The following is a 57,112-nucleotide window of genomic DNA, read 5'->3' on the forward strand; positions in this document are numbered from 1 at the left end:
TGTTGGCTTGCCCATGTTTCGGTCGGCCTTCCTTCGGTTCTTCTGGTGCGGCGCATGGCGAAGACGCTCGCCGTGAACAGGCGAAATGCCGCGTGGCATGGCGAGAGGCCGGGCCGCGCTCGGAGCGATGCACGGAAGGGCGGCGCGACATCCGTTCGGATTTTAGACGCGCATGACCGGTTCGGTGAACTCGACCAGGTGAATTACTGAACATTCGGGGGTGAGATGCAGAACATTTATGTTCTCATCCGGTCCGCGTGACGAGGCGTGGGCTCCCGCGACCCCGGTGGAGCCCTTGTCGCGCCTGCTGTCCGGCGTCCTGCTCCCCTTTGCCCGGGGTGTGCGGAAGGCCCCGCGAAAGAGACTTCGCGGGGCCTTCTCTATGCGCCGAATATGTACGAATTTACCTATTCGCCCTCAGGGGGAGGATTCAGGCGGGAACGCTCGCCACGCCCTGCTCCAGGAACGGCTTCCCGTTCACCCGCTGGGAGACGCCCTCACGGTCCAGATACGGCGTGATGCCGCCCAGGTGGAAGGGCCAGCCCGCACCGGTGATCAGGCACAGGTCGATGTCCTGGGCCTCGGCGACGACGCCCTCCTCCAGCATCAGGCCGATCTCCTGCGCCACCGCGTCGAGCACACGGTCGCGGGTCTGCTCCTCGGTGAGGACGGTGTCGCCCTGCTTGAGGAGGGCGGCGACCTCGGGGTCGAGGACCGGCGCGCCGGAATCGTAGACGTAGAAGCCGCGCTTGCCGGCCTTCACGACCGCCGCGAGGTTCTGCGAGACGGTGAAGCGCTCCGGGAAGGCGCGGTTCAGGGTCTCGGAGACGTGCAGGCCGATGGCCGGGCCGACCAGCTCCAGGAGCACCAGCGGGGACATCGGCAGGCCGAGCGGCTCGACGGCCTTCTCCGCGACCTCGACCGGGGTGCCCTCGTCGATGACGTTCTGGATCTCGCCCATGAAGCGGGTGAGGATGCGGTTGACGACGAACGCCGGGGCGTCCTTCACCAGCACCGCGGTCTTCTTCAGCTTGCGGGCCACACCGAACGCGGTGGCCAGCGAGGCGTCGTCGGTCTGCTCGCCGCGCACGATCTCCAGCAGCGGGAGGATCGCGACCGGGTTGAAGAAGTGGAAGCCGACGACCCGCTCGGGGTTCTTCAGCTTCGACGCCATCTCCGTCACCGAGAGCGAGGAGGTGTTGGTGGCGAGGATCGCGTGCGCCGGGGCGACCGCCTCGACCTCCGCGAACACCTGCTGCTTGACGCCGATCTCCTCGAAGACGGCCTCGATGATGAAGTCCGCGTCCGCGAAGCCCTCGGCCTTGTCGAGGACACCGGAGACCAGGCCCTTGAGGCGGTTGGCCTTGTCCTGGTTGATGCGGCCCTTGCCGAGGAGCTTCTCGATCTCGGCGTGGACGTAGCCCACACCCTTGTCGACGCGCTCCTGGTCGATGTCCGTGAGGACGACCGGGACCTCCAGGCGGCGCAGGAACAGCAGCGCCAGCTGCGAGGCCATCAGACCCGCGCCCACGACGCCGACCTTGGTGACCGGGCGGGCCAGGCTCTTGTCCGGGGCGCCGGCCGGGCGCTTGGCGCGCTTCTGGACCAGGTTGAAGGCGTAGATGCCGCTGCGCAGCTCGCCGCCCATGATCAGGTCCGCGAGGGCCTGGTCCTCGGCGTCGAAGCCGGCGGACAGGTCGCCGTCCTTCGCCGCCGCGATGATGTCCAGCGCGCGGTACGCCGCCGGGGCCGCGCCGTGCACCTTGGAGTCCGCGATGGCCCGGCCGCGGGCGACAGCCGCGTCCCAGGCGTCGCCGCGGTCGATCGCGGGGCGCTCGACGGCGAGTTCGCCCTTGAGGACGGCCGCGGTCCAGATCAGCGACTGCTCCAGGAAGTCCGCGCCCTCGAAGATCGCGTCGGCGATCCCGAGCTCGAAGACCTGCTTGCCCTTGAGCTGGCGGTTCTGGTTGAGCGAGTTCTCGATGATCACCGAGACCGCGCGGTCCGCTCCGATCAGGTTCGGCAGCAGCGCGCAGCCGCCCCAGCCGGGGACCAGGCCGAGGAAGACCTCGGGCAGCGAGAACGCCGGGATGGCGGTGGAGACGGTGCGGTAGGCGCAGTGCAGACCGACCTCGACACCGCCGCCCATCGCCGCGCCGTTGTAGTACGCGAACGTCGGGACCGCGAGGCCGGACAGCCGGCGGAAGACGTCGTGACCGCCCTTGCCGATGGCGAGCGCGTCCTCATGGCGGCCGAGCAGCTCGACGCCCTTGAGGTCGGCCCCGACGGCGAAGATGAACGGCTTGCCGGTGATGCCGACGCCGGTGATCGCGCCCTCCGACGCCTCCTTCTCGACCTGGTCGATCGCGGCGTCCAGGTTCGCCAGCGACTGCGGTCCGAAGGTGGTCGGCTTGGTGTGGTCCAGGCCGTTGTCCAGCGTGATGAGCGCGAACCGCCCGGCGCCGGACGGCAGGTCCAGGTGGCGTACGTGCGCCTGCGTGACGACCTCGCCGGGGAACAGCTCGGCCGCGCCCTTCAGAAGCTCAGTGGTGGAGCTCACTTGTTGCCTCCGTCGAAATTCGGGTTCTCCCAGATGACCGTCGCGCCCATGCCGAAGCCGACGCACATCGTCGTCAGGCCGTAGCGGACCTCGGGCTGCTCCTCGAACTGCCGGGCCAGCTGCGTCATGAGCCGGACACCGGAGGAGGCGAGCGGGTGGCCGTACGCGATCGCGCCGCCGTACTGGTTGACGCGGGCGTCGTCGTCGGCGATGCCGTAGTGCTCCAGGAAGGCGAGCACCTGCACGGCGAACGCCTCGTTGATCTCGAAGAGACCGATGTCGGAGATCGACAGCCCGGCCTGGGCCAGCGCCTTCTCCGTCGCCGGGATCGGGCCGTAGCCCATGACCTCCGGCTCGACGCCCGCGAAGGCGTACGACACCAGGCGCATCTTGACCGGGAGGCCCAGCTCGCGGGCGACGTCCTCGGCGGCGAGCAGCGAGGCGGTCGCGCCGTCGTTGAGACCCGCGGCGTTACCGGCCGTCACGCGGCCGTGGGCGCGGAAGGGGGTCTTCAGACCGGCCAGCGACTCCAGGGTGGTGCCCGGGCGCATCGGCTCGTCGGCGGTGACCAGGCCCCAGCCCGTCTCGCCGGCCTCGGCGTTGGTGCGGCGCACCGACACCGGTACCAGGTCCTGCTGGATCTTGCCGTTGGCGTACGCCTTGGCGGCCTTCTCCTGCGAACGCACGGCGTACTCGTCGGCGCGCCGCTTGGTGATCGTGGGGTAGCGGTCGTGCAGGTTCTCCGCGGTCATGCCCATGAAGAGGGCGGACTCGTCGACCAGCTTCTCCGACACGAACCGCGGGTTGGGGTCGACGCCCTCGCCCATCGGGTGGCGGCCCATGTGCTCGACGCCACCGGCCACGACGACGTCGTACGCGCCGAAGGCGATGGAACCGGCCGTCGAGGTGACGGCGGTCAGCGCGCCCGCGCACATGCGGTCGATCGAGTAGCCGGGGACGGACTGCGGCAGACCGGCCAGGATTCCGGCGGTACGGCCGAGGGTGAGGCCCTGGTCGCCGATCTGCGTGGTCGCGGCGATGGCGACCTCGTCGATCTTCTTGGGGTCCAGGTCCGGGTTGCGGCGCAGCAGCTCCCGGATGGCCTTCACGACGAGATCGTCGGCGCGGGTCTCGTGGTAGATGCCCTTGGGGCCCGCTTTGCCGAACGGGGTGCGGACGCCGTCGACGAAGACGACGTCCCGGATGGTACGAGGCACGGTGGCTCTCCTCCAGGGTGCGGGATGGCACTGCTGCGGGGCACGCCACGGGGGCGCGCCGCCTGCTCTCATGCTACTTGCGGGTAACCAGACTGCCCACCCCTCGTGGCCGGAGCGTCGAAGGTCACACCGTTCACGTACCCGCGAAAGGGCCGGTCGGACGCCCAGGGGTCACGTTCCCCGCGCCCCCTCACCGCATGGCCGCCGCGATCGGCCCGGAGGAACGGACCACCTCCGCGACGAACCGGCCCCGGCCCACCCTCAGCCGCCGCAGCGCCGGACCGTGGTCCGCGGCCACCACCAGCGAGGCGGCGGCCAGGCCGGTGCGCCATCCGGCGGTGACCGCGACCCGCACCGGCGGCGGCAGCGGGCGCAGCGCCCGGCGCAGACGGTGGCAGTGGAAGGGCACGTGCCGCTCCTCGTCGGCCAGGACGCGCCCCGCCACCTCTCGCGTCAGCGCGTCCTCCGCGCCGTCCCGCAGGGCCCGGTAGTACCGCAGCGCGACCACCTCCGCGATCATGAGGACCAGCAGTTCGAGGCGGAGCCCCAGCGCGCGGCGCAGCGACACGAAGATCCGGTCGCTCCAGTGCGAGGCGATCACCGGAGCGCCTCCCGCGGCCAGCAGGAGCGCCAGCAACCTGGCGTGATTTCGCTCCTCCGCGACGAACATCCGCACCGCCTCCGCGTACTCTGCGTCGCCGCTCGCCTCCGCCTTGGTGATCAGCCCGGCCCCGTCGCCGTCCTCGCCCACCTGGAAACGCTGCACGCTGCGCCGGATCGCGGGATGCGGCGGCACGCCGGTCCGCCAGTCCGGATCGCCCCGCTCCGCGCGGTCCCGCCGCGCGGCCTCGAAAACCCGTATCCACTCGCCGTACGCCGTGGTGTCCATGATCGCCCCCGTGACCCCTGTGGTTCCTGGGGAAAGTCAAGCACCCCCGGTCGACGGCCGGGGGTGCTCAGGGGTGCGTACGGGATCAGGCGCTGGTGTCGAGCGCCCGGACCAGGAGCGGGCCGACCTGCTCGATCTGCCAGTGCCGCGCCCCGTACGCCGCGAGCGTGTCCTCGACCGCGCTCGGCGTCAGGATCTTCGGCGGCTCCCAGCAGACCCGGCGCACGGTGTCCGGGGTGATCAGGTTCTCCTGCGGCATGTGCAGCCGCTCGGCCAGCTCCGAGACGGCCGTGCGGGCGGCCGAGAGCCGGGCCGCGGCGGCCGGGTCCTTGTCCGCCCACGAGCGCGGCGGCGGCGGTCCGGCCGGCTGCTGACCGGGCTGCGGCAGCTCCGTCTCCGGCAGCGCCTTGGCCCGCTCCACGGCCGCCTGCCACTGCTCCAGCTGACGGCGGCCCATCCGGTGGCCGAATCCGGGCAGGGCGGTCAGCGCCGTGACGTTGGCGGGCAGCGCGAGGGCGGCCTCGACGATCGCGGCGTCGCCCAGCACCTTGCCGGGCGAGACGTCACGGCGCTGCGCGACCTGGTCCCGGGCGTTCCACAGCTCGCGGACGACCGCCATCTGACGGCGGCGGCGGACCTTGTGCATGCCCGAGGTGCGGCGCCAGGGGTCCTTGCGGGGCGGGGCGGGCGGCGCGGAGGCGATCGCGTCGAACTCCTCCCGGGCCCACTCCAGCTTGCCCTGCCGCTCCAGCTCGTCCTCCAGCGCGTCGCGCAGGTCGATCAGGAGCTCCACGTCGAGCGCGGCGTAACGGAGCCAGGGCTCGGGCAGCGGGCGGGTGGACCAGTCGACCGCGGAGTGGCCCTTCTCCAGGGCGTAACCGAGCACGTTCTCGACCATCGCGCCGAGGCCGACGCGCGGGAAGCCGGCGAGGCGGCCGGCCAGCTCGGTGTCGAAGAGCGAGGTGGTCGTCATGCCTATGTCCCGCAGGCAGGGCAGGTCCTGGGTGGCGGCGTGCAGGATCCATTCGGTGCCGGACAGGGCGGTGGACAGGCCCGACAGGTCGGGGCAGCCGACCGGGTCGATCAGCGCGCTGCCCGCCCCGTCGCGGCGCAGCTGCACGAGGTAGGCGCGCTGGCCGTAGCGGTAGCCCGAGGCGCGCTCGGCGTCGACGGCGACGGGGCCGGTGCCCGCGGCGAAGGCCGCGACCACCCGGGCGAGGGCGTCGTCGGAGGCCGCCACCGGGGGAATGCCCTCGCGAGGTTCGAGCAAGGGGATCGGCGCCGGGGCGACGTCGTCCGGGGGAGCGCCCCCGGTGGTTCGCAGTGAAGTGTCTGCTGCGGTCTCTTGGGCGTCGGTCACGCGTCAAGGGTATCTGTGTATACGCGCCACCCGTCGACGGAACGTTCCGTCGACGGGTGGCCATGCGCGTATTCCAGCCGGAGACGCATCGGTGCACGTCCCGGCGGGGTGCGGTCAGTGGATGATGCCCGTCCGCAGGGCGACGGCGACCATTCCGGCGCGGTCTCCGGTGCCGAGCTTGCGGGCGATGCGGGCGAGGTGGGACTTGACGGTCAGGGCGGAGAGGCCCATCGAGACGCCGATGGCCTTGTTGGACTGGCCTTCGGCGACCAGGCGGAGCACCTCCACCTCACGTCCGGACAGTTCGCGGTAGCCGCCCGGGTGGCTCGGGGACCCGGGAGGCCGGCGGTGCATACGGGCGGCGTTGGCGCCGATGGGGGCGACGCCGGGGCGGGTGGGGTGGCCGATGTTCGTGCGGGTGCCGGTGACGACGTAGCCCTTCACGCCGCCCGCGAGGGCGTTGCGAACGGCGCCGATGTCGTCGGCGGCGGAGAGGGCGAGACCGTTCGGCCAGCCTGCGGCGCGGGTCTCGGACAGCAGGGTCAGCCCGGAGCCGTCGGGCAGGTGGACGTCGGCAATGCAGATGTCGCGCGGGTTGCCGACGCGGGGACGTGCCTCCGCGATGGACGACGCCTCGATGACGTCACGTACTCCGAGGGCCCACAGATGGCGGGTGACGGTGGAACGGACGCGCGGGTCGGCCACGACGACCATGGCCGTCGGCTTGTTCGGGCGGTAGGCGACCAGGCTTGCGGGCTGCTCAAGGAGAACGGACACCAGGCCTCCTGGGGGGAGTGGCGGGACGGGACCGGCTCGGGGGATGAAGCCGGGGCGAACCGTGCTTGAAGGGTCATTGACCTCTTCGGCAGCAGACCCGTCCTCCTTTAGAGGAAGATCACGATTTGGTGAGTAACAATTCGGGCAAATAGGACGCGCGATCGATTGTACGAAAAGAGAGCCGGTGAATGTGCGAAATGGGTGACGGGGTGTTACGAAACCTGTGGCCCGCGCCGCTGCGGCAGCGTCACCACCGCCGCGTCCGCCGGGTCCGATGGCGGCAGACCCGCGATCTGACAGAGCAGATCGCCCCAGGCCATCAGGTGTGACGCCGCGTCGGGCACCCCGCCCCGCCCCTCGCGCGGCGTCCAGGAGGCCCGGATCTCGATCTGCGTCGCCGGACGGCGCGCGGCCAGCGCACCGAAGTAGTGCGATCCGGCGCGTGTCACCGTCCCTCCGGCTTCCCCGTACGACAATCCGCGCGCGTCCAGCGCACCCGTCAGCCAGGACCAGCACACCTCCGGCAACAGCGGATCGGCGGCCATCTCCGGCTCCAGCTCCGCCCGCACCAGCGTCACCAGCCGGAAGGCCCCCTGCCAGGCGTCGTGCCCCGAAGGGTCGTGCAGCAGGACGAGCCGGCCGTCCGCGAGGTCGTCCTCGCCGTCGACCACCGCCGCCTCCAGGGCGTACGCGTGGGGCGCCAGGCGCTGCGGCGGCCGCGTGGTCTCCACCTCCAGCTCCGGGCGGAGCCGCGCGGAGCGCAACGCGTCGACCGCCGACCGGAACGCGGGCGGGACGGGAGGACCCTCCGCACTGTCCTTGCTGTCAGCGCCATCGGAATGATCGGAAAACTGTCCCTGAGCCGGAGCCATGCCGGGAAGAGTAGGCGGAACGCGGGCCGCGCGCAGGGAGAGACACCCGTGCGGGGCCGGGCTCCTTCGCCATGCGTGCGAAGATTTGGTGCGTGAGTGCCAACACCAGCCCCACGGGCCAGCAGACGACGACCGCCGCCAGCCACGACGCCACCCGCGACTCGGCGTTCATCAGGGCGTGCCGGCGGGAACCGGCGCCGCACACGCCGGTCTGGTTCATGCGGCAGGCGGGGCGCTCGCTGCCCGAGTACCTGAAGGTCCGCGAGGGCATCGCGATGCTCGACTCCTGCATGATGCCGGAGCTGGTCACCGAGATCACGCTCCAGCCCGTACGCCGCCACAAGGTCGACGCCGCGATCTACTTCAGCGACATCGTCGTGCCGCTCAAGGCCATCGGCATCGACCTCGACATCAAGCCCGGCGTCGGCCCCGTCATCGCCGAGCCCATCCGCACCCGCGCCGACCTGGCCCGGCTGCGCGACCTCACCCCCGAGGACGTCCCGTACGTCACCGAGGCCATCGGGATGCTCACCGCCGAGCTCGGCGCCACCCCGCTCATCGGATTCGCCGGGGCCCCCTTCACCCTCGCCAGCTACCTCGTCGAGGGTGGCCCCTCGCGCAACCACGAGCGCACCAAGGCCATGATGTACGGCGACCCGCAGCTCTGGGCCGACCTCGTGGACCGGCTCGCCGAGATCACCGGCGCGTTCCTCAAGGTCCAGATCGAGGCCGGGGCGTCCGCCGTCCAGCTCTTCGACTCCTGGGTCGGCGCGCTCGCCCCCGCCGACTACCGCCGCGCGGTGCTCCCCGCCTCCGCGAAGGTCTTCGACGCGATCGCCCCGTACGGCGTCCCCCGCATCCACTTCGGCGTCGGCACCGGCGAGCTGCTCGGGCTGATGGGCGAGGCCGGGGCGGACGTCGTCGGCGTCGACTGGCGGGTCCCGCTGGACGAGGCCGCCCGCCGCGTCGGCCCCGGCAAGGCGCTCCAGGGCAACCTGGACCCGGCCGTGCTGTTCGCCCCGACCCCGGCGGTCGAGGAGAAGACCCGCGAGGTGCTGGACCAGGCCGCCGGTCTGGAGGGCCACATCTTCAACCTGGGCCACGGCGTGATGCCGTCGATGGACCCGGACGCGCTGACCCGGCTCGTCCAGTACGTGCACGAGCAGACCGCGCGCTGACGCGCCGCACGGGGGCCGGCCGAAGACCGGCCCCCACGGCTGTCAGCTCCCCGCGCCCCGCACCGCCGCCACCGTCTTGCGGGCCGCCACCAGGACCGGGTCCCACACCGGCGAGAACGGCGGGGCGTAGCCCAGGTCCAGCGCCGTCATCTGCTCCACCGTCATCCCGGCCGTCAGCGCCACCGCCGCCACGTCCACGCGCTTGGCCGCCCCCTCGCGGCCCACGATCTGCACCCCGAGCAGCCGCCCCGTACGGTGCTCCGCGATCATCTTCACCGTCATCGGCTTCGCCCCCGGGTAGTAGCCCGCCCGCTGCGTCGACTCGATGGTCGCCGTGACGTACCGCAGCCCGACCGCACGGGCGTCCTTCTCCCGCAGCCCGGTCCGGGCGATCTCCAGGTCGCAGACCTTGCTCACCGCCGTACCGACGACGCCGGGGAACGTCCCGTAGCCGCCGCCCACGTTGGACCCGATGACGTGGCCGTGCTTGTTGGCGTGGGTGCCGAGCGCGATGTGGCGGGTGCGGCCCGCCACCAGGTCCAGGACCTCCACGCAGTCGCCGCCCGCCCAGATGTTCTCGTGGCCCACGGCCCGCATCGCCAGGTCGGTGAGCAGCCCGCCGTGCGGGCCCACCGTGAGACCCGCCTCGCGGGCCAGCTCCGTCTCCGGCTCGACGCCGATGCCGAGGACGACCACGTCCGCCGGGTAGGTCCGCTCCTCGGTGGCCACCTCGCCGACCCGGCCGTCCGGGCCCGTCGAAATCCTGGTGACCGCCGCGCCGTTGACCGTGGTGATGCCCAGGCCGTCCATCGCTTCGTGGACCAGCCGCCCCATGTCCGGGTCGAGCGTCGCCATCGGCTGCTTCCCCCGGTTGAGGACCGTCACCTCGAAACCGCGCTTGAGCATCGCCTCGGCCATCTCGACGCCGATGTACCCCGCGCCGACCACGACCGCCCGCCGCCTCCCGCCGGGGTCCAGGGCGTCCAGCGAGTCCAGCAGCGCCTGCCCGTCGCCCAGGGTCTGCACCCCGTGCACCCCCGGCGCGTCGATGCCGGGCAGCTCCGGGCGGATCGGACGGGCCCCGGTGGCGATCACCAGCTTGTCGAAGCCCGTCCAGTACGTGTCCCCGCTCTCCCGGTCCAGCGCCCGCACCCGCCCCCCGGCCACGTCGATCTCCGTGACCTCGGTGCGCATCCGCAGATCGATGTCCCGCTCCCGGTGCGCCTGCGGGGTCCGGGCGATCAGGTCGTCCGGGCCCTCGACGTCGCCGCTCACCCAGTACGGGATGCCGCAGGCGGAGTACGAGGTGAACCGGCCGCGCTCGAAGGCGACGATCTCCAGCTCGTCCGGCCCCTTCAGCCTGCGCGCCTGCGACGCGGCGGACATGCCCGCCGCGTCGCCGCCGATGACCACGAGTCGCTCCGCTGCCATGCTGGGGTTCCTTTCGCCGTACCGGCCGTCGAGGAACCCACGCTACGGCGCTCAGGAGGCCGGTGTGCCCTCCGCCTCCGGCTTCGGCCGCACCGCCGCGGGGGCGTTGCGGGCCGTCCGCCGGGCGCGCAGCACCCGCCACAGCACCACCAGCAGCGCGGCCGTGGCCAGGAACGGGGCGCTCGCGCCGATCGCCATCGCGAGCCACCGGAACACCGTCACGAACGCGTCCCAGCCGCCGCCCAGGGCGTCCAGGAACCCCGGGTCGTCCTTCCCCTCCTCGCGCGGGGCGTCCGGCCCGCTCAGCTCCAGCGTGATCGTCGCCAGCGAGACGCGGTCCTTCAGGCTCGACTGCTGGGCCAGCAGCGACTCCAGATCGGCCTGACGGCTGCTCAGCTCCCCTTCCAGGGTGACGACGTCGGCGAGCTTCTCCGCCTTGTCCATCAGCTCCCGCACCCGCGCCACACTGGCCCGCTGGGTGGCGATCCGGCTCTCCACGTCGACGACCTTGTCGGTGACGTCCTTCGCGTTCGAGGAGCGGGAGATCAGTTTCCCGGAGCCGGTGAGCTTGGCCAGCACCTCCTTGTAGTCGTCCTGCGGCACGCGCAGCACGAGGTGCGAGATCTCGTGTTCGTCGTCGATCCGATCGGTGGTCTCGGTCGCCACCAGGCCCCCGCTCGCCTCCACCGAGGCCCGGGCGGCGGCGGCCGCCTTCGGGACGTTCCCCACCTCCACGGAGAGCTCCGTCGTACGGATCACATGGGCGCCGGCGGCCCCGGGCTTCGGAGCCTTCTTGCGCTCCTCCGCGGTCTTCGCCGCGGCGTCCCCGGTGAATCCCTCCTTGGCGAGGTCCGCCTTTCCACCCTCCTCGTTCTCGTAGCGCGACTGCGCGGCGCTCTCGTCGGACATGCTGTCGGCGCCCGCCCCGCAGCCGCCGACGAGCAGCATCGCGCCGAGCGCCGCCGCCAGCGCGGCGCGGACGCCGGCTCTGCGGCGGTGCGCCGTACGCGGCGGGCGGGCGAGGAATCGATCGGTACCGCTGTCCATAACAGGTCCCCCCAGGGCGGTCGTTGATAGTGCCGATTCGACGCGGGCCCCTCCGAACCGGTTTCCGGCCTGCGGTTTCGAAGTGGTCACGGTCGGGAGTCGGTACGGGTTTGAGAGAGTGGACCCATGCAGCGTTCACATCAGGGTGCGGACACGCCCGCGCGTCACGTCGTCGTCATCGGCGGCGGCATCGCCGGTCTGGCCGCCGCCCACCGCCTGGTCGCCACCGGACTGCGGGTCACGCTCCTGGAGGCTGCCGACCGGCTCGGCGGCAAGCTGATGACCGGCGAGATCGCGGGCGTCCAGGTCGACCTGGGGGCCGAGTCGATGCTCGCCCGCCGCCCCGAGGCGGTCGGTCTGGCCGGTGCGGTCGGCCTCGCGGACCGCCTCCAGCCGCCCGCCACCGCCACCGCCTCCCTCTGGACGCGGGACGCCCTGCGCCCGATGCCCCAGGGCCACGTCATGGGCGTCCCCGGCGACCCGGCGGCCCTCAGCGGCGTGCTGTCCCCCGAGGGCCTGGCCCGGATCGCCCAGGACCGCGACCTCACCCCGACCCCGGTCGGCGACGACGTCGCGGTCGGCGCGTACGTCGCGGACCGGCTCGGCCGCGAGGTCGTCGACCGGCTGGTGGAGCCCCTCCTCGGCGGGGTCTACGCGGGCGACGCCTACCGGATCTCGATGCGCGCCGCCGTACCGCAGCTCTTCGAAGCGGTGCGGGAGGGCGGCCCGCTGCTGGAGGCCGTCCGCCGCGTCCAGGAACGCGCGGCGGCCCGGCAGCGGACCGGCCCCGTCTTCCAGGGCCTCCGGGGCGGCATCGGCACCCTGCCGGGGGCCGTGGCCGACGCCGTACGGGCCGAAGGCGGCGAGATCCTGACCGAGACCCCCGTCCTCGGTCTGACCCGTACGGAAGCGGGCTGGGCGGTCCGCACCGACACCGGGGTGATCACCGCGGACGGCGTCGTCCTGGCCACCCCCGCCTGGTCCGCCTCCGCCCTGCTGGCCGCCGAGTCCCCGGCCGCGTCCACCGAGCTGACCGGGGTCGAGTACGCCTCGATGGCCCTGGTCACCCTGGCCTTCCGCCGCGCCGACGTCGAGGCGCACGAGGCCCTGCGCGGGCGCTCCGGCTTCCTCGTACCGCCGGTGGACGGCCGCACCATCAAGGCGTCCACCTTCTCCAGCAACAAGTGGCAGTGGGTCGCGGACGCCGCCCCCGGCCTCTTCGTGCTCCGCACCTCGGTCGGCCGGTACGGCGAGGAGGACCACCTGCACCGCGAGGACGGCGAACTCGTCGCCGTATCCCTGCGGGACCTCGCGGCGGCCACCGGACTCGCCGCCCGTCCCGTCGACACCGAGGTCACCCGCTGGATCGGCGGACTGCCGCAGTACCCGGTCGGCCACCACACCCGCGTCGCCCGCATCCGCGACGAGGTCGCCAAGCTGCCCGCGCTGCGGGTCTGCGGCGCGGTGTACGACGGGGTCGGCATCCCCGCCTGCGTCGCGAGCGCGCGGCGCGCGGCCGACGAGGTCGCGGAGGACCTGACGGGGCGGATCGCGGAGGAGATCATCGCCACGCCGACCCTGGTTCGGGGCACGGAGAGCGAGGCGGGACAATAGCCGTATGAGTGCTCCTGAGACTGCGACAGCCAGCAAGAGTCCGAACGCCGGAAAGAAGGCCAAGGACCTCAACGAGGTCATCCGCTACACCCTCTGGTCGGTCTTCAGACTGCGCGACGTACTGCCGCTGGACCGGGCGGGATACGCGGACGAGGTCCAGGAGCTGTTCGACCAGCTCGCGGCCAAGGACATCACCGTGCGCGGCACCTACGACGTCTCCGGTCTGCGCGCCGACGCGGACCTGATGATCTGGTGGCACGCCGAGACCTCGGACGAGCTCCAGGAGGCGTACAACCTCTTCCGCCGCACCAGGCTCGGCCGCGCGCTGGAGCCGGTCTGGTCGAACATGGCGCTGCACCGCCCCGCCGAGTTCAACAAGTCGCACGTCCCGGCGTTCCTCGCCGACGAGACCCCCCGCGACTACATCAGCGTCTACCCCTTCGTACGGTCCTACGACTGGTACCTGCTGCCCGACGAGGACCGCCGCCGCATGCTCGCGGACCACGGCAAGATGGCCCGCGGCTACCCCGACGTCCGCGCCAACACCGTCGCCTCCTTCTCGCTGGGCGACTACGAGTGGGTCCTCGCCTTCGAGGCGGACGAGCTGTACCGCATCGTCGACCTGATGCGTCACCTGCGCGCCTCCGAGGCACGCCTCCACGTGCGCGAGGAGGTCCCGTTCTACACGGGCCGCAGGAAGACCGTCCAAGACCTGGTGGCCGGGCTCGCATAACCAGCGAGTCCCGCACCCACCCCAACCCGGAAGATCAGAAGACGGGCGCCAGGCGCCGACCGCGCCGCCCGCCGTTCCAGCGACACCGGGTTCGGCTTCGGGCCCTGTCGGAGCGCACGCGATGCGCGCCGACAGGGCCCTGTTCGTGTCCGGGTCCGCGTTCCTAGTCCAGCGAGACGGGATTCGGCTCCGCGCGCGGGGCGCACTCCGCGTCCCCCGCAGGCGTCGCCCCCGTCAGCAGATAGCGCCGCAGATGGCCGTCCACGCAGGCGTTCCCCGCGCCGCCGACGCCGTGCGTCCCGGCGTCCCGCTCGGTCACGAGCACCGCGCCGCGCAGCCGCCGCTGGAGTGCCAGTGCCCCCTTGTACGGGGTCGCCGCGTCGCGCTCCGCCGCCAGGACGAGCACCGGGGGCAGTTCGCCCCACGCGGTGGAGACGTCCACCGGCCGCTGCCGGGGCGCGGGCCAGAAGGCGCACGGCAGGTTGGTGAAGGCGTTGTGCCAGGTCTGGAACGGGGCGATGCGGGCGAGGTCCGTGTGGTCGCGGTCCCACACCTCCCACTCCTGCGGCCAAGGCGCGTCGTTGCACTCGATCGCGGTGTAGACGGCCCGCGCGTTCTCGTCGCCCTTCGCCGTCACCGGGCGCGGCGACATCTGGGCGATCACCGGCTCCGGGTTGCCCCGGACGTACTCGGAGAGGGCGGTGGCCCGCATCGCCCAGTAGTCGTCGTAGTACGCGGCCTCCACGAACGCCGCGTGGAACTGCCCCGGGCCCACCTTTCCGCCCGCCGGACGCGTGGCGAGCGCGGCGCGGACGTCGTCGTAGTGCCGCTGCACCGCCTCGGGCGTGGCGCCGAGCCGGTAGACGTCGTCGTGCTTGGCCACCCAGCGCCGGAAGTCCTCCCACCGGGACTCGAAGGCCAGCGACTGGTCGAGGTTGGAGCGGTACCAGATCTGCTCCGGGTCAGGGTCGACCGCCGAGTCGAAGACCATCCGCCGTACGCGGGAGGGGAAGAGGGCCGCGTACAGGGAGCCGATGTACGTCCCGTACGAGGCGCCCATGAAGGTCAGCCGCTCGTCGCCGAGCGCGGCCCGCAGCACCTCCAGGTCACGGGCGTTGTTGAGCGAGGTGTAGTGGCGCAGCGCCTTGCCCGCGTTCCGCTCGCAGCCCCGCGCGTACGCCCGCGCCTGCGCGACGCGCTGTTCCTTGTACGCGGCCGTGGGGTGGACGGGGGCGTCGGTGGGGCTCCGCGCGAACGCGGCCGGGTCCTGGCAGGAGAGCGGGGCGGAGTCGCCGACCCCGCGCGGGGCGTAGCCGACCATGTCGTACGCCGCCGCCACCTCCCGCCACTCGGACATCTCGCCCATTAGCGGGAAGGTGATGCTGGAGGCCCCCGGGCCGCCCGGGTTGTAGACGAAGGAGCCCTGCCGGGCGGCCGCGTCGCCGGTGGCGCGGGTGCGGCTGACGGTGAGCTCGATGGTCCGGCCGTCCGGTCGCGCGTAGTCGAGGGGGACCGTGACCGTGCCGCACTTCAGCGAGTCCGGCAGCATCTCCTCCTCCGGGCACGCGCCGAAGGAGATCCCGGCCGCCGCGGCCCGCGCCGCCGCCACCGCCGTACCGCGCGTCCCGGCCACGGCCGTTTCGGGGCCGTCCCCGGCGGTCGCGGGGGCGGCGGTCAGGGCGGACAGGACCAGGGAGCCGATCGTGGCGTACAGCGGTACTGCTCTCACGGCGGGGCCTCTCTGCGGATGCGGAGAGGGGATGGTGGGGGGCGGGGCGGGCGAAGTACAGGACCGGGCGGGCGTGTTGCGGGGGATGACCCGGTTGGGCGCTCGGCGGACGGGGGCGCGTGGGGCGGCGGTGTCCGTGAGACGGCGGTGTGGGCGGGCGAGGGGCCCGGGAGTCCGGGCTCAGGAGCCGCCGCCGCAGCTGGAGCCGCCCGAACTCCCGCCGCAGCTGGACCCGCCCCCGCAGCTCGACCCCGAGCCGCCGCACCCGGACCCGCCGCCGCATCCGGATCCCGAACCGCCGGTCGAGCCGCCGCAACTCGTGTGCCCGGGGCTCGAGTCGGCGCACCACACCGTCGTCGCCGCGAAGCCCGCCGCCCCTGCCGTGCCTCCCGCGAACCCGTGCGACCGGGTCCTCGCGGAGGAGGAACGCGACCGCCCGGGCGGCGCGTTCAGCCGTGCCGCCGCCATCAGTTGGGCCTGGAGCACGGGGTCCGGCAGGGCGCGCAGCCCCTCGGTGGCGACGAGGTGGGCAGGGGTCGTCACATAGGTGTGGGCGGCCCTGAACCCCTGGGCGGCCCGGCGACCCGCCCTGGTGATCCGGTTGTTGGCGATCGCGGCCACGATCAGCCCGCTGGCCGCGCCGAGCAGGATCGCGGGAAGCATCTTCAGGATGAAGGGCGCCGGCATGTCCGAGAAGGGCTCCATCGCCATGAACTGACCAACCGTCAGAAGAACGGAGAGCGGGACGGCGACGAAGCAGCTCACGCCCTGGATCAGACCCCACCGCCGCAGGGAACGGCTCTCGCCCGGCGGGATGAGCAGCCCGCGCTGCGCGAGCCCGTCGCCGATCCCCTGCACCGCCGGATGACGCATCACCGCGTCCCGCACCGAGTGCAGGGCGCCGGTCGGAGCGCTCGACAGCACCTCGAACACGGCCCGCTCCACCGGGTCGTTCGCCTGTGCCCGCCGTACGGAGACGATGCCGGGGCCGCCGATGAGCAGCCGGCCGTCCGCGTACAGGGCGGTCAGCGCGGTGTCGACGACCCTCGCCGGCCCGCCGTGCAGGAACGCCGCCTCGTACAGGTCGTGGACGGCGGGGGAGGAGCCGGGCGAAGGGCGGCGCGCCCGGAAGGCGATCGCCTTCCCGATGAGGAGCACCGAGGAGACGGCGACCGCGAGGGTCAGCAGCAGAGCGAGCGTGTTCACGGCGGTCACTTCCCTACGAGGGCGGCGCGCGCCGCCCGGACGATGCGGGTGGTCCGGCGCGGCGGCCGGGCGGCGGTGCGGTCCTGCCACCAGTGCGTCAGCCGGCGGTGCGCCACGGGATCGGCGGGGCCGCCCGAGATCAGGACCTGCTCCGCGAAGCTCAGGGCGTCACGCCGGTAACCGCCGCTCATGGGGCGGGACTTGGCGTACGCGAGGAACGCGGCGCGGTAGCCGTCGCCGAGGATCTCCGGCAGCTCCGGAGCCACCTTGGCGACGACGCCGGCCCGCTTGGCGGCCAGCGCCCGGCTCTGCACGCGCAGCCGCCGCTGATCGAAGCGCTCGGGGGCCGGGGTGCCCGCGACGAGCGCGGAGAGCAGCGCGGTCTGGGCGACGGCGGTACGGTCCCGGGCTCCGGGGGGTACGGGGGCGGTGGTCGTCTTCGTACGCGGCTCGGCCTCGCACACGTCGGCTGCCGGGGCCGCCGCCCGCAGTGTGGCCCGGATCGTGTCCAGTTCGGCCGCCAGCTCCTCACCGGGCGGGAAGGCGTCGTCGCGCTCCAGCAGCACGCCCGGCGGGTCCACCCGGGAGCGCAGCTCGGCCAGCACGTCCAGGACCGGGGCGCTCACCGGGTGGGCGTGGGTGTCGTGCCAGACGCCGTCGCGCTCGATGCCGCCCGCCACATGGACGTACGCGATGGCTTCCACCGGCAGTTCGTCCAGCGCCTTCGCGGGGTCCTCGCCGCGATTGACGTGGTTGGTGTGCAGGTTGGCCACGTCGATCAGCAGCCGCACCCCGGTCCGCTCGACCAGCTCCGCCAGGAACTGCCCCTCGGTCAGCTCCTCGTCGGGCCAGGAGATCAGCGCCGCGATGTTCTCCAGGCCCAGTGGGACGGGCAGCGAGTCCTGGGCGATCGCCACGTTCTCGCAGAGCACCTCCAGCGCGTCCCAGGTGCGCGGCACCGGCAGCAGGTGGCCCGCCTCCAGCCTCGGCGACGCGGTCAGCGGCCCCCCGGCCCGTACGAACGCGATGTGCTCCGTCACCAGCGGCGTCCCCAGCAGCTCGGCCCGCGCCGCGAGGTCGGCGAGCCGCCCGGGGTCCGGGCGGTCCGCGCCGCCCAGGCCGAGCGACACGCCGTGCGGCACGACTCTCACGCCGCGCTCCCGGAGCCGTACCAGGGAGGCCGGGAGGTGGTCGGTGCAGAGGTTCTCCGCCACCGCCTCGACCCAGTCGATCCCCCCGAGCGCCTCCACCTCGGCCGCGATCTCCGGCCGCCAGCCGATCCCGATGCCCAGCTTCATGGTGTCCCCCTCCTCCGCTCTGTTGAGGGGTGATGGCCCCGGCGAGCGGCGGCGAACCCGAAGAGGGGGACGTTCAGAGGATGATTTGAGGTTCCGGGGCCCGCCGGACGCGCAGCCGCTCCGGCGGCCGGGTCACGGCATCGGCGGCATCGTCGGCGGCACCGGGCGCGAGGTGAACGACTGGTCGCCGGTCGGCGTCACCGGCACCGGGACCTGCGGGGCCTGGCCGCCCTGCGGCATGGACGGGCCGGAGGGGCTGGCCGTGGATCCGCCGGCCGCCTCGCGCGCCAGGGCGTCGAAGTCCACGAAGCCGGTGGCCTCCAGCATGGTGATGTGGTCCAGCACGGTCTGGTTCGCGTCGCTCGCGAGCTGCCGGATCAGGGTGTTGCGGGTGGTGTGCCGGACCTGGCCGATCAGCCCGAAGACCTTGCCGTGGGCGGCCCGCAGGATGTTGGCGAACTTCCGCTCGTACTCGTCCCCGCTCGCCGCCGTCAGCTCCCGCAGCCACCCCTGCTGCTGCTCGGTCGGCTGGTTGGGCAGCTCCACCCCCAGCTTCGCGGCCACGTCCCGGGCCCGCCGGTCCAGATCCGTGTGCCCGACGACCAGATGGTCCCCGGCGGCCTTCGTCGCCTCGCTGGGGGCGCGTTCGATCGCCTGCTGTCCGGCGGGCAGCTCCCACAGCCCGGCGAGCCGCACCTTGACCAGGAAGTCCCGGTCCGTCGCGGAGAGCGGGCCCCATTGGGTGCCGACGCTGGAGGCGTTCAAATTGGCCTCGCCGGTGCCCGAACGGTCCGCGTAGGACCAGACGGGGAAGGCGAGCGCGCCGAGCGTGGCGACCAGTGCCGCGATGATGAGGGCCGTTCCGTTGATGCGTCGCAACAAGGTGTCTCCCGGGCCGAAACGTGACAGCGTCGATCAGGCGTCAATCAACCGCCAACCGGCTCGCTGTGCAGGCTACTTGGCGGTAATGCCGATGCGGCAGTATCGGGAGGTACGTAAACGGGCGCAGGAACGCTCAGCCGCCGCGCCCCGCCCTGCTCCACGGAGTGCGGAGTCCGGCGGCGGGCCGGATTCGGTGGGCGCGTACCCGCTCAGTGGTGCGGCGCCGGGCCGGATTTGGTGGGCGCGTACCCGCTCAGTGGTGCGCTGTCGGGCCTGATGCGGGGCGTACCCGCTCAGCGGACGCGGCGCGGGGCCCTCGGTCCGGGGGCGTACCCGCTCAGCGGCGCAGCGCCGGGTGGTCCGCGACCACGGTGCACGAACCCGGGGCGATCTCCGTGAATCCCGCGTCGCGCACCACCGGCAGCCCGCTCGCGGTGAGCTCCCGCCAGCGACCGGGGCCGGGCGTGGCCACGGAGAGCGGGAACCCCGCCTCGCGCCACGCCTTCCGCTCGGTGTCGGAGAGCTCCCACCAGGCGAGCTGCGCCCCGTGCCCGGCCTGCGCCATCGTCTTGCCCGCCGACATCTCCACCTCCGGGTTGAGCCACAGCACCGGGCCCGCCGCATCGGGGGCGGCAGGAGGCTCGGGGTCCTCCAGCTCGGTGCCCGACACCTGGAGCTTGGCCAGCTCCTTGGGCCAGCCGTCCAGGGGGACCGGCGGGAACACCCGTACCTCCGCGCGCTCGCCCGTCACCGTGATCCCGGGCAGCGCGGCCGCCTTGCGCCACTCCGCGCCGCGCGCCCGGCGCACGACCTTGCGGATCCGGGCGTCCTGCCAGTCCCGCATCACCCCGGCCCACTCGCCCTCGCCGGTGGACCGCTCGTCGGCCAGGATCGTCAGCACCGCGCGGGCGGCCGTGCGCAGGGCGTCCGTCCGGGCGGGCGGGTCCGTCTTCTCCAGGTGCACCACGAGCGGGAGTACGTACTGCGGGGCTTCGTCCCGGTCGGCCGGACCGCTGCGGACGGGGCTCTGGGAGGTGTCGTCGCTGCTCACCGTCCCAGTCTGCCAGGCGGCGGAGGCCGGATCCTTGGCGGAAGGGCCCGGTCCGGGCGAGGATGCACCGCATGAAGAGCGACCTTTTCTCCAGCGAGCACATGGCCCAGCCGGCCACCGCCCCCGGCATGACCCTGCAGAACTCCAAGTCGATCAAGTACGCCGTGAACGGGGAGATGCACGCCCGCCAAGGCTCGATGATCGCCTTCCGCGGCAACCTCCAGTTCGAGCGCAAGGGCCAGGGCCTCGGCGGCCTGCTCAAGCGCGCGGTCACCGGCGAGGGCCTCGCGCTCATGGCCGTGAGCGGCCAGGGCGAGGCGTGGTTCGCGCACGAGGCCGCCAACTGTTTCATCCTGGAGATGGACCAGGGCGACCAGATCACCATCAACGGCCGCAACGTCCTCTGTTTCGACGCCACCCTCTCGTACGAGATCAAGACGGTGAAGGGCGCCGGAATGGCCGGCGGCGGCCTCTTCAACAGCGTCTTCACCGGCTACGGCAAGCTCGGCCTGATGTGCGAGGGCACCCCCATCGTGATCCCCGTGACGGCCGCCCAGCCGGTGTACGTGGACACGGACGCGGTCGTCGGCTGGAGCCAGCAGCTCACGACCAGCCTGCACCGCTCGCAGAGCGTCGGCTCGATGGTGCGCGGCGGCTCGGGCGAGGCCGTGCAGCTGATGCTCCAGGGCGAGGGGTTCGTCATCGTGCGGCCCAGCGAGGCGAGGCCCGAGAAGACGTCCAACTGAAGCCGCGTGCCGGGCGGGCCCTCGGGCCGCCCGGCACGGGTGCGTAGGCTCGCGGGCATGGACGACGCCTCGTACTGCGCAACGCCTACGCCCCCGCCCGCACCCGCGCATGCGGGCGGGGGAGGGGAAGCGGGTCCGCCGTTCGCGGAGTGCGTGCTCTGCCGCGAGCCGACCGAGTACCCCGAGTCGACCAGGGGCGCGACGCTCTGCCCGGTCTGCGCCTGGCAGGAGGCGGGGCGCTCGGCCTGTTCGGGCTAGGGCCTGTCGTCAAACTGCCGTCGTCGGCCGAAGGCCGGCCATGGCGCCCCACTCGGTGAGCGCATGTCGTCGCCCCCCGGAACGATCAGGCCGTCACCGGAGGGCGATGCTCACGCCCCGTTCCTCGAAGATCTCCAGGATCAGGTCGAAGAGCGTGACCTCGCGTTCTCCGGAGGGCACCCGCTCCGGCAGCCGTGCCCTGGACCCGGCCGAGGAATCCCAGTGCACGGTGAACGGCGCTGTGGCCCCCCAGCCGCCTCTGAGGCAGTCGTTCAGAGCGTCGAGGTTCCAGCCGAAGTATCCGCCGGGGCCGTTGACGGCTTCACCGATCGCGCAGTAAAAGCTGTCCCGGTCCACGATGTGCCGACCGTCCAAGGTGAACACCTTGCCCGCGGGAGCGTCGGCCTTCCCCTGGCGTCGGTGGTTCCGGGACCACAGCGCCACCGACAGCCAAGCCCGCCTGTCCTCGGGGGCGAGCTCGTGCCACATGCCGGTGCGGTTCAGACGACCCGCGCGGATCAGGTCCCATATCCGTTCCGCTCCGGCCATGGCGTTCTCGCACCACAGCGTCACCGTGAGGTCGACGAGACCGGCCCCGCGAGCGGAGGGCTTGACGTCGATGACGGTGACCTCGTTGACGAAGTAGGACCCCATGACGACGCCGCCACCGTCGAGGAGATCGAACCAGGCGTTTCCCGCCAGGGCGCGCCGACCGCCGACGTGGCCGGCACTCCTCAGGAGGCCACTCTGCGGGAGACAGCCCGTGAGGCGCACGCGGCGTGCTCCGTCTTCGTCCGGCAGCGGCGTGAACAACCCCTCGGCCCCGCGAGCGAAGCCCCAGAAGTCGGCGTCGTCCTCATCCGAGGTCAGGGCGTACCCCTGCCCCTCACCACCCGGCCGCGATGCGCGCGTCGCGCTCCTCATGTGCGCTGATCCTACCGACGCCCCGGTGCCCTGACGGGCGGCCGCCCCTGTGCGGCTCCCAGGCTCTTCCGTCGGGCTGGGCCCCACCGTCAGCCCTCCATCAGCTCCGAGACCTTCACGAAGCGGTAGCCGCGCTTCCGCAGTTCCGGAACGATTCTGCTGATCGCCTCCCCGGTGACGGGGGCCGCGCTGCGCGTGCAGTGCATCACCACGAGCGACCCCGGGCGCACCCCGGCCACCACCTGATCGGCCACCGCCCCCGCATCCGTGGCGAACGCGTCGCCGCTGACCACGTCCCACTGCACCGCCGTCACCTTCGCCGGAGCCAGCGCGCGCAGGGCCGCGTCGTCGTAGCAGCCGCCGGGGAAACGGAAGTACGGCACCACGTTGCGTACGCCGGCCTGCCGGAAGGCGGCGAAGGCCCGCTCCACATCCCGTGCCATGACGTCCTCGGCGACCACCGGCAGGCCGTAGCAGTCGGCGGTGAAGGCGTAGTGGCTGTAGGAGTGGTTGGCGATCTCGAACAGCGGGTCGGCGCCGATGCCCTTCGCCTGCTTCGGGTACTCCTCCGCCCAGCGTCCGGTCATGAACACGGTCGAGGGCACCTTCAGCCGCCGCAGCAGCGCGATCAGCTCCGGGTTGTCGAAGCGCTCGCCCGCCGCCGCGCGCGGTCCCTGATCAGCCGTCATATCGGCGTCGAAGGTGAGCGCCACGACCTTCTCCGCCGAACGTCCGGCGGCGTTGCCGCCTGAGGGTCTGCGCTCGAAGACGGGGGTGTGACCCGCCGGACCGGGGGCCATGGTGGGCGGCTTCTTCGCCGCCGGAGGCGCGGCGGGCGCGGCCGGCGCGGCCGGCGACGAGGCGGGCGCGGCGGGTGCGGCGGGTGCGGCGGACGACGGTGCGGCGGGTACGGCGGAAGGCGAGACGGAGACGGAAGTGGCGGTGGGGGATGCGGCAGGGGGCGCGCATCCGGCCGCGGCGGCACCGCCGAACAGCACCCCCGCAACCGCCACGGCAGTCATTTTCCGTGATGATGTGATCATTCGTCGAAAATATCGGACAAGGTGGTCAGGAAATCTCCACGGCGCTCCGAGCGTCAGCGGGAGATGTCGCCGAGCGGGCGGGAGCCGGTCGTGCGGCGGTCCGCTGCCGGTGACGGGCCGGCCGCCAGGTCGCGATGAGAGCCACGGCCAGCAGGAGTTCGGCGACGTCCCCGCCGTAGTACATGATCTCCGCGCCGCCCCGCACCTGGGGGATCGGGGCGCGTACGTCGATGAGGAAGCCCCCGTACATCAGTTGCGAGATCGTGGCGTGCGCGGCCACCGCGACGCCCAGGACGACCAGGCGGGCCGGCACCCCGGGTCGTGAGGGGGCGGGGTCGGGGCCGGCGATCACCCAGGCGAACAGGCAGCCCGACAGCAGGAAGTGGGCGTGCATCAGCCAGTGCAGGAACGGCCGGTCCATGGTCGCGTTGAACAGGGGCGTGAAGTACAGCACCGCCAGCGTGCCGGTGCTCAGCACCAGGGCCGTCACCGGGTGGGCCACCGCACGCAGGGGGCGGCTGTGCAGCAGGGAAGTCAGACGCCGGGCGCGTTCGGCGGGCAGGGTGCACAGGAGGAGGGTGACGGGCGCGCCCAGCACCAGGGCGAGGGGCGCGTACATGCCGATCAGCAGGTGCTGGACCATGTGCCCCCGGAAGTCCTCGTGGGCGAACGGCGCGACGGGCGGCAGCAGCGCCACGGCCAGGACCGCGCACCCGGTCAGGAAGCTCACCGTCCGCCACCGCCCCCAGCCCAGGGCCGGACGGCGCGCACGGGCCCGGCGGGCGAGAAGGAGGTAACCGCCCGCGATCAGGGCGACCGCAGCGGCGGGCAGCAGCACCTCCGCTACGCCGCCGGCCCCCGCGCCCCCGCCGTGCGGGTGGTGCGTGTGACCGGTCATCAGGCCGGCCGCCCGCCGAAGGCGCGGCCGCCGCGTCGCAGCAAGTGGCCGCCGATCACCAGGACGAGGCCCAGAAGCAGGAAGCCCAGGTCCCACCAGATCCGGTGAGGCCCGTCGTAGACGTGGTGGATCCCGAGGATGTGGTGGTCCAGGACGCCTTCGACGAGGTTGAACAAGCCCCAGCCCACCAGGATCCAGCCCCACAGCACGCGGGAGGTCCACACCCGGCGCCGGTCATGCGTCACACGCGCGTAGAGGACGCCCAGTCCCACCAGCACCGCCACCCAGCAGACCGTGTGGAAGACGCCGTCCCACACCGTGTTCATCTCCAGCCCGGAGACCGTGTTCGGCGCGTAGTACTTCACCCCGATCCGGTCGTCGTTCGTGCTGGTCAGCATGTGGTGCCACTGGAGGAGCTGGTGCAGCAGGATGCCGTCGAGGAAGCCGCCGAGCCCCACCCCCAGCACGATCCCGGGCAGCTGAAGACTCCTCGGTGCGGTGCTCGTGCGTGCCGCTGCTGTGCTGGTGGCCATCGGTCGTCCTCTCCATCGAGTCGGTCGAGTGCGAGCCGCAGACAGAACCCCCCCGATTCCCCCCCGATTCCCCCGTGATTCCCCCGCGATCCCTCCCCCCGGGGACGGTCAGCACGGGGCGTCGCTCAGCACCACGCCCCCGTCACCGCGAACGTCGTCCCCGGCGTGTAGCAGTTCACGTACATCGTCGAGCCGTCCGGCGAGAACGTGACCCCCGCGAACTCGCCCCACTCCGGCTCCTCGGGCGTCCCGATGTTCTGCCGCCCGCGCGCCATCGGGTACACCTCGCCCCGCCGCGTCACCCCCAGCACGTGCTGCGCGCCGCCGCCGTCCTCGCAGACCATCAGCCCGCCGTCGGCGGCCAGGCAGATGTTGTCCGGGGACTCGCCGGGGAGCTGGACGTCGGTGTCCGGGCCGAAGACCACGACCAGGGTGAGCCGGCGTTTCCCCGGCTCGTACCGCCAGACCTGGCCGTAGTGGTCGGCCGCCGAGCCCTCGGACCGGCGCGCGAAGCTGGAGACGAAGTAGACGGACGAGCCGCCCCAGTAGCAGCCCTCCAGCTTCTGGGCGTGCGTGATGCCCTTCGGGCCGAAGTCCTGGAGCCTGATGGGGGTTTCGGCGGCCAGCGGGTCCGGTACGGGCGCCCACTCGACCCGGTCGAAGCTCGCCCCGGTCTCCTGGACCACGGAGAGGTCCGGCAGCCCCGGCACCCGCATCGCCTCCAGCGCCCCGCCCGCCCGCAGCGAGCCGGTGCCGCCGAGCGGCTTGGCGGGGAGGAAGCGGTAGAAGAGCCCGAACGGCTTGTCGAACGCGTCCTCCGTCTCGTACACGATCCCGTTCTTCGGGTCGACCGCGATCGCCTCGTGCTGGAAGCGGCCCATCGCGGTCAGGGGGATCGCCCCGGTGCGGCGCGGGTCGGCGCCGTCCACCTCGAAGATGAACCCGTGGTCCTTGGCGTACCCGTTGGTCCCGGCCTTGTCCTCGGTCTCCTCGCAGGTCAGCCAGGTGCGCCAGGGGGTGGGCCCGCCCGCGCAGTTGACCGCCGTACCGGCGATGGCGACCCGTTCGCCGAGGACCTTGTTCCGGCCGTCCAGCTCCAGGGACGTACAGCCGCCCTTGGCCGCCGGGTCGTAGGTCAGCCCCTCGACGGTCGGGACGCCGATCCTCGCCGTGTGCCGGTTCTCGTGGTTGCGGACGAGGTGGACGCGGCCGTTGCGGCCCGCGAGGGCGGCCATGCCGTCGTGGTTGCTCGGCACCTTGCCCTCGCCGGAGCGCAGCGGGTCGCCCTCCCGGGACAGCACCCGATAGCGGAAACCTTTCGGCAGGTCGAGGAGTCCGTCCGGGTCGGGGACGAGCGGGCCGTAACCGCTGTGCCCCCGGGCGGCGGCGGTGCCGGCGAAGAGTTCGGAGAAGGCCCCGGTGAAGGCGATCGCGGCCGCAGCGCCGCTGCCTGCCAGGATCTGCCGTCGCGTTGCGGTGTGCCGGGGGGTGGGGGCGGGTGCCGTGTTCCGGGGTGCGGGTGCGGAGGACATGAGGCGACTCCCTGTTGGCGGACAGGTGAAGTGACCCGCATGTGTGTAGCACGCACGGAGGCGCGGGGGAACCATGCGCGCCCCCGCGCCCCGTGTCGCGGCCGGAAAGGCCCTGTGGAAAGGCCCTGTGGACAGAACCTGTGGGCAGAACCTGTGGGCAGGTCCTGTGGACGGAACCTGCGGAAAGGCCCTGCGGACAGGCCCTCAGGAAAGGCCCCGCACTGAGGGCCTGCCCGAACTGCGGAGCTCGCCCGACCTGCGGGGCCTGCCCGACGTACGGGCCCTCAGTGCCCGACGCCCCAGCCGGAGAGGCCGACACGTCTCAGGCCAGCGAGACCGACACGTCTCAGGCCAGCGAGACCGACACGCCTCAGGCCAGCGAGGCCGACACGCCTCAGGCCAGCGAGGCCGACAGCGTGATCGTCGTGCCCGTCAGCGCCTGGCTGACCGGGCAGTTCGCCTTGGCGTCCTCGGCCGCCTTCACGAAGCCCGCCTCGTCGAGACCGGGCACCTCGCCCACGACGGTGAGGTGGATGCCGGTGATGCCCGTGCCGGGCTGGAAGGTCACCTCGGCCTTGGTCTCCAGCCGGGTCGACGGGGTGCCGGCTCCGGCGAGACCGTGGGAGAGCGCCATGGAGAAGCAGCTGGAGTGGGCGGCCGCGATGAGCTCCTCGGGACTGGTCCTGCCGTTCGCCTGCTCCGAGCGGGCCGGCCAGGAGACGGGGTAGTCGCCGATGCCGGAGGAGTCGAAGGTGACGACCCCCTTGCCCTCGAGCAGGTTGCCTTCCCAGTTCGTGTGAGCCTGACGCGTCGTAGCCATGCTGGATCCCTTCGGAACGGTGTGCGCGGTTGGTACGGGAGTCGTACGCGGTCGTACGGGAGTTGTACGTGCGTGGCGTTACGGGCACGCCGCGAACGGCGCCCGGTGTCACCCCCCGAACCTACTGCGCCACCAGGTCCTTCGCGTCACGTGCCAGTGCCGTCAGCCGCGAGATCGCCCGGAAGTATTTCTTCCGGTACCCGCCGTTCAGCATGTCGTCGCTGAACAGCCGGTCGAACGGCAGCCCGGAGGCCAGCACCGGCACCTCGCGGTCGTACAGCCGGTCGGCCAGCACGACCAGCCGCAGCGCCGTCGACTGGTCGGGCACCGCCGTCACTCCCGTCAGGCAGACCGCCCGCAGATCGTCGGTCAGCGCCCCGTACCGGCTCGGGTGGACCCGGGCCAGGTGTTCCAGCAGCCCCGGGAAGTCGTCCAGCGCCGCGCCCGGCGTGGCGTACGCGGCGCGGGTGACCTGCTCGTCGGTGTACGGCGGCGGGGCCTCGGGCAGCCCGCGGTGCCGGTAGTCCTCACCGTCGATCCGCAGCGGGCGGAAGTGCGCGGACAGGCCCTGGATCTCGCGCAGGAAGTCGACGGCGGCGAACCGCCCCTCGCCGAGCTTGCCCGGCAGCGTGTTCGAGGTCGCGGCCAGCGCCACCCCGTGCTCCACCAGCCGGCTGAGCAGCGAGGAGACCAGCACGGTGTCGCCCGGGTCGTCGAGCTCGAACTCGTCGATGCACAGCAGCCGGTGCCCGCTCAGCGTCTGCACGGTCTGCTGGAAGCCCAGCGCCCCCACCAGGTTCGTCAGCTCCACGAACGTGCCGAACGCCTTCAGCGACGGCTCGGCCGGCGTGGCGTGCCAGAGGGAGGCGAGCAGATGGGTCTTGCCGACGCCGTAGCCGCCGTCGAGGTAGACCCCGCGCGGTCCGGTGGGCGCGGCGGGCTTCCGGCCGCCGAACCACTTCCGGCGTCCGGCGCCCGTCGCGTGGGACCCGCCGAGCCCGGCGGCGAAGCCCGCGAGCATGGTGACGGCCTCGCTCTGGCTGGGCTGGTTCGGGTCGGGTACGTAGGTGTCGAAACGCACCGAGTCGAAGCGTGGCGGCGGCACCATCTCCGCGACCAGACGGTCGGCGGGGACGCGCGGCTCGCGGGCGCACAGGGACAGCGGGGCCGTTTCGGCAGCGGGGCTCTGCCCCGGAAACGCGGTGGAGGACGACACAACTCTCCACCCTAAGGCCCGTGCCAGACTGCAACCCATGCGAAGCCTGCTCCCTGTGACGGACCTGACAACACCCATCCCGGACGCCGAGGACAGGGCAGGTCCCCTCGTCGACCGCGAGTGGAGCCTCGACGAGCTGGCCGACGCGTACGCCTACCCCGCGGACCGCCCCGCCGGGACGCCCTGGCTGCGCGCCAACATGGTCTCCACCCTCGACGGGGCCGCCCAGCACGACGGCCGCTCGCAGGGCATCTCCTGCGCCGCCGACATGCGGATCTTCGGCACCCTGCGCGGCCTCGCCGACGTGGTGATCGCCGGGGCCGAGACCGTACGTCTGGAGGGGTACCGTCCGGCGCGCGCCCGGGAGGTCTTCGCCGGGCGGCGGGCGGCGGCCGGACAGGGGCCCGCGCCGGCCGTCGCGGTGGTGAGCGGCTCGCTGGACCTGGACTTCTCCCTGCCGCTGTTCACCGAGCCCCTGGTGCCGACCCTCGTGGTGACCGGCGCGGGGGCTCCCGCGGACCGGATCGCGGCGGCCCGGAAGGCGGGGGCCGAGGTGGTGATCGCGGGCGAGGGCGGCCGGGTGGACCCGGCCCGTGCGGTGCGCGAGCTGGCGGGCCGGGGGCTGACGCGGCAGCTCACGGAGGGCGGGCCCCGGCTGCTGGGGCAGTTCGTGGCGGCGGGGGTGCTCGACGAGCTGTGCCTGACGCTCTCCCCGATGCTCACGGCCGGGGACGCGCAACGGATCGCGGGAGGCCCCGGGGTGACCGTGCCGGAACGTTTCGCCTTGGCGTCCCTGCTGGAAGAGGCCGGGTTCCTCTTCACTCGGCACCGTCGGAGGGACACTTAGCGGAATTTGCCGTTCCGGTTAGCTCCGGCTGGGCACACTTACCTCTGCAGTCCCCGTGGAACCACGGGGAAGGATGGTTTCAGCAAACAACCTGTCGACGGTCGAACCGGCGGTCGACAAGATGCAGAAGCGGAAGGGCGCCTGTCGTGTTCACAAGCGTTTTGATGATCGAGAAGCCGCTCACTCCCGAGGACGTGGACTTCGTCACCACCCTCCACGGCGAGGAGCGGATCTCGTTCGTCGTTCTGTTGCAGCCGCGCGGCGACCAGGCCGACGTCCTGCTGCGCGCGATCGACGACGTGGCGATGGGGGAGCTCAAGGAGGCCGCCCGCGAGGGCGAGGAGCCGGAGGGCAGGGAGGCCCGCGAACCCGCCGAGATCGGCCTCGAATACTCCCTGCGGGCCCTGCGCGAGGCCGGCTCGGACGCGGTCGGACAGGTGATCGAGGACCACCCCCTGGACAAACTCACGACCGTCGTCGAGGAGGCGGGCGCGGACGAGGTCATCGTCCTGACCGCCCCGCACTACGTGGAGGAGTTCTTCCACCGCGACTGGGCCTCCCGCGCCCGGCACAAGGTGGGCGTCCCGGTGCTCAAGCTCTTCGCGCACAGCGAATAGGCTGGGTCCGCGGTCCGGGTCGGCACCCCGCCGCAGCCCGACTCGAAACCCGCACCTGGAGGATCCACAGATGGCACCCGGTATTCCCGCCGCCATGGAACGACCGCACTTCATCGGCATCGGCGGCGCCGGAATGTCGGGCATCGCGAAGATCCTCGCCCAGCGCGGCGCGAAGGTGGCGGGCAGCGACGCGAAGGAGTCCGCCACCGCCGAGTCGCTGCGGGCGCTGGGGGCGACGGTGCACATCGGGCACGAGGCACGGCACCTGGCCGACGACGCGACCTGCGTGGTCGTCTCCAGCGCCATCCGCGCCGACAACCCCGAGCTGCTGCGCGCCGCCGAGCTGGCCGTCCCGGTGGTGCACCGCTCGGACGCGCTGGCCTCGCTGATGAACGGCCTGCGCGCCATCGCGGTGGCCGGCACGCACGGCAAGACCACCACGACGTCGATGCTGGCCGTCGCCCTGTCCTCGCTGAGCCTGGCTCCCTCGTACGCCATCGGCGGCGACCTGGAGGGCCCCGGCACCAACGCCACGCACGGCGAGGGCGACATCTTCGTCGCGGAGGCGGACGAGAGCGACCGCAGCTTCCAGAAGTACGACCCCGAGGTCGCGATCGTCCTCAACGTGGAGCTGGACCACCACGCGAACTACGCCTCGATGGACGAGATCTACGACTCCTTCGAGACGTTCGTCGGCAAGGTCGTCCCCGGCGGCACCCTGGTGATCTCCGCCGACCAGCCCGGCGCGGTCGAGCTGACCCGCCGGGTCCGCGACCTCTCGGACCTGAAGGTCGTCACGTACGGCTCCGCCGAGAACGCCGACGTACGCGTCCACAAGGTCACCCCGCGCGGCCTGACCAGCGAGGTCACGGTCCTGCTGAACGGCAGGTTCCTCACCTTCACCGTCTCCGTCCCCGGCAGCCACTACGCCCACAACGCGGTCGCCGCCCTCGCCGCCGGCGTCGCCCTGGGCATCCCCGCGCACAACCTCGCCTCGGCGCTCGGCAGCTACACCGGGGTCAAGCGCCGCCTCCAGCTCAAGGGCGAGGCGGCGGGCGTGCAGGTCATCGACTCGTACGCGCACCACCCCACCGAGATGACCGCCGACCTGGAGGCCATGCGCGGCGCGGCCGCCGACGCCCGCATCCTGGTCGTCTTCCAGCCGCACCTGTTCTCCCGTACGCAGGAGCTGGGCGCCGAGATGGGCCAGGCCCTCGCACTGGCCGACGCCTCCGTGGTCCTGGACGTCTACCCGGCCCGCGAGGACCCGATTCCCGGCATCACCAGCGCGCTGATCATCGACGCGGCGAAGGCGGCGGGCGCCGAGGTCACCGCCGTCCACGACCAGGCGGACGTCCCCGCCGCCGTCGCGGGAATGGCCAAGCCCGGTGATCTCGTTCTCACCATGGGAGCGGGCGACGTCACCGACCTCGGCCCGCGCATCCTGGACCACCTGTCGGGCGACCGGTAGCCGAGGGGCGACCGGAGCGAGCGACCATCTGTCGAGCTGAGGAGCGAGCCGTGCCGTACGACGTCGAGAAGCCGGACGAGCAGTGGCGGGCGGAGCTGTCCCCCGCCGAGTACCAGGTCCTGCGCCAGGCCGGCACCGAACCCGCCTTCCGTGGTGAGTACACCGACACCAGGACGGCGGGCGTCTACTCCTGCCGGGCCTGCGGGGCGGAGCTGTTCCGCTCCGACACCAAGTTCGAGTCGCACTGCGGCTGGCCTTCCTTCTACGACCCGAAGGACACCGACGCGGTCGAGCTGGTCGAGGACCGCGCCCACGGCATGGTCCGCACCGAGGTGCGCTGCGCCCGCTGCGGCTCGCACCTGGGCCATGTCTTCGAGGGCGAGGGCTACCCGACGCCCACGGACCAGCGGTACTGCATCAACTCGATCTCGCTGACCCTGGCGCCGGATCAGAGCTGAGCCCCGCGCGCCGTCGTGCGCCGGCCGACTCCGCGGTGCGGTCGGCTCCGCGGTGCGGCCGGTTTCGCGTATCCGGCCGGTTCACGCCCCCCGGGCCCAGCGGAACCGGAGCTCGGGGTAGCGGGGAGCGGGGGCGTCGAGCAGCGGGCGGCGGAGTCCCAGCAGGAAGCGGTCGAAGAACGCGGTGGCACAGGCGCGGGTGACGGTTGCGGCGCGATGCGGTGCGATCGTCCCGAGGAACTCGTCGAACAGCGGCTCGGGCCACCGCTCCCGGAGCCCGGCGGCTTCCGCGAGGGCGGGCACATCGGTGGCCGAGAGGTGGCCGCCGCCCGCCAGGTGCAGGTGACGGCCCCAGTGGCGGTGGTGGGCCCGCCACCGCGCCCATGTCTCGTGGTCCGGCGACGAAGTGAGCAGCAGGAAGGGCCGGTCGAGCCCGGTCTCGGGCACGGAGGCGCCGAACAGGCCGCCGTCCAGGTCGAGTCCGGCGACGAAGCGCCGGTCGAGCCGCATCGCCTCGGCGGCGGCGGCCCCGCCCAGGGAGTGGCCGAGCAGGCCCACGCGCTGGACGGCGACTCCGGCGAAAGGGCGGGCGCGACGGCACAGGGCGTCGGCGACACAGCGCAGGTCCGCGGCGCGCACGCCGACCTCCAGCCGGTCCTGGGCCTCCCAGTCGTCCACTTCGGCGGGCAGGGCGCCGAGCAGCAGGCGGCCGTCCGGGAAGCGGACGGCCGCGGCGTCGTAGGTGTGGTCGACGGCCGCGACGAGGTGACCGTGGGAGGCGAGCTCCTCGGCCAGGCCGCTGGTGAGGACGCGTGAGGCGCCGCGTCCATGGCTCAGCACCACGGCCGAGCGGGTCCAGGGGGCGGGGCGGCCTCCCGCCCGGGCGTGAGTGCCGACGCCTTTCAGCACCCCCGGTCGCATGCCCCAGTCGGCCTCCAGTGCCGCGGCGGTCCCCGGGTCGGTGTAGGGGGCGGCGGGACCTCGGCGGTGGGGCGACGGAGCGGGGGAGCCGGTGGGGTACCACAGCTGCACCATGAGCTCGCGGGGGCCGGGAGGCGAGGCGAACGGGTCGCCGCGCCCGACGTCGGTGAGGGGCAGGGAACGGGTGCCGACGACGTGCCTGCCGGTGGGGCGCGGCAGTGCGGCGCGAGCGGCCGGCGGGGTGGTGGTGGCCGGGGAGCGGGGGAGGGCCGAGGCGGTGGCCGGAAGCGCGCCGGAGCCGAGGGCTGAGAGGGCGACGGTGAGCGCGGCACGTCGGGTGAACACCGGGATCTCCTCGGAGGAGGGGCGATCGGGAGAGAAACCAGCCACACCTTATTTGGTCTGGACCAATAGCGGGAGGTGTTCGGCAGGTCTCTTCGGCGTGGGCTCCCGGGTGGGATCGAGCGGGCGATCGAGCGGCTGATCGCCCCGGACGGACGTGGTCCGGGGCGCGGTCACGGGACCGGTCTTCTTACCGGTCGCCGCCCCCGGCGATCACTCGCCGTCGTGGCGGTACAGGGCGATCACTCGCAGTCGTCCCCGCCCCCGGCGATCACTCGCCGTCGCCGCTCCCCGCGGCCTCGGACCGCAGCAGCGGGTGGATGACCCCGGGGAAGACCCGGGCCCGTACGACCTCCTCGGCCGACCCGCCCTGCACGACGGTCTCCGCGACGCCCCAGGGCCGCCCGGCGAGGTGCACGGTCAGGGTGTACGAGGACGGGCAGCCGGTGCACTCGTAGCGGTCGGCCCAGGTCTCGACCTCGGTGGTGGAGCCCGGGTAGCGCTTCACGTGGCGGTGGCGGGCGTGGCAGTGGTCGCACGTCTCGCCGGGCTCACAGGTCCCGCCGCACGGACAGGGCACGTCGAGGCTGTCGGCGGGCTTCCAGCGCTGCACGAGGACGGCCTCGCGGGTCGCGCCCATGTCCTTCATGGCCTTGAGGTTGCGGGCGGCGACGTTGTACGACTCGCCGGTGGCGGCCATCCGGTCGCGGATGACGTCCTTGCGTCCACGGTTGGTCGTCATATCGGCTCCTCCTGGGGTTCACGCAGCCCGCCAGGAGGCCCATGAGTCAATCAGTACCTCTTTACGTTACCCGCCCGGCACCGGCGCACGGACCGGGCGGGCTTCCCACGGGGACGACGGACCCCGAGCGGCCGGCCGGCCCGGCCCCGGTGCACGGACGCGGCCGTCCGCCGTCCGTCCGTCGCAGCCGTCCGCCGTCCGTCGCGGCCGGCGACTGAGCCGGCCCCGTACGCCGATCACTCCCGCCCGGCGGCGGACTCCCGCTCCCGGGTCAGTTCCGCCGTCGACCGGCGCAGGATCTCGATCGTGCCGGTGAGCCAGCGGGTGACCGCCGCGCGCTCCACGTCGTCCATCCCGTCCACGAGGCCGTTCATCGCCTCGGCCATCGGCGCGAAGAGCCGGGCCAGGTCACGCCGGTGCCCCTCCGCCACGTGCAGGGCGTATCTGCGGCCGTCCGAACCGTCCCGGCGGCGGTCCACGTGCCCGAGCTCGGCGAGCCGGTGGACGATCTTGGTGATGGCGGGGTTGGACAGCCCCGTGCGGTCCACCAGCTGCCCGGGGCTGATCCCCGGCTCCCGCGCGATCAGGGAGAGGACCTTGTGCTCGGTGGCGTTGAGCCCGAGATGAGCGGCGACGGCCTCATGGAAGAGGATCACGCGCAGGCTCAGCTCCTGCCCCATCGCCCGGCCGTCGTCGTCGCCGTTCTCCCGTGCTGTCATGACGCCATCCTAAGGAAAACTACTTCACTTTGGTGAAATAGTTCGGCTATGTTGGCCCCATGGAAACCAACTCCGCCACAACCAGGGCCCATTGGGTCGGCACCCTCGCTGACTCCCGCGCCCTGGCCCGTACGTACGCGGCCTGTCTCGTGGCGTATCTGCCCCTGCTCGCGCTGCTGCTGATACCCCAGCTGATGCGCAGCCGCGCCGGTTCCGAGGCGCTTCTCACGGTGGGTCTGCTCCTGCTGTTCGCCCTGGTCGCGGGCGCGGTGGTGCTCGCGCCCGAGGTGAGTGCGAGGGTGGCGCCGGCCGGTGCCCACTGGCGGCCGGGTGGGGCTCGCGCCCGGGTCCGTGCCCTGATCCGCGAGGACCGCCGTACCTACCTGTGGCGGCTCGGCGAGTTCGTGGCGCTGTACATCGCGGCGCAGTGCGCCGGAGGCGTCTTCGCCTGGCTGCTGCCGCACGTCGCGGACAACCCGGCCCATGCCGTCGACCCCACGGCGAGCGCCTGGATCATCGACTACCCGAATTTCGCGGCCCAGGCAGGCGCGATGTACGCCTGCATCTGCTTCGCCCTCGCCTGGTACGCGACCCGGCTGCGCGCCGAGTGCGCCGCGCGGGCGTAGGCGAGTCACGCATCCGCATCGCGCATCCGCATCGCGTATGTGAATCAGGCATCCGAACGCGCTGACGCGGTAAGCCCGCCGGACCGGTGAACCGCGCCGCTGCCGGGGATTCGGCAGAGGGCGGCACGCTGTCACCCGGGGGAGTGGCTTGCGAGCGCATCACCTCGTCAGGACCCCTGCCCCGTGCGTCTTCCTGACACGATCGGCGCCGATTCCTGTCCGGGCGCAGCACGCGAACCCGCCGGCTGTGGGCGGTTCACCGAGAAGGGATCCGCGCCTTCGCCGGGAAAGCGTCTGCGCACAGCCATCTGGAAGGCGACCATGACGTCATCGAGTACCCCCGCACCGGCCAACACCACCGGCCCCGGCGGCACCGCCCTCGTCTACGGCAACGGCGCCGGGGCACAGCCCGGCCACACCCTGCGGGTGTACGCCGATCTGCGCTGCCCCTTCTGCAAACGCCTGGAGCGAGGTCTCGGCCCGGTCATGGAGAAGCTGGCCGAGGAGGGCCGCGTCACCCTCGAGTACCAGTTCGCCACGCTCATCGACGACGGAGCCGGCGGCACCGGGTCGCTGCGTGCGCTGAGCGCCGTGGGAGCGGCGTCCGACGTGGGCGTCACGACCGCCCTGCGCTACATCCGCTCCCTGTTCGCCTCCCAGCCCGCCGAAGGCGACGACGCCTTCGCCGACGCCGACGTCCTGCTGCGCCTGGCCGAAGAGGTCGAAGGACTGCGCGGTCCCGACTTCGACCGCAAGGTCACCGAGGGCTTCTACATCCCCTGGGCCCGTCGTGTCTCGGCCGCCTTCGAGGCCAGCGGCGTCACCGGCACGCCCACCGTGCTCTTCGACGGCCGACCCGTCACCGTCATCAACCCCATGGGCTACGCGGTGACCCCCGAGGCGTTCCTCGCCGAACTGGCCCTGGACTGACGCACCTGCCGGGCCCGGCCGGGGAACCCGTGCTCGGCAGGCCCGCGTTCGCCCGCCGGTTCGGACGCCCCCCGGCCCGACCGCTCAGCCGCGTCGCACCCGTCCCGCGATCCGCCGTCCCAGACGGCCCAGCGTGCTGGAGCGGTTCCAGGTCCGGAAGGCGTCGGCGCGGCCGCTGCTGCCGGTGCGGCCCACCGTCGCCTCGACCTCCGCGACGGCCTCCGCCGTCATCCCGCGCACGGCCGGGCGCAGCACCTCGTCCAGGAGTGCGGCGGCCGTGGTGGTCCAGGCGGCTCCCGCGTGCGGGTGGGCGGTCCAGACGGCGAAGCAGTCGGCCGCGTAGGCGGGTTGGGTACGCAGCCGGGTGCGGGCCGGCTCCGAGCGGGCCGCTCGGTCGTAGGCGGCGACCAGTTCGGCGTCGTCACTCTGGACGAAGGCGTACAGCTCCGCCCCCGGCCGGTCGGGGGCCAGCAGACGTTCGACCAGCGCGGCGAACGCCCGCTCCTGGACGGGCGGTTCGAGCGGCTCGGCCCGGTCGCGCAGCGTACGGATCCGCTCCGCCCAGCCGGGGTCGGGCGCGCCCGTGCGCAGGTCGCGGCTGAGGTCCAGGAGCTGGAGCGCGGCCCGCTCCCGGCCGCCGATCTCCTGCGGGAAGCCGCGCAGCAGGTCATGGGCGAGCGCGGCGGCCTCCTCCGCGTCCGCCGGAGCGCCGAGCGCCGCGTCGACCAGCCGGGCCCACGTACCGGCCGCCCGGTGCGCGTCCGAGGTCGCCGTGTCCAGGAGCAGCCGGGCCTCCTCCACGGTCGGGGCCCGGTCCTCCCAGACCAGGCCCACCCCCGTGCGCAGGACCAGGGGCTCGGCGAACGGGGAGAGGCCGGCCGCCCGCAGGACCCGGTGCCAGAGCGCCGTCCGGTCCCGGCCGAGGGTCGTCCGCGCACCGGGGGCCTCGGCGCACATCCGCAGGTGCGGCAGGGCCTGCGTGCCCGTGAACGGGAGCGCGACCCGCGCCAGGAGCAGGGCCACCGCGCCGGGTTCGTCGGGCGCGATCCGGTCCAGCGCGCCGAGCAACGCCGTCCGTACGTCGAACTGTTCGTCCAGCAGCTCCAGGAGCGCGGGCGCGAAGGCGGGCGGCCCGTCCGCCTCGTCCGCCTGCGCCTGCGCCAGCAGCGCCGGGGCCAGCCGGTCGACGACGCCCGGCAGCGACTCCGTACGGTTGACGCCCAGCAGCCGTGCCACGCGCAGCAGTTGAACGGTCCGCGCGACGGGCCGGGCCCCGCCCGCCCCGCTCTCCAGCTCGGCCAGGATCTCCGGCCCCAGCACCCCGGCGATCGCCTCGCCCTCCGGACCGGCGAACGCGTCCCGGCGCGGCAGTTCCAGCGAACCGTTCCCGCCCCGCACCGCCTCGGTGACCAGCATCGCGGCGAGCGGGGCTGTGACCGACGCCGGGCACCGCCCGTCGAGCACCCCGAACAGCCGCCCCGCCGCGTCGAATTCGGGGCCCGTACGGTCATCGATGCCGGGCGAGGTCAGCCCCTCCACCAACTGGCCGACACGCTTCGCGTCCAGCGCGTACGGCCGTTCGGCGGCCCAACCCGCAGCCGCCGCCCGCTCGTCGGGCCCGAGCTCGACCCCGGCGCACAACGCCGTCACGGCCAACGGCCCGGCGGCGAAAGGGTCCCCCGGCAGTTCGCGCGCCTCCTGGAACAGCTCCGGCGACCGGCTCCGCCACACCCGGGCCGCTGTCCGGGCCCACACATCCCCTACCCCGTCCACCGGGGGCCGGTCCGCGCACACATGGACCCGCAGCCCCGCCTCCCGCGCCGCCGCCGCGTCCTCGGGCAGCACGCCCACCACCCGCAGGGCCGAACTCCCCGGCTGCCGGGTGTACGTGGTGAACGTCAGCCGCTCCGCGCACTCCCTCGGCAGGGCGACGGAGGCCAGCCCCAACCAGCGGGCCACATCGGCGTTCTGACGCTCCACCAGCACTACCGGGCCGCCGTCCGGGGCCTTCTCCTCGCTCGCCCGGCGGAGATCGGCCAGAACGGCGGCGAGCCACGGGCCGCGCGACACCGCGAAGTCGTCGAGCCCCTCACGGATGGGGCCGGGGCCCGGCGGCAGGGCGCCGAGCGGGTCGGGCGTCGCACCGCCCGCGGGCGTCACGGAGACCCAGTGCGGCGACCGCCACGCCTCCACCGGCAGCCGGCCGCCCGGCAGCGGCGCCCCCGGGGGTATGTGCACCGCGTGCGCGTGGAACCGCACGGAGGCCGTTCCCTCTCCGCGCACCGGCGCGGAACGGCCCACCAGCCGACTGCCGTCCGACAGCGCGGCATACGTGAACGCCTGCGGCAGCGAACGCAGTTCGGCGTCGGTCGGCCGGTGCGGGGGGACGTCGTCGGGGAACACGTACCCGACCAGCGGCTCCATCTCCGCGAGGAGCGCCGCCGACACCCCGGGCCCGACCGCCGTGAACCGGCCCGTCGTCCCTTCGTCCCCCGGCGCGGCGGAGATGTAGTGCACCTGTGCAAGGCTCATCTGTCGGCCCTCTTCGTCCTGCCGCGACCTGTCCCCGTCCACCCACCCACGCGACCGGGTCGGGGGAAGAAGTCCGCAGCCGCGGGGGCGACGTTATCAAGGCCGCGGGGGTCTTCGGCCCCTCGGGCGGCAGGCGGGGGCGGCAGCTCGTGGCTGCCGCCCCCGCCGGTGGATCCGCCTGAGGTCCCGCCGTGCTCACAGCAGCGGTTTCCCCCGCCTCAGGTCAGCGATTCCACCCACACGTTCCGGTAGCGGATCTTGCTGCCGTGGTCCTGGAACCTGATGGCCCCCGCCGTCGCCGCCTCGGCCGCTCCGCCGCCGGTCGGGCCGTCGACCGCCACGTCGTCATGGACGGTGACGCCGTTCCAGACGACGCTGATCCTGGCGTCCTCCGTCTTGTTGCCGGAGGCGTCGAAGCGCGCCGCGCGGAAGGTGATGTCGTACGTCTGCCAAGTCTCCGGCGCGGTGGCCGCGTTCACGTCCGGGGCCTTCTTCGTGTAGATCGCCCCGGCCTCGTCGTCGGCGAGCGTGTCGTCCCCGTACGAGTCCAGGATCTGCACCTCGTACCGCTCCTGGAGGTAGACGCCGCTGTTGGCGCGGTCCTGGCCGGTCACGTCCGGCGGGAGGTTCGGCAGCCAGAACTCCACATGGACGCGGAAGTCCTCGAACCCCTGCTTGGTGCGCAGATCGCCGCTCCTGATCTCCATCTCCCCGTTGTCCACGGGCCATTCGGGGGAGCGGCCGTCCGGATGCTGCCAGTTCGCCTGGCTGCTGCCGTCGAAGAGCGGGATGCGGGCGCCCTTCGGGTGGACGGCGATCATGTCGAGGTTCACATGGCCGGTGTCGCCGCCGTCGTAGGAGTACGTGATGGTGTTGCGGCCCGCCGCCAGCTCCAGTCGCTCGTTCTTCGTCGCCCAGGTCTTCCAGTCGGTGGTGGAGGCCAGACTCGTCTGCCGGACCTTCGTGCCGTTGACGTGGACGCTGATCGTCTTCGTACCGGGGGCGGGATTCGGGCCGTTGGAGTAGCGCAGGCCGACGTCGTACGTCCCCGCCTTCTCGGTCCTCACGTCGAAGGCGACCGCGGCCCCCTCGGTGCCGAAGTCGTCGACGAACCCGCCGCCCGAGTAGCCCGCGTGCTCGGTGTCGAAGCCCGCGCCGCCGGAGAGCGCGGCTTCCTCCGCCTCGTACAGGGTGGGCGGAGGCTGGTCGCCGGGAAGGGAGTTGAGCGTGTACCAGGCTTCCGTGGACCACAGCTCCGTGCCGTTCTCGGAGGAGAAGGGGCGCGGGGAGCGGACGTGGACGACCCGGTTGGCCTTGAGGCCGGGGAGTGCGAGCGTGACTTTCCTGCGGTCCTCGGAGAGCGTCGCCGAGCCGACCGTGAGGGTCTCCTCGTCGATCTTGGGGCCGCCGTAGGCCGGGGTGGGGGCGTAGGTCCACTGGTCGACGCGGTAGTGCTCCGCGAGCTCGGCGGCGGTCTCCTGCGACAGCGGCTCGGTGTACTCCAGCTCGAAACCGCCCGGCTTCGCCCGCATCGCCAGGATGTCGAACGCCTTGTCCCCGCTGGGGGAGAGCTTCTGGAGCCCGTAGGACAGCTTGCCCTCCTGTCCCCAGTTGCCGCCCGCACCGAGCCCGCCGGCGTAGATCGCGCCGTCCGGGCCCATGCTGATCCGGTTGACGCCCGCCTCCAGGCCCTGGGTGAAGCGGAAGACCGCGCCCTGGTACTCGCCGTCGACCTTCTCCAGGTAGGCGCGCTGGATGCCGCCGTAGGTGACGTCACCGAACAGCATCTGCCCGGCGAACCGCCCCTCGGTCAACTGGAGCGGTGTGGAGGGCGAGTTGGCTATCTCGTTCTGCGGCAGCCACAGCACCGGCTTGGTGACCGGCTTCGCGTCGAAGGGGCCGGACGGGTTGGTGTAGTGGTTGAAGAAGCGGTCCTGCTTGATGTGGAGCAGCTTGGAGGAGGGCAGCCAGCCGCCCTGGTTGTCCAGGACGAACAGGTCGTCCTCCGGCCCCCAGCCGATGCCGTTGGGAGTGCGCAGACCTCCGGCGACGTAACCGACCTCGCCGGTCTCCTTGTTCACCTTGATGGTCGAGCCGCGGTTCGCGGCGGGCTGTGGGTCGGTCGTCGCGCCGCCGTAGTCGATCGCCACGGACAGGTTGAGGTAGAAGAAGCCGTCCCGGTAGAGGAGACCGAACGCGAACTCGTGGAAGTTCCCGCCGTACGGCCAGGTGGCGACGGTCCGGGTCGCGTCGATGACGTCGTCGCCGTCCGTGTCGGCCAGCTCGGTCAGCTCGTGCTTCTGGGAGACGTACAGCTTGCCGTCGACGGCCTTGACGCCCATGGGCTCCTTGAGCCCCTCGGCCACCTTCTTCGCCTTCACGCGGTCCGGGCCGCTCTCGCCCTGCACGTCGTCGAGGAGGTAGACCTCGCCCGTCTCGTTGTCCGTGCCGCCCCAGGTGGTCACGGCGAGCCGGCCGTCCGGCAGCCAGTCCATCGCGGTGACCTGCGGCTCGAAGCCCTCGGGGCGCAGGTCGGTGAGCGCGTAGTCCGGGTGCGTCCCGGTCAGCGGCAACCCGTCGCCGGGGGAGTCGAGCGCGCCCTCGCACTCCTTGCGGCCGGGAGCGGTCACCCGTACGACGTCGGCGTCCGTGCTCAGTACGGAGGCGGGGACGAGGGCGAAGTCCCCGGCGCCGGGGGGCTTCCAGTCCAGCGTGATCTGCTGGCCGCCGGTGCGGTCGAAGTGGTCGATGCGCAGGGCGTGGTGGCCGGCGGTGAGGGTGACCGCGCCGTCCTTCGGGTCGGCCCCGTGCAGCCCGTCGTGGTCGATGACGAGCCGATCGTCGATCAGCAGCCGGGACCCGTCGTCGCTGGTGAGCCGGAACGTGTACGAACCGTCCTCGGGGACGGTGATGTTGCCGGTCACCTGCGAGACGAAGTGGTCGCCGAAGCCGAAGTCGTCCGGCGCGTCCCAGTCGATGTCCGGCATCAGCTTGTCGACGTTCGGGGTCTGGCCCGCCTTGATGTCGCACAACTCGCTCAGCGGCGCCTGTATATCGAAGACGCGCAGGGTCACCCCCGGTTCCTGCGGGGGGAGTTCGTCCGCCGCGGCCGGTGCGGCGGCGGCCGGGGCGGTGGCGAAGGCCCCGATGAGGAAGGAGGAGGCCAGCAGCCCGGTCAGATGCCGGCGGAGCGGTCGATGCCTGGTCGGGGGCTGTTCGCGGAGCGTGGGGGAGGGCTGTCTGCGGAAGCGGGGGAACGGCCGTGGATGCATTCTTCCTCCTGGCCCCTCGCGGCGAGGGGCACGTCGCGGCGGTGGGTGGGGCCACCCGGCGCCCGGGGGTGAACGTTCGGCACGTGCGGTTCGAGCTGCGTGACCCCGGTGTGACTCCGGCGGGTCGCGACGGAAACAGTAGGAGGCTTCCGCTGACGCCGTCCATACTTCGTCACCACGGTGTTCAAAGTTCGCAGACATTCGTGCAAAGGTCTGAACGTGGTGGGGCCTGAGGGTTTCTGTCGGTTCGTCAGCTCCTGGGCCGCACTGCGTTGGCGTCATGGATGAGGTGAAGCTGTCCGGTGGCGTGATCGAGTACGGGGACGCGGGAGGCGCGGACACGGACGGCAGGAGCGCGGGCGGCGGGAACGCGAGCGCGAGGGGCGCGGGCACGAGGGACACCCGGGTAGCAGCGATCAGTGACGCCCTGCCCAGGTGTGAAGCACTCCTGCGACCGCGCTTAAGAAATCCTCGATGGACCAGGGACCCCGCCGTACGGCAGCCTTCTGGGTGACGGCCGGGGACGGCGCGTGGAGCCGCACGGGCGTGTTCCGTCCCGTCCCGCCGTGACTCCGCCCCCACCATGGGGTGGGGACCCCCCCCGAAGACCACCCCGGGCCGCAGGGCTCCTCCGACAGGCCCCCAGGCCCGGGGTATCCACCACCCGCGTACCACGTGCAGGGAGCCGCAGCCGTGAAGGCACTCGTCAAGCAGAAGGCCGAACCGGGACTGTGGCTGATGGACGTGCCGGAGCCGGAGTACGGCCCCGCCGACGTCCTGATCAAGGTCCTGCGCACCGGGATCTGCGGCACCGACCTGCACATCCGCGCCTATGACGGCTGGGCCCAGCAGGCGGTGACCACCCCGCTGGTCCTCGGCCACGAGTTCGTCGGCGAGGTCGCGGCCCTCGGCTCCGACGTCGCGGACATCGCGGTCGGCGACCTGGTCAGCGGCGAGGGCCACCTCGTCTGCGGCAAGTGCCGCAACTGTCTCGCCGGCCGCCGCCACCTCTGCCGCTCCACCATCGGCCTGGGCGTCGGCCGGGACGGGGCGTTCGCGGAGTACGTGGTTCTGCCCGCCTCCAACGTGTGGGTGCACCGGGTCCCCGTCGACCTCGACATCGCGGCGATCTTCGACCCGTTCGGCAACGCCGTGCACACCGCGCTCTCCTTCCCGCTGGTCGGGGAGGACGTCCTGATCACCGGCGCGGGGCCGATCGGCATCATGGCCGCCGCCGTCGCCCAGCACGCCGGGGCCCGCAACGTCGTGATCACCGACGTCAGCGAGGCCCGCCTCGCCCTGGCCCGCAAGGTCGGCGTCAGCCTCGGCCTCAACGTCGCGGAGCGGACCATCGCGGACGGGCAGCGGGAGCTCGGCCTGCGCGAGGGCTTCGACATCGGCCTGGAGATGTCCGGCCGCCCCGAGGCGATGCGCGACATGGTCGCGAACATGACGCACGGCGGCCGGATCGCCATGCTCGGCCTGCCCGCCGAGGAGTTCGCCGTCGACTGGTCCCGGATCGTCACCTCGATGATCACCGTCAAGGGGATCTACGGCCGCGAGATGTACGAGACCTGGTACGCCATGTCCGTCCTGCTGGAGGGCGGCCTCGACCTCGCCCCCGTGATCACCGGCCGCTACGGCTACCGCGACTTCGAAGCGGCCTTCGACGACGCCGCGAGCGGCCTCGGCGGCAAGGTCATCCTCGACTGGACCGTCTGACCCGTCGAACCGAGCCGTCGAACCCCTTCTCGCACCTCTTCTCGCATCCCTTCTAAGGAATCCAGCATGTTCGACTCCGTACGCGACGACCTGCGCACCACCCTCGACGAGATCCGCGCCGCCGGGCTGCACAAGCCCGAGCGCGTGATCGGCACCCCGCAGTCCGCGACCGTGGCCGTCACCTCCGGCGGCCGCGCCGGCGAGGTCCTCAACTTCTGCGCCAACAACTACCTGGGCCTCGCCGACCACCCCGAGGTCGTCGCCGCCGCCCACGAGGCGCTGGACCGCTGGGGCTACGGGCTCGCCTCGGTCCGCTTCATCTGCGGCACCCAGGAGGTCCACAAGGAGCTGGAACAGCGCCTTTCGGCCTTCCTCGGCCAGGAGGACACGATCCTCTACTCCTCCTGCTTCGACGCCAACGGCGGAGTCTTCGAGACGATCCTCGGCCCCGAGGACGCGGTCATCTCCGACGCCCTCAACCACGCCTCGATCATCGACGGCATCCGCCTCTCCAAGGCCCGCCGCCACCGCTACGCCAACCGCGACCTGGCCGACCTGGAGAAGCAGCTCAAGGAAGCGTCCGACGCCCGCCGCCGGCTGATCGTCACCGACGGCGTCTTCTCCATGGACGGCTACGTGGCCCCGCTCCAGGAGATCTGCGACCTCGCCGACCGCTACGACGCCATGGTCATGGTCGACGACTCGCACGCCGTCGGCTTCGTCGGCCCCGGCGGTCGCGGCACGCCCGAGCTGCACGGCGTCATGGACCGGGTCGACATCATCACCGGCACCCTCGGCAAGGCGCTCGGCGGCGCGTCCGGCGGCTACGTCGCGGCCCGCGCCGAGATCGTCGCCCTGCTGCGCCAGCGCTCGCGCCCGTACCTCTTCTCCAACTCCCTGGCCCCGGTCATCGCCGCCGCGTCCCTCAAGGTCATCGACCTGCTGGAGTCGGCGGGCGAGCTGCGCGACCGGCTGAACGCCAACACCGCGCTCTTCCGCACCCGCATGACCGAGGAGGGCTTCGACGTCCTGCCCGGCGACCACGCCATCGCCCCCGTCATGATCGGGGACGCGGCGAAGGCGGCCCGCCTGGCGGAGCTGCTGCTGGAACGCGGTGTGTACGTGATCGGGTTCTCCTACCCCGTCGTCCCGCAGGGGGCCGCGCGCATCCGCGTCCAGCTCTCCGCCGCCCACTCCACCGCCGACGTGAACCGTGCCGTGGACGCCTTCGTCGACGCCCGGGCGGCGCTGGAGGCGTAGGGGCGCCAGGCGGGTCGGGGTCTCGGCCGCCACCTGGGACAATGGGCGCATGATCGATGCACGGCGGCTGCGAATCCTGCGTGCGGTGGCCGACCACCGCACCGTGACCGCGGCCGCCGCCGCGCTGTACCTGACGCCCTCCGCCGTCTCCCAGCAGCTCGCCGCCCTGGAGCAGGAGACCGGCCACCGCCTCGTCGAACGCGGTGCGCGCGGCGCCCGCCTCACCGCCGCCGGGGAGATCCTGCTCAGCCACGCCAACGTGGTCCTGGCCCAGCTGGAGCGGGCGGAGGCGGAGCTCGCGGACTACAGCGCGGGCGTCGCCGGTACGGTCACGGTCGCCGCGTTCGCCACCGGCATCGGCCTGGTCCTCGCCCCCGCCCTCACCGAGCTGGCCCGCACCGCCCCCGGCATCCGGGTCAAGGTCCAGGACGCGGAGGGCGACGCGAGCGTCCCGATGGTGCTGGACCGGCAGGTCGACGTGGCGGTGGCGGTGGAGTACCGGGGCGCGCCCGCCGAGGACGACCGCCGCCTCACCCGCGTGCCGCTCTACTCGGAACCGTTCGACGCGGTGCTCCCGGTGGACCACCGCCTCGCGGACCAGGACCAGGTGGCGGTCGCGGACCTCGCCAAGGACCCGTGGATCGGGCCGTACCCGGGGAACCCGTGCCATGAGGTGGTGGTCCTGGCCTGCGAGTCCGCCGGGTTCGCACCCCGCCTGGAGCACTCCTCGGACGACTTCCGGGCGGTGGTGGCGCTGGCCGGGGCGGACGCGGGGGTGGCCCTGGTGCCGAGGTCCGCGCTGCGCGGGACGGAGCTGACCGGGGTGGTCGTCCGCCCGGTGGAGGGCAGCGCCCCGACCCGCCGCGTCTTCGCGGCCGTACGCCGGGGAGCCGAGGGCCATCCGCTGATCCGGCCGGTGCTGGACGCGATGGAGGCGGTGGCGGTACGGGAGGCGGGGCTCGCGCGGGCGTGACCGGGGGCGTGCGCCTGCGCCACTCAGCCGAGCCGGACGGTGCGCCCGCTGTTCAGCCGATCCGGACGGTGTGCCTGCCGTTCAGCCGATGCGGGCCGTCCACCCCCGCGCGAACGGACCCGGGGCGTGCGCCTCCCGCGTCAGCCGATCCGGACCGTCCTCCTCCTCCCCCCCGCGTCAGCCGACCCGGACCGTACGCCGGATTCTCCCGCCCCGCCGCCGCCCGGACCGGGACGTTGCGGCGGGCCCAGGATCGTAGAGGATCTGCCAGCACACCAGCGCCACCAGGATCCCGATCGTCGCCCACGCGGGCAGCCGTACGCCCAGCGGGGCGAGTGCCACCGCCACCGCCACGCACGGCAGGCCCCAGCCCAGCACCCACACCCGGTCGGCCCGCCGCGCGAGCGGCAGCGCCGCGACCAGGCCCGCCGCGAAGTATCCGGCCATCGCCCCGCACAGCAGCCAGTGCTGCCCCTTCGGCAGGACGTCGTCGTGATGGGTGACGGCGGAGCCCAGAGCGGTGGCCAGCGCGACCAGGAAACCGGTGGTCACGGCGTGCAGCAGCATCGCCAGCCGGGGCGCGAGCGCGTCCTTGCGCAGGTGCGGGATGCCGTTGGTGCCGTACAGCAGGCTCAGGGCGCAGATTCCGGCCAGCAGCCCGAACGCCCCGAACCCGGTGGCCGCGAGCGGCAGGTCCCAGTCGTCGCGTTCGGAGGCGGCGTCGATGATCTGGATGACCCCCTCGCCCAGCACGATGATCACGTACAGCCCGAGTCGCTCACCCATGTGGGCGGTGTCGATGCGCGATTCGCTGACCCGGGGCGGCGCGGGCGCGGCGGAGTGCGGCGGGCCCGGCGGCGGACGGTCGCCACGGCGTCCGGCGGCCCGCTCGGCCGCGCGCCGGAGGGTGCGGTCGCGGGTGGAGACCAGCAGGGTGACGATGTCGACGGCGATGCCGAGCGCCCAGAGCCAGTAGCGCCACGGGGCGGGCACGAAGAGGGAGACGAGCCAGGGCAGCGCCCCCGCGCCGAACTGCGCCAGCGGCCAGTCCACGACGACGCTGCCCCGCCGCCAGACCCGGCCCGCCTGCCAGCGCAGCGCGACATAGGCGACGACGAAGGTGACGGCGTGATGGGTGAGGACCGCGTGCACGGAGGCCGCCATGACCGCCATGCCGAGCATCGCGATCAGCAGGGTGCGCAGGCGCGTGGCGGAGGCGGCGATGTCCCCGTAGACGGCGAATCCGGCCCAGACGGTCCAGAAGGCCAGGTAGAGGACCCCGTACAGGGCGAGGTCCGCCGGGTGCGGGCCGTCGTGCAGCAGATGGGCCAGCTGTCCCGCCCCCGCGACGACGACCAGGTCGAAGAACAGCTCGTTCCAGCCGGCGTGCCGCTCGGGCTCGGCCACCCCGGGGGAGGCGCGGGGGTCCATGGGCTGTTCCATGGGCCCATGCTCACCGCGGTCCGCCCTCGGCAGCGCGCCGAGCGTGGGCCGAATGGCGACTCCCGCTCCAGGGCCGGGCCACCGGCGCTCCGGGGTCAGGCCGCCGGCTGGAGCAGGTCCCAGCGGTTGCCGTACAGGTCCTCGAAGACCGCGACCGAGCCGTACGTCTCGTGCCGGGGCTCCTCCAGGAAGCGCACCCCCGCCGCCCGCATCCGGGCATGGTCGCCCGCGAAGTCCTCGGTGTGCAGGAAGAAGCCGACCCGCCCGCCCGTCTGCGCCCCCACGCTCGCCTCCTGCGCCCCGTCCTTCGCGCGGGCCAGCAGCAGCCCCGTGCCGGACGCCGCCCCGCGCGGGCGCACCACCACCCAGCGGGAGCCGTCGCCCCGGTCGGTGTCCTCCACCAGCTCGAAGCCCAGCGCGTCGCGGTAGAAGGCGACGGCCTCGTCGTAGTCGCGGACGACCAGGGTGACCAGGGCGATGCGGGACATGGGCCCCTCCAGAGGCTCGGGAAGTAGTTATACGTAACACTAACGCTTCCGGCCCTCACCCCCGCACGCGGCTCCCCGGCGTCCGGCCGGTCCCCTCGCGTACGCCTCCGAACTCGTTCGCGTACGCCGGGCCCGGCGGGCAGGATGCAGGGAGTTATGCCCCGCCCGCCGCGCCGCACCGCCGCCAGGAGGTCCTGATGTCCAGCCCGAACCCGCCCGCCCCGCACCCCGCCCCCTTCACCGCCGCGGACTACCGGGCCCGGATGGCCAAGGCGGCCGAGGCCGCCGCCTCGGCCGGGTTCGCCGGGGTGATCGTCGCGCCGGGCCCCGACCTCGTCCATCTGACCGGATACCGGCCCGTCTCCACCGAACGCCTCACCCTCCTCGTGCTGCGGGCCGGCGAGGACCCCGTCCTGGTCGTCCCGACGCTGGAGGCCCCCGACGCGGCGGCCGCCGCCGGTGCGCCCGCCCTGACCCTGCGGGACTGGACCGACGGCAAGGACCCGTACGCGGTCACCGCCCCGCTGCTGGACGCGGACGGGCGCTTCGGCGTCAGCGACAACGCCTGGGCGATGCACCTCCTGGGCCTCCAGCGGGCGCTGCCCGGCACCTCGTACACCGCCCTCACCGAGGCGCTCCCGATGCTCCGGGCGGTGAAGGACGCCGCCGAGCTGGAGCGCCTCGCGGCAGCGGGGGCGGCGGCGGACGCCACGTACGAGGAGATCCTCAAGGTCCGCTTCTCCGGCCGCGGCGAGACCGACGTCGCCGCCGATCTCGCCGCGCTCCTCCAGCACTTCGGGCACTCCCAGGTCGACTTCACCGTCGTCGGCTCGGGCCCCAACGGCGCCAACCCGCACCACGAGGCGGGGACGCGCACCATCGAGCGCGGCGACATGGTCGTCCTCGACTTCGGCGGCCTGAAGCACGGTTACGGCTCCGACACCTCCCGTACGGTCCATGTCGGCGAGCCCACCGCCGAGGAGCAGCGGGTCCACGACATCGTCCGCGAGGCCCAGCTGGCGGGCTGCGCCGCCGTGCGGCCCGGCGTCGCCTGCCAGGAGATCGACCGCGCCGCCCGCGCGGTGATCACCGAGTTCGGGTACGGCGAGCGGTTCATCCACCGCACCGGCCACGGCATCGGCGTCACCACCCACGAACCCCCGTACATGATCGAGGGCGAGGAGCAGCCGCTCGTCCCCGGCATGTGCTTCTCCGTGGAGCCGGGCATCTACCTCCCCGGCCGCTTCGGCGTACGGATCGAGGACATCGTGACGGTCACCGAGGACGGCGGCCGGCGCCTCAACACCACCGCGCGCGAACTGGCCATCGTGGAGTAGCCGGGCCCGCGCGTCAGTTGACGGGCCGTCAGTCCCGCGGCTCCCGGTCGCGGAAGCGGTGCAGGACGTCGTACGGGTAGGGCAGCGGCCGGGCGCTCGCCGCGTCCAGCCGCTCCGCCTGCTCCGGCGTCAGCTCCCAGCCCGCCGCGCCCAGGTTGTCGGTGAGCTGCTCCGCCGTACGGGCCCCGACGATCGGCGCGGTGACCCCGGGGCGGCCGAGCAGCCAGCGCAGCGCGACCTGGGCCGGGGTGCGCCCGGCCTCCTCCGCCACCGCGACGACGGCCTCCACGACCCGCCAGGTCTCCTCGTTGTCCCGCTCCCGCCAGGCTTCCCGGCCCGACTCCTCCTGATAGCGGGCCTCCCGGGTGCCCGGGGCCGCCGCCGTCATGCCGCGCCGGTACTTGCCGGTCAGCCAGCCGCCCTGGAGCGGGCTCCACGGGATGACGCCGACGCCCTCCGCCACGCTGACCGGGACGAGCTCCCACTCCAGCTCGCGCGCCAGCAGGTTGTACAGCGGCTGGAGGGACACATACCGCTCCCAGCCGTTTCGCCCCGCGAGGTCCTGGGCGCGCTGGAGCTGGGATGCGGAGACGTTGCTCGCACCGAGGTAGCGCACCTTGCCCGCCTTCACCAGGGTGTCGAGCGTGGAGAGGGTCTCCTCCAGGGGAGTCGTCGCGTCCCACACATGCGTCTGGTAGAGGTCGATGTAGTCCGTGCCGAGCCGCCGCAGGCTCGCCTCCACCGCCGACACGATGTGCTTGCGGCTCAGTCCGCCCGCGTTCGGGGCCTCGCCCATCGTCCCGAACACCTTGGTGGCGATGACGAGATCGTCACGCCGGCGGCCCTTGAGCCAGCGGCCGACGATCTCCTCGGAGACGCCCTTGCCGTACACGTCGGCGGTGTCGACGAACGTGCCGCCCGCCTCGGTGAACGTGTCCAGGATCCGGTGCGCGTCCGCCTCCTCCGTGTCCTGGCCGAACGTCATGGCGCCCAGGCACAGTTCGCTGACGCGCAGTCCCGACCTGCCCAGGAATCGCTGCTGCATGGTGTTCCTCTCGTGGTTTCCCGCTCTGTCCCTGGACGCTACGAGTTGAAGTGCACTCGAAGGCAAGGAGGTTGCCGGTGCGGACACGGTTTTCAGTCGTCGGCCAGCACCACGCACGACTCCGGCGGCAGATGCAGCACCCCGTCCGCCCCCGGCGCTTCGACCGGCTCCCAGGCCGCCAACACCCGTCCCCCCGCCCGGCGGTGGCGGCCGGAGCCCAGCGGGATCGCGGCCGGCCGGTCCGCCAGGTTCACCGCGATCCGCAGATCGCCCCTGCGGTACGCCAGCCAGCGGGCGTCCTCGTCGAACGCGGTCTTCACCGCGGCCAGGTCGGGATCGTGCAGATCGGGCAACGTACGCCGCAGCGCGATCAGTTCGCGGTACCAGGCCAGCAGCCGCGCGTGCGGTTCGCGCTCCGGCTCGTCCCAGTCCAGACAGGACCGGTCCCGGGTCGCCGGGTCCTGCGGGTCGGGGATCTCCTCCTCCGCCCAGCCGTGCGCGCCGAACTCCCGCCGCCTGCCGTTGCGTACGGCCTCCGCCAGCTCGGGATCGGTGTGGTCGGTGAAGAACTGCCACGGCGTGCGCGCCCCCCACTCCTCGCCCATGAACAGCATCGGCGTGAACGGCCCCGTCAGCACCAGGGCCGCCGCGCACGCCTGGAGGCCGGGGGAGAGGGAGGCGGCGAGCCGGTCGCCGAGGGCCCGGTTGCCGATCTGGTCGTGGGTCTGGGCGTACCCGACGAAGCGGTGGGCCGGGGAGCGGGACACGTCGACCGGGCGGCCGTGGGTGCGGCCCCGGAAGCTGGAGTAGGTCCCGTTGTGGAAGAACGCTGAGGTCACCGTCTTGGCCAGGGCGGCCAGCGGAGCCCGGGCGAAGTCCGCGTAGTAGCCCTGGGACTCCCCGGTGAGCGCGGTGTGCAGGGCGTGGTGGAAGTCGTCGTTCCACTGGGCGTGCAGCCCGAGGCCGCCCGCCGGACGCGGAGTCGTGGTGCGCGGGTCGCACAGATCGGACTCCGCGATCAGGCCCAGCGGCCGCCCCAGCTCCACCGCCAGCGCGTCGACCGCCGTCGACAGTTCCTCCAGGAAGGTGAGCGCCCGGGTGTCGGCGAGCGCGTGCACCGCGTCGAGCCGCAGCCCGTCGAGCCGGTAGTCCCGCAGCCAGGCCAGCGCGCTGCCCAGCAGGAACGCCCGCACCTCGTCCGAGCCCGGGGCGTCCAGATTGACCGCCGCGCCCCACGGGGTGTGGTGGGTTTCGGTGAAGTACGGGCCGAAGGCGGGCAGGTAGTTGCCGGACGGGCCCAGGTGGTTGTGCACCACGTCCAGGACCACCCCGAGCCCCAGCCCGTGCGCCGTGTCGACAAAGCGCTTCAGCCCCTCGGGGCCGCCGTACGGCTCGTGCACCGCCCACAGCGAGACGCCCTCGTACCCCCACCCGTTGACGCCGGGGAACGGGCAGACCGGCATCAGCGACACATGGGTGACGCCCAGCTCCGCCAGATGGCCCAGCCGGGCCGCCGCCGCGTCGAAGGTGCCCTCCCGGGTGTACGTCCCCACGTGCAGCTCGTACAGGACGGCCCGGGTCAGCCGCCGCCCCGCCCAGTCGTCGCGCCAGGCGTACGCCCCCTGGTCGACGACCGCGCTCGGCCCGTCCGGCCCGCTCGGCTGACGACGCGAACGCGGATCCGGCAACAGCGGCCCGTCGTCCACCCGGAACCCGTAACGGTCCCCGTCCGCCGCCTCGGCCTCGGCGCTCCACCAGCCCTCCCGCAGCGGATCGCGCTCCATCGGGCACCGGACCTCGGCCGCCTCCAGCACGACCGAGTCCGCCTCGGGGGCCCACACCTCGAACTGCATCCAGCACTCCTCGTCCGTAACGGATCGACAGGTCGACAGGTCGACCGGTGGCCGTGCCGCCCGGGTCGGGCCCCGGGGATCGGCGCACCACGCACCCGCGCACTCGCGACCGCACGACCACGACCGCACAACCATGACCGCGCACCCGCGACCGCGCACCCCTAGAACCGGCCCGTCACCGGCCATTAAGGTCTGGTCCTGATCACTGCCCGGCCGTCTTCCCGCTCATACAGGTTCCGCCCATACGTACGGCTGCTGGAGGCCGAGATGCCCGTACCGATGTTCCCGCCCGGCTTCCTCTGGGGAGCCTCCGCCTCCGCCTTCCAGACCGAGGGGGCGGTGGACACGGACGGCAAGGGCCCCTCGGGCTGGGACGCCTTCGCCGCCCGGCCCGGCCGGATCAAGGACGGCGCCGACACCACCCGGGCCACCGGCTTCCACGCCCGCTACCGCGAGGACGTCGCCCTGCTCGCCGGCCTCGGCGCCGACGCCTTCCGGTTCTCCGTCAGCTGGCCCCGCGTGGTCCCCGGCGGCAGCGGAGCCGTCAACGCGGACGGGCTCGACTTCTACGACCGGCTCGTCGACGAGTTGTGCGCCCACGGCGTCACCCCCGCCCCGACCCTCTACCACTGGGACACCCCGCTCCCGCTGGAGGAGGCGGGCGGCTGGCTCGACCGGGACACCGCGTACCGCTTCGCGGAGTACGCGGGGATCGTCGCGGAACGCCTCGCGGACCGGGTCCCGATGTGGATCACCATCAACGAACCCGCCGAAGTCACCCTCCTGGGTTACGCGCTGGGCGAGCACGCCCCCGGCCGCACGCTCCTCTTCGACGCCCTGCCCGCCGCCCACCACCAGCTCCTCGCCCACGGGCTCGCCGTCCGCGCCCTGCGCGCGGCGGGCGCCGACAACATCGGCGTCGCCCTCTCGCACGCCCCGGTGTGGACGGCCGGCGACTCGGACGAGGACCGTCTCGGCGCGGAGCTGTACGACACGCTCACCAACTGGCTCTTCGCGGACCCCGTCCTCACCGGCCGCTACCCGGACGAGAACATCGCCGCCCTGATGCCGGGGCCGGTCGCGGACGACCTCAAGGTCATCTCCGCTCCGCTCGACTGGTACGGCGTCAACTACTACAACCCGACCCTGGTCGGAGCACCCAGGCCGGAGGCCCTGGAGACCTTCTCCGGCTTCACGATGCCCGCCGGACTCCCCTTCGGGATACGCGAGATCGAGGGGTACGAGAAGACCGGCTTCGGCTGGCCCGTGGTCCCCGAGGGGCTGACCGAGATCCTCACCCTGCTGCACCGCCGCTACGGCGACCGGCTGCCCCCGCTCCACATCACCGAGAACGGCTGCGCCCTGGACGAACCCCTCGCCGACGACCGCCGGATCGCCTACCTGGAGGGCCATCTCACCGCCCTGCGCGCGGCGATGGACGCCGGGGTCGACGTACGCGGCTACTTCACCTGGTCGCTCACGGACAACGTCGAGTGGACGGAGGGAGCCTCCCAGCGGTTCGGCCTCGTCCACATCGACTACGAGACCCTCACCCGTACGCCGAAGGCTTCGTACGCCTGGTATCGCGACCTGATCCACGCCCAGAAACACCAGCGGGAACAGCCGCAGGAGCAGCCGAAGCGCAACGAACCGGCCGAGGGGGCCGCCGAGGGGGCGGCCAAGCGCGTGTCCGGCGGGTGACGCCTGCTCCCGCGAGGGTCGTGCGACGGCACGAAGCGGCCCGAAGCGGGAGCGACGCGGGAGCGACGCAGGTCAGCACGGGAGGAAACACGGCCTCATCTGGACACCCCGGGCCCCTCGGACCGACAATCGGCGGTGTGACGTCCTCCTTCGAGTCCCACACGCATCCCGCGCGGCTGTCGGACGCCCAGCGCGACCGTGTCCTCGGCGTGCTCAGAGAGGGTGCCGCACAGGGCAAGCTGTCGCACGACACCTTCATGCGGCGGATGGAGCTCGTCCTCGTCGCCCGCCGCCCCGAGGACCTGGCGGCCCTCACCTCCGACCTGGACAGCGGCAACGGCTGGTCGCAGGGGCTGGTCCGGGCGGTCGGCGGGATATCCGCCTTCCCGGGACGGCTGCGCCGGGCCTGGCAGACCGAACGGCTCCCGAAGCTGCTGCTGCCCGCGCCGAGTCCGTATCCGCTGCTCATCGGCCGGGACCCGGGCAACGGACTGCGTCTCAACCACGAGACGGTCTCCCGGCTGCACGCCGAACTCACCGTGCAGGGCGGCCGCTGGGTGCTGCGCGACCTCGGCTCCACCAACGGCACCTGCGTCAACGGCCAGCGGCTCGTCGGCTCGATCCCGGTGCGCGACGGGGACCAGGTGAGCTTCGGACGGATGAGCTTCCGCCTGACCGCCCCGGCCGTGAGCCCGCCACCGGGCGTGAGCCCGCTACCGGGCGTGAGCCCGCTACCGGGCGTGAGCCCGCCACCGGGCGTGAGCCCACCGGCCCTGCGCCCACCGGCCGCGAGCCCGCCGCCGTCCCAGGGCCCGCGGCCGTCGCTCGGCCCACCGGCCGGGAGCCCGCCGCCTCTGGGGCCGCCGCCGGCCTGAGTCCGTACCGCTGCCCTGAGTCCGTACCGCCGCCCCGGTCTCGCGCGCGTCCGCCCGATCTCCCGGTCCCCGCTCACGCCCCCGGCCCGACCCCCGGGCTCAGCGCTGCTGGTGCAGACCGCGCCCGGCCAGCGTGAGGAAAGCCTCGCCGACCGCCTCGGAGAGCGTCGGGTGGGCGTGGACGTGCTGGGCCACGTCGGCGGGCTCCGCGTCCCAGCCCACGACGAGCTGGCTCTCCGCGATCATCTCCGAGACGTGCGGGCCGACCAGATGCACGCCCAGGACCCGGCCCGCCCGCTCGGCCACCACCTTCACCAGGCCGCCCCTGCCGTGCACCATGCCCTTCGCGACGGCCGTCAGCGGCAGGGAGTTGACCACCACGTCGTGTCCGGCGTCCCGGGCCTGAGCCTCCGTCAGGCCCACCGCCGCGGTCTGCGGTGAGGAGTACGTGACCCGGGGGACGGTCGCGTAATCGATCGGGCGGGTGCGCAGCCCGGCCAGCGTCTCCGCCACCAGCAGCCCTTCGGCGAAGGAGGCGTGGGCCAGTCCCGGGGAGGGCGGCGGCAGCAGGTCGCCCACCACGTGGACGCCCTGGGCCGCCGTCTGAAGCCGCGACCAGTCGGCGGGCGCCACATGGCCCCGCCCGTCCGTGGTCAGCCCCGCCGCCGCCAGCCCCAGGCCGTCCGTCACCGGCTCCCGGCCGACCGCGACCAGCAGCCGTTCGGCCGCCACCGTGACCGTCTCGCCCCGCGCGGTCCGCACGACGGCCCGCACGCCCTCGTCGACCACCGCCGTCTCCAGCAGCCGGGCTCCCGTCTCCACCCGGACGCCGCGCTTCTTCAGCCCCCGCGTCAGATGCCGCGACACCTCCGCGTCCTCCAGCGGGACGAGCCGGTCGGCCGCCTCCACCAACGTCACGTCCGCGCCCATCGACCGGTGGAACGAGGCGTACTCCACGCCGATCGCCCCGCCGCCGACCACCACGACGGAGCCGGGCAGCCCCGGCGCGAACAGCGCGTCGTCGCTCGTCACCACCCGCCGCCCGGTCCTACCCGCCCCGCCCCCTCACCCCCGCCCCGCCCTCCGCAGCAGTGCCACCGGCCACTGGGCGAACAGCTCGCCCGCGGGCACCGCACCGCCCGTGAACTCCCGGCCCGGCGCGGGCGACAGGACGTCCCGCCACGGGCCCCCGTCCGGCAGCTCCAGCACCGTGTCCCGCCAGCCGCCGCCCTCCGCGAGCCGCAGCGACAGCCGGGTCACCGCCGTGACCACCTCGCCCGACCCGCCCGACCGGCCGAACGCCACCAGATGCCCGGCCGCCGGACCCCGCGCGACCAGCGGTGCGTACGTCCCCGACTCCCCGAACACCTCCGGCAGCTCCCGCCGCAGCCCCAGCGCCGCCGCCGTCAGCGCCCGCTTGCCCGCCGGCTCCTCGGGGCCCTCCGGCCGCCGGAACGGACGGCGGTTGTCCGGATCGACCAGCGCCAGGTACTCGCTCTCCGTGCCCTGGTACAGATCCGGCACCCCCGGCATGGTCAGCTGCACCAGCGCCGCCCCCAGCACATTGGCCCGCACATGCGGGGTGAGCGCGTCCGAGAAGGCCGCCACCAGCCTCCGGGCCGTCCCCGAGCCGCTGCCCGGGCCGGCCGCCACGAAGTCCGCCACCGCCCTCTCGTACGCCGCGTCCGGCTCCGTCCAACTGGTGAAGAGCCCCGCCTCCCGCACCGCCTTGAGCAGCGCGGGCTCCAGCCGGGCCCCCAGCTCGTCGGCGGGCAGCGGCGCGCAGCCGTAGCCCGACTGCCACGCCTGCCAGGCCAGTTGCGGGTCGGGGGCCGCGACGGCCGTGGCGGCCGTCAGCTCCGCCACCAGCGCCGCCCACCGCTCCGGGCACTCCGACAGCACCGCGATCCGGGCCCGGACGTCCGCGCTGCGCTTGGTGTCGTGCGTGGTCAGGACCGTCCCCGAGGCGGGCCAGTCGCGGGCGATCCTGGCGGCGAAGGCGTGGAACGCCTCCGGCGTCACCCCGGGCCGCCCGGGGTCGCCGCCCACCTCGGTCGCCGAGATCAGCGGCACATACCGGTAGAACGCGGTGTCCTCCACCGACTTGGCGTGCAGCGCGGACGCCGTCTGGGCGAACCGGGCGCAGAAGGCCGCCCGTTCCTCCCCGCCGCCCAGCCGCCCCAGCGCCAGATCCCGTACGACGTCGACGGCCGCCGCCTCCTCCGGCACGGAGAACACCGCCTTCGCGTCCCGTACGGCGTCGTCCGGCAGGGTCTCCTCCGCGATCCGGGTCGGCGTCCCGCCCGCCGTGACGTACGGCCGGTAGACCGGGACCCGTACCAGCAGCTCCCGGATCGCCGTCCGCAGGGCCCAGGGGGCGTGGTCGCGCAGGGCGGGGTCCCCGGCGCAGACCGCCGTCGCCAGGCGGGTCAGCCAGGCGGTCTCGGCGGCCAGTTCATGGGTGGCGACCCGGTACGCGGCCCGGCGGACGGTCGCCTTCCAGTAGCCGCCCCGGTCGCCGGGCGGGTCCGCGAACTCCCGGTAGCGGCCCAGCAGCTCCGCCGCGCCCGCCGGATCCGTGAACAGCCCGTCGATCCGGTGCAGCGCGTCGTACCCCGTCGTGCCGGCGACCGCCCAGTCGGCCGGGAGGTGCTCGTCGCCGGTGAGGATCTTCTCCACGACCGTCCACCGGCCGCCGGTGGCCCCGTTCAGCCGCTCCAGATAGGCGGCGGGGGCGGCGAGGCCGTCCGGGTGGTCGATGCGCAGCCCGTCGAGCACCCCGTCGCGGAGCAGTTCCAGGACCTTGCCGTGGGTGGCGTCGAAGACCTCGGGGTGCTCGACGCGGACCCCGATCAGCTCGGAGACGGTGAAGAAGCGCCGGTAGTTCAGCTCGGTGCGGGCCAGCCGCCACCAGGCGAGCCGGTAGTGCTGGGCGTCCAGCAGTTCCGGAAGCGGAAGGCCCGCCGTGCCCGCCCGCAGCGGGAACTCCTGCTCCCCGTAGCGCAGCACCTCCCCGGCCACGTCCACGGCGAAGGCGTCCAGCTCCTCGCCGAGCGGACCCGCGAGGACCGGGAGGAGCACCTTGTCGCCGCCCGCCGCCCAGTCGATGTCGAACCAGCGGGCG

General features: G+C 73.2%; 48 protein-coding genes and 1 pseudogene (2 of these 49 running past the window's edge). 17 read left to right on the forward strand and 32 right to left on the reverse strand.

What is annotated here, in order from left to right:
* From ACLJPL_RS14135 to ACLJPL_RS14165, 7 genes are all read right to left on the reverse strand, one after another.
* Window positions 1–15 carry the beginning of a hypothetical protein gene (locus ACLJPL_RS14135; RefSeq protein WP_411081156.1) on the reverse strand. 2,016 nt of this gene lie to the left of the window's left edge, so the window shows 15 of its 2,031 coding nt (coding positions 1–15); its start codon is at window positions 13–15; the stop codon falls past the left edge of the window.
* Between the two features lie 415 nt (window positions 16–430).
* Window positions 431–2,560: a 3-hydroxyacyl-CoA dehydrogenase NAD-binding domain-containing protein gene (locus ACLJPL_RS14140; protein WP_411081157.1), complete on the reverse strand. Its 2,130-nt coding sequence runs from the start codon at window positions 2,558–2,560 to the stop codon at window positions 431–433.
* A complete protein-coding gene (locus tag ACLJPL_RS14145) occupies window positions 2,557–3,777 on the reverse strand; it encodes a thiolase family protein (RefSeq protein WP_411081158.1) in 1,221 nt (406 codons plus the stop codon). The genes ACLJPL_RS14140 and ACLJPL_RS14145 overlap by 4 nt, the downstream gene beginning before the upstream one ends.
* Window positions 3,778–3,967: 190 nt before the next feature.
* Window positions 3,968–4,666, reverse strand: coding sequence for a ferritin-like domain-containing protein (locus tag ACLJPL_RS14150; protein WP_411081159.1), 699 nt, complete (start codon window positions 4,664–4,666; stop codon window positions 3,968–3,970).
* A gap of 85 nt (window positions 4,667–4,751) precedes the next feature.
* On the reverse strand, window positions 4,752–6,026 hold the full coding sequence (locus ACLJPL_RS14155; RefSeq protein ID WP_411081160.1) for an HRDC domain-containing protein: 1,275 nt from the start codon (window positions 6,024–6,026) through the stop codon (window positions 4,752–4,754).
* Window positions 6,027–6,140: 114 nt separating this feature from the next.
* Window positions 6,141–6,803 (reverse strand): response regulator transcription factor, encoded by a 663-nt coding sequence (locus tag ACLJPL_RS14160; RefSeq protein WP_003965521.1) that lies wholly within the window; start codon window positions 6,801–6,803, stop codon window positions 6,141–6,143.
* 212 nt (window positions 6,804–7,015) lie between these two features.
* A complete protein-coding gene (locus ACLJPL_RS14165) occupies window positions 7,016–7,675 on the reverse strand; it encodes a DUF3000 domain-containing protein (protein ID WP_411081161.1) in 660 nt (219 codons plus the stop codon).
* A gap of 92 nt (window positions 7,676–7,767) precedes the next feature.
* Here ACLJPL_RS14165 and hemE point away from each other — a divergent pair, with 92 nt between their 5' ends.
* Entirely contained in the window at window positions 7,768–8,853 is a 1,086-nt protein-coding gene (gene hemE / locus ACLJPL_RS14170) for a uroporphyrinogen decarboxylase (protein ID WP_411081162.1), read from the forward strand.
* Between the two features lie 42 nt (window positions 8,854–8,895).
* Here hemE and ACLJPL_RS14175 read toward each other — a convergent pair whose 3' ends face one another.
* The gene (locus tag ACLJPL_RS14175) at window positions 8,896–10,284 is read right to left on the reverse strand and encodes an FAD-dependent oxidoreductase (RefSeq protein WP_411081163.1); all 1,389 of its coding nucleotides are present in this window, start codon (window positions 10,282–10,284) and stop codon (window positions 8,896–8,898) included.
* A gap of 51 nt (window positions 10,285–10,335) precedes the next feature.
* Window positions 10,336–11,331 (reverse strand): DUF4349 domain-containing protein, encoded by a 996-nt coding sequence (locus tag ACLJPL_RS14180; RefSeq protein ID WP_411081164.1) that lies wholly within the window; start codon window positions 11,329–11,331, stop codon window positions 10,336–10,338.
* Window positions 11,332–11,457: 126 nt separating this feature from the next.
* Here ACLJPL_RS14180 and hemG point away from each other — a divergent pair, with 126 nt between their 5' ends.
* Together hemG and hemQ are read left to right on the forward strand one after the other, a co-directional pair.
* Window positions 11,458–12,945 carry a protoporphyrinogen oxidase gene (hemG, locus tag ACLJPL_RS14185; RefSeq protein ID WP_411081165.1) on the forward strand — a complete coding sequence of 496 codons (1,488 nt, stop codon included), beginning with the start codon at window positions 11,458–11,460 and terminating at the stop codon, window positions 12,943–12,945.
* A 4-nt stretch (window positions 12,946–12,949) separates the two neighbouring features.
* On the forward strand, window positions 12,950–13,678 hold the full coding sequence (gene hemQ / locus ACLJPL_RS14190) for a hydrogen peroxide-dependent heme synthase (protein WP_411081166.1): 729 nt from the start codon (window positions 12,950–12,952) through the stop codon (window positions 13,676–13,678).
* A gap of 163 nt (window positions 13,679–13,841) precedes the next feature.
* Here hemQ and ACLJPL_RS14195 read toward each other — a convergent pair whose 3' ends face one another.
* The 5 genes from ACLJPL_RS14195 to ACLJPL_RS14215 form a co-directional block, all read right to left on the reverse strand.
* Window positions 13,842–15,407 carry an alpha/beta hydrolase gene (locus tag ACLJPL_RS14195; protein ID WP_411081167.1) on the reverse strand — a complete coding sequence of 522 codons (1,566 nt, stop codon included), beginning with the start codon at window positions 15,405–15,407 and terminating at the stop codon, window positions 13,842–13,844.
* Window positions 15,408–15,587: 180 nt separating this feature from the next.
* Window positions 15,588–16,613 carry a TIGR04222 domain-containing membrane protein gene (locus ACLJPL_RS14200; RefSeq protein ID WP_411081168.1) on the reverse strand — a complete coding sequence of 342 codons (1,026 nt, stop codon included), beginning with the start codon at window positions 16,611–16,613 and terminating at the stop codon, window positions 15,588–15,590.
* Window positions 16,614–16,618: 5 nt separating this feature from the next.
* Window positions 16,619–17,911, reverse strand: a complete 1,293-nt coding sequence (locus ACLJPL_RS14205; RefSeq protein WP_411081169.1) for a DUF692 domain-containing protein — start codon at window positions 17,909–17,911, stop codon at window positions 16,619–16,621.
* A 132-nt stretch (window positions 17,912–18,043) separates the two neighbouring features.
* Window positions 18,044–18,790, reverse strand: a complete 747-nt coding sequence (locus ACLJPL_RS14210) for a DUF4142 domain-containing protein (protein WP_411081417.1) — start codon at window positions 18,788–18,790, stop codon at window positions 18,044–18,046.
* Window positions 18,791–19,130: 340 nt separating this feature from the next.
* Window positions 19,131–19,844, reverse strand: a complete 714-nt coding sequence (locus tag ACLJPL_RS14215; RefSeq protein ID WP_411081170.1) for a peptidyl-tRNA hydrolase — start codon at window positions 19,842–19,844, stop codon at window positions 19,131–19,133.
* Window positions 19,845–19,915: 71 nt separating this feature from the next.
* Here ACLJPL_RS14215 and ACLJPL_RS14220 point away from each other — a divergent pair, with 71 nt between their 5' ends.
* Window positions 19,916–20,590: an AIM24 family protein gene (locus tag ACLJPL_RS14220; protein ID WP_411081171.1), complete on the forward strand. Its 675-nt coding sequence runs from the start codon at window positions 19,916–19,918 to the stop codon at window positions 20,588–20,590.
* 57 nt (window positions 20,591–20,647) lie between these two features.
* Window positions 20,648–20,848, forward strand: a complete 201-nt coding sequence (locus ACLJPL_RS14225; RefSeq protein ID WP_411081172.1) for a hypothetical protein — start codon at window positions 20,648–20,650, stop codon at window positions 20,846–20,848.
* Window positions 20,849–20,941: 93 nt separating this feature from the next.
* Here the strand turns inward: ACLJPL_RS14225 and ACLJPL_RS14230 are convergent, their stop codons facing one another.
* From ACLJPL_RS14230 to zapE, 7 genes are all read right to left on the reverse strand, one after another.
* Window positions 20,942–21,772: a barstar family protein gene (locus ACLJPL_RS14230; protein ID WP_411081173.1), complete on the reverse strand. Its 831-nt coding sequence runs from the start codon at window positions 21,770–21,772 to the stop codon at window positions 20,942–20,944.
* A gap of 89 nt (window positions 21,773–21,861) precedes the next feature.
* A complete protein-coding gene (locus tag ACLJPL_RS14235) occupies window positions 21,862–22,794 on the reverse strand; it encodes a polysaccharide deacetylase family protein (protein WP_411081174.1) in 933 nt (310 codons plus the stop codon).
* Between the two features lie 46 nt (window positions 22,795–22,840).
* On the reverse strand, window positions 22,841–23,713 hold the full coding sequence (locus ACLJPL_RS14240) for a cytochrome c oxidase assembly protein (RefSeq protein WP_411081175.1): 873 nt from the start codon (window positions 23,711–23,713) through the stop codon (window positions 22,841–22,843).
* Entirely contained in the window at window positions 23,713–24,246 is a 534-nt protein-coding gene (locus tag ACLJPL_RS14245; protein WP_411081176.1) for a DUF2243 domain-containing protein, read from the reverse strand. The genes ACLJPL_RS14240 and ACLJPL_RS14245 overlap by 1 nt, the downstream gene beginning before the upstream one ends.
* Before the next feature lie 125 nt (window positions 24,247–24,371).
* The gene (locus ACLJPL_RS14250) at window positions 24,372–25,778 is read right to left on the reverse strand and encodes an alkaline phosphatase PhoX (protein ID WP_411081177.1); all 1,407 of its coding nucleotides are present in this window, start codon (window positions 25,776–25,778) and stop codon (window positions 24,372–24,374) included.
* A gap of 394 nt (window positions 25,779–26,172) precedes the next feature.
* Window positions 26,173–26,598 (reverse strand): OsmC family protein, encoded by a 426-nt coding sequence (locus tag ACLJPL_RS14255; RefSeq protein WP_411081178.1) that lies wholly within the window; start codon window positions 26,596–26,598, stop codon window positions 26,173–26,175.
* Window positions 26,599–26,719: 121 nt separating this feature from the next.
* Window positions 26,720–27,814: a cell division protein ZapE gene (zapE, locus tag ACLJPL_RS14260; protein WP_411081179.1), complete on the reverse strand. Its 1,095-nt coding sequence runs from the start codon at window positions 27,812–27,814 to the stop codon at window positions 26,720–26,722.
* 37 nt (window positions 27,815–27,851) lie between these two features.
* Here zapE and ACLJPL_RS14265 point away from each other — a divergent pair, with 37 nt between their 5' ends.
* The 4 genes from ACLJPL_RS14265 (at window position 27,852) to msrB (ending at window position 31,207) form a co-directional block, all read left to right on the forward strand.
* Window positions 27,852–28,661, forward strand: coding sequence for a pyrimidine reductase family protein (locus tag ACLJPL_RS14265; RefSeq protein WP_411081180.1), 810 nt, complete (start codon window positions 27,852–27,854; stop codon window positions 28,659–28,661).
* A gap of 164 nt (window positions 28,662–28,825) precedes the next feature.
* A complete protein-coding gene (locus tag ACLJPL_RS14270; protein ID WP_411081181.1) occupies window positions 28,826–29,278 on the forward strand; it encodes an indole-3-glycerol phosphate synthase in 453 nt (150 codons plus the stop codon).
* 70 nt (window positions 29,279–29,348) lie between these two features.
* Window positions 29,349–30,749 carry a UDP-N-acetylmuramate--L-alanine ligase gene (murC, locus tag ACLJPL_RS14275; RefSeq protein ID WP_411081182.1) on the forward strand — a complete coding sequence of 467 codons (1,401 nt, stop codon included), beginning with the start codon at window positions 29,349–29,351 and terminating at the stop codon, window positions 30,747–30,749.
* 50 nt (window positions 30,750–30,799) lie between these two features.
* Window positions 30,800–31,207 carry a peptide-methionine (R)-S-oxide reductase MsrB gene (gene msrB / locus ACLJPL_RS14280; RefSeq protein ID WP_411081183.1) on the forward strand — a complete coding sequence of 136 codons (408 nt, stop codon included), beginning with the start codon at window positions 30,800–30,802 and terminating at the stop codon, window positions 31,205–31,207.
* 81 nt (window positions 31,208–31,288) lie between these two features.
* Here msrB and ACLJPL_RS14285 read toward each other — a convergent pair whose 3' ends face one another.
* The 3 genes from ACLJPL_RS14285 to ACLJPL_RS14295 all read right to left on the reverse strand — a co-directional run bounded on the left by ACLJPL_RS14285 (window position 31,289) and on the right by ACLJPL_RS14295 (window position 33,931).
* Entirely contained in the window at window positions 31,289–32,473 is a 1,185-nt protein-coding gene (locus tag ACLJPL_RS14285; RefSeq protein ID WP_411081184.1) for an alpha/beta hydrolase family protein, read from the reverse strand.
* Window positions 32,474–32,741: 268 nt separating this feature from the next.
* The gene (locus ACLJPL_RS14290; RefSeq protein ID WP_411081185.1) at window positions 32,742–33,212 is read right to left on the reverse strand and encodes a hypothetical protein; all 471 of its coding nucleotides are present in this window, start codon (window positions 33,210–33,212) and stop codon (window positions 32,742–32,744) included.
* Window positions 33,213–33,448: 236 nt separating this feature from the next.
* The gene (locus tag ACLJPL_RS14295) at window positions 33,449–33,931 is read right to left on the reverse strand and encodes a MarR family transcriptional regulator (protein ID WP_411081186.1); all 483 of its coding nucleotides are present in this window, start codon (window positions 33,929–33,931) and stop codon (window positions 33,449–33,451) included.
* A gap of 59 nt (window positions 33,932–33,990) precedes the next feature.
* On the opposite strand from ACLJPL_RS14295, the gene ACLJPL_RS14300 reads away from it, so the two are divergent.
* Window positions 33,991–34,557 (forward strand): hypothetical protein, encoded by a 567-nt coding sequence (locus ACLJPL_RS14300; protein ID WP_411081187.1) that lies wholly within the window; start codon window positions 33,991–33,993, stop codon window positions 34,555–34,557.
* Window positions 34,558–34,878: 321 nt separating this feature from the next.
* A complete protein-coding gene (locus ACLJPL_RS14305; protein ID WP_411081188.1) occupies window positions 34,879–35,487 on the forward strand; it encodes a DsbA family protein in 609 nt (202 codons plus the stop codon).
* A gap of 84 nt (window positions 35,488–35,571) precedes the next feature.
* On the opposite strand, the gene ACLJPL_RS14310 is transcribed toward ACLJPL_RS14305, so the two are convergent.
* Window positions 35,572–38,019, reverse strand: coding sequence for a GTPase-associated protein 1-related protein (locus ACLJPL_RS14310; RefSeq protein WP_411081189.1), 2,448 nt, complete (start codon window positions 38,017–38,019; stop codon window positions 35,572–35,574).
* A gap of 218 nt (window positions 38,020–38,237) precedes the next feature.
* On the reverse strand, window positions 38,238–41,291 hold the full coding sequence (locus ACLJPL_RS14315; RefSeq protein ID WP_411081190.1) for a family 16 glycoside hydrolase: 3,054 nt from the start codon (window positions 41,289–41,291) through the stop codon (window positions 38,238–38,240).
* A gap of 693 nt (window positions 41,292–41,984) precedes the next feature.
* Between ACLJPL_RS14315 and tdh the strand changes: the two genes are divergently transcribed.
* From tdh to ACLJPL_RS14330, 3 genes are all read left to right on the forward strand, one after another.
* Window positions 41,985–43,013, forward strand: coding sequence for an L-threonine 3-dehydrogenase (gene tdh / locus ACLJPL_RS14320; RefSeq protein ID WP_411081191.1), 1,029 nt, complete (start codon window positions 41,985–41,987; stop codon window positions 43,011–43,013).
* A gap of 66 nt (window positions 43,014–43,079) precedes the next feature.
* A complete protein-coding gene (locus tag ACLJPL_RS14325) occupies window positions 43,080–44,273 on the forward strand; it encodes a glycine C-acetyltransferase (RefSeq protein ID WP_411081192.1) in 1,194 nt (397 codons plus the stop codon).
* Window positions 44,274–44,322: 49 nt separating this feature from the next.
* Window positions 44,323–45,246 carry a LysR family transcriptional regulator gene (locus ACLJPL_RS14330; protein ID WP_411081193.1) on the forward strand — a complete coding sequence of 308 codons (924 nt, stop codon included), beginning with the start codon at window positions 44,323–44,325 and terminating at the stop codon, window positions 45,244–45,246.
* 177 nt (window positions 45,247–45,423) lie between these two features.
* Here ACLJPL_RS14330 and ACLJPL_RS14335 read toward each other — a convergent pair whose 3' ends face one another.
* Both ACLJPL_RS14335 and ACLJPL_RS14340 read right to left on the reverse strand, forming a co-directional pair.
* Window positions 45,424–46,689: a low temperature requirement protein A gene (locus ACLJPL_RS14335; RefSeq protein WP_411081194.1), complete on the reverse strand. Its 1,266-nt coding sequence runs from the start codon at window positions 46,687–46,689 to the stop codon at window positions 45,424–45,426.
* Window positions 46,690–46,784: 95 nt separating this feature from the next.
* Complete coding sequence (locus ACLJPL_RS14340; RefSeq protein ID WP_411081195.1) at window positions 46,785–47,177, reverse strand: VOC family protein; 393 nt, start codon at window positions 47,175–47,177, stop codon at window positions 46,785–46,787.
* A 197-nt stretch (window positions 47,178–47,374) separates the two neighbouring features.
* On the opposite strand from ACLJPL_RS14340, the gene ACLJPL_RS14345 reads away from it, so the two are divergent.
* Window positions 47,375–48,514, forward strand: coding sequence for a M24 family metallopeptidase (locus ACLJPL_RS14345; protein ID WP_411081196.1), 1,140 nt, complete (start codon window positions 47,375–47,377; stop codon window positions 48,512–48,514).
* Between the two features lie 28 nt (window positions 48,515–48,542).
* Here ACLJPL_RS14345 and ACLJPL_RS14350 read toward each other — a convergent pair whose 3' ends face one another.
* On the reverse strand, window positions 48,543–49,559 hold the full coding sequence (locus tag ACLJPL_RS14350; protein WP_411081197.1) for an aldo/keto reductase: 1,017 nt from the start codon (window positions 49,557–49,559) through the stop codon (window positions 48,543–48,545).
* A 92-nt stretch (window positions 49,560–49,651) separates the two neighbouring features.
* Window positions 49,652–51,412: a malto-oligosyltrehalose trehalohydrolase gene (gene treZ, locus ACLJPL_RS14355; RefSeq protein ID WP_411081198.1), complete on the reverse strand. Its 1,761-nt coding sequence runs from the start codon at window positions 51,410–51,412 to the stop codon at window positions 49,652–49,654.
* A gap of 267 nt (window positions 51,413–51,679) precedes the next feature.
* Here treZ and ACLJPL_RS14360 point away from each other — a divergent pair, with 267 nt between their 5' ends.
* Window positions 51,680–53,113: a GH1 family beta-glucosidase gene (locus ACLJPL_RS14360; RefSeq protein ID WP_411081199.1), complete on the forward strand. Its 1,434-nt coding sequence runs from the start codon at window positions 51,680–51,682 to the stop codon at window positions 53,111–53,113.
* A 137-nt stretch (window positions 53,114–53,250) separates the two neighbouring features.
* On the forward strand, window positions 53,251–53,988 hold the full coding sequence (locus tag ACLJPL_RS14365) for a DUF1707 and FHA domain-containing protein (RefSeq protein WP_411081200.1): 738 nt from the start codon (window positions 53,251–53,253) through the stop codon (window positions 53,986–53,988).
* A gap of 99 nt (window positions 53,989–54,087) precedes the next feature.
* Here ACLJPL_RS14365 and ACLJPL_RS14370 read toward each other — a convergent pair.
* Together ACLJPL_RS14370 and treY are read right to left on the reverse strand one after the other, a co-directional pair.
* A pseudogene (locus ACLJPL_RS14370) lies at window positions 54,088–55,038 on the reverse strand (FAD-dependent oxidoreductase); the annotation flags it as partial.
* A gap of 15 nt (window positions 55,039–55,053) precedes the next feature.
* Window positions 55,054–57,112, reverse strand: partial view of a malto-oligosyltrehalose synthase gene (gene treY / locus ACLJPL_RS14375; RefSeq protein WP_411081201.1) — the 3' portion only. Its footprint extends 341 nt past the window's final position; the window shows 2,059 of its 2,400 coding nt (coding positions 342–2,400); its start codon lies beyond the right edge, outside the window — the gene reads right to left on this strand; the stop codon is at window positions 55,054–55,056.

This window comes from Streptomyces sp. cmx-18-6, from assembly GCF_046548915.1.
Lineage (GTDB): Bacteria > Actinomycetota > Actinomycetes > Streptomycetales > Streptomycetaceae > Streptomyces.

Coding starts and splice junctions, on each gene's coding strand:
- ACLJPL_RS14255 (WP_411081178.1), bottom strand. CDS start 26,598: ATGGCTACGACGCGTCAGGCTCACACGAACTGGGAAGGCAACCTGCTC.
- ACLJPL_RS14240 (WP_411081175.1), bottom strand. CDS start 23,713: ATGACCGGTCACACGCACCACCCGCACGGCGGGGGCGCGGGGGCCGGC.
- ACLJPL_RS14230 (WP_411081173.1), bottom strand. CDS start 21,772: ATGAGGAGCGCGACGCGCGCATCGCGGCCGGGTGGTGAGGGGCAGGGG.
- ACLJPL_RS14360 (WP_411081199.1), top strand. CDS start 51,680: ATGCCCGTACCGATGTTCCCGCCCGGCTTCCTCTGGGGAGCCTCCGCC.
- ACLJPL_RS14250 (WP_411081177.1), bottom strand. CDS start 25,778: ATGTCCTCCGCACCCGCACCCCGGAACACGGCACCCGCCCCCACCCCC.
- murC (WP_411081182.1), top strand. CDS start 29,349: ATGGCACCCGGTATTCCCGCCGCCATGGAACGACCGCACTTCATCGGC.
- ACLJPL_RS14315 (WP_411081190.1), bottom strand. CDS start 41,291: ATGCATCCACGGCCGTTCCCCCGCTTCCGCAGACAGCCCTCCCCCACG.
- ACLJPL_RS14245 (WP_411081176.1), bottom strand. CDS start 24,246: ATGGCCACCAGCACAGCAGCGGCACGCACGAGCACCGCACCGAGGAGT.
- hemQ (WP_411081166.1), top strand. CDS start 12,950: ATGAGTGCTCCTGAGACTGCGACAGCCAGCAAGAGTCCGAACGCCGGA.
- treZ (WP_411081198.1), bottom strand. CDS start 51,412: ATGCAGTTCGAGGTGTGGGCCCCCGAGGCGGACTCGGTCGTGCTGGAG.
- ACLJPL_RS14265 (WP_411081180.1), top strand. CDS start 27,852: ATGCGAAGCCTGCTCCCTGTGACGGACCTGACAACACCCATCCCGGAC.
- ACLJPL_RS14180 (WP_411081164.1), bottom strand. CDS start 11,331: ATGGACAGCGGTACCGATCGATTCCTCGCCCGCCCGCCGCGTACGGCG.
- ACLJPL_RS14340 (WP_411081195.1), bottom strand. CDS start 47,177: ATGTCCCGCATCGCCCTGGTCACCCTGGTCGTCCGCGACTACGACGAG.
- ACLJPL_RS14165 (WP_411081161.1), bottom strand. CDS start 7,675: ATGGCTCCGGCTCAGGGACAGTTTTCCGATCATTCCGATGGCGCTGAC.
- ACLJPL_RS14235 (WP_411081174.1), bottom strand. CDS start 22,794: ATGACTGCCGTGGCGGTTGCGGGGGTGCTGTTCGGCGGTGCCGCCGCG.
- ACLJPL_RS14350 (WP_411081197.1), bottom strand. CDS start 49,559: ATGCAGCAGCGATTCCTGGGCAGGTCGGGACTGCGCGTCAGCGAACTG.
- ACLJPL_RS14220 (WP_411081171.1), top strand. CDS start 19,916: ATGAAGAGCGACCTTTTCTCCAGCGAGCACATGGCCCAGCCGGCCACC.
- ACLJPL_RS14330 (WP_411081193.1), top strand. CDS start 44,323: ATGATCGATGCACGGCGGCTGCGAATCCTGCGTGCGGTGGCCGACCAC.
- ACLJPL_RS14325 (WP_411081192.1), top strand. CDS start 43,080: ATGTTCGACTCCGTACGCGACGACCTGCGCACCACCCTCGACGAGATC.
- ACLJPL_RS14300 (WP_411081187.1), top strand. CDS start 33,991: ATGGAAACCAACTCCGCCACAACCAGGGCCCATTGGGTCGGCACCCTC.
- ACLJPL_RS14150 (WP_411081159.1), bottom strand. CDS start 4,666: ATGGACACCACGGCGTACGGCGAGTGGATACGGGTTTTCGAGGCCGCG.
- ACLJPL_RS14225 (WP_411081172.1), top strand. CDS start 20,648: ATGGACGACGCCTCGTACTGCGCAACGCCTACGCCCCCGCCCGCACCC.
- ACLJPL_RS14345 (WP_411081196.1), top strand. CDS start 47,375: ATGTCCAGCCCGAACCCGCCCGCCCCGCACCCCGCCCCCTTCACCGCC.
- ACLJPL_RS14175 (WP_411081163.1), bottom strand. CDS start 10,284: ATGGCAGCGGAGCGACTCGTGGTCATCGGCGGCGACGCGGCGGGCATG.
- ACLJPL_RS14335 (WP_411081194.1), bottom strand. CDS start 46,689: ATGGAACAGCCCATGGACCCCCGCGCCTCCCCCGGGGTGGCCGAGCCC.
- ACLJPL_RS14305 (WP_411081188.1), top strand. CDS start 34,879: ATGACGTCATCGAGTACCCCCGCACCGGCCAACACCACCGGCCCCGGC.
- hemG (WP_411081165.1), top strand. CDS start 11,458: ATGCAGCGTTCACATCAGGGTGCGGACACGCCCGCGCGTCACGTCGTC.
- ACLJPL_RS14290 (WP_411081185.1), bottom strand. CDS start 33,212: ATGACGACCAACCGTGGACGCAAGGACGTCATCCGCGACCGGATGGCC.
- ACLJPL_RS14295 (WP_411081186.1), bottom strand. CDS start 33,931: ATGACAGCACGGGAGAACGGCGACGACGACGGCCGGGCGATGGGGCAG.
- ACLJPL_RS14270 (WP_411081181.1), top strand. CDS start 28,826: ATGATCGAGAAGCCGCTCACTCCCGAGGACGTGGACTTCGTCACCACC.
- ACLJPL_RS14205 (WP_411081169.1), bottom strand. CDS start 17,911: ATGAAGCTGGGCATCGGGATCGGCTGGCGGCCGGAGATCGCGGCCGAG.
- ACLJPL_RS14310 (WP_411081189.1), bottom strand. CDS start 38,019: ATGAGCCTTGCACAGGTGCACTACATCTCCGCCGCGCCGGGGGACGAA.